38 protein-coding genes and 1 CRISPR repeat array are annotated in these 47,804 nt (G+C 41.3%); of the genes, 25 read left to right on the top strand and 13 right to left on the bottom strand.

The features are described 5' to 3' along the window. Positions 1 to 240 precede the first annotated feature (240 nt). Positions 241 to 1,410, bottom strand: a complete 1,170-nt coding sequence (locus L1267_RS17750) for an FAD-dependent oxidoreductase (protein WP_135924134.1) — start codon at positions 1,408 to 1,410, stop codon at positions 241 to 243. 258 nt (positions 1,411 to 1,668) lie between these two features. On the opposite strand from L1267_RS17750, the gene miaB reads away from it, so the two are divergent. From miaB to lnt, 5 genes are read left to right on the top strand one after another with little or no spacing between them, the layout of a single operon-like run. After that, on the top strand, positions 1,669 to 3,114 hold the full coding sequence (gene miaB, locus L1267_RS17745) for a tRNA (N6-isopentenyl adenosine(37)-C2)-methylthiotransferase MiaB (RefSeq protein WP_135924133.1): 1,446 nt from the start codon (positions 1,669 to 1,671) through the stop codon (positions 3,112 to 3,114). A gap of 48 nt (positions 3,115 to 3,162) precedes the next feature. Next, a complete protein-coding gene (locus L1267_RS17740) occupies positions 3,163 to 4,215 on the top strand; it encodes a PhoH family protein (protein ID WP_235383634.1) in 1,053 nt (350 codons plus the stop codon). Next, a complete protein-coding gene (gene ybeY, locus L1267_RS17735; protein WP_054551659.1) occupies positions 4,212 to 4,667 on the top strand; it encodes an rRNA maturation RNase YbeY in 456 nt (151 codons plus the stop codon). Before L1267_RS17740 ends, ybeY begins: the two co-directional genes overlap by 4 nt. A gap of 22 nt (positions 4,668 to 4,689) precedes the next feature. Beyond that, complete coding sequence (gene corC, locus L1267_RS17730; protein ID WP_135924131.1) at positions 4,690 to 5,574, top strand: CNNM family magnesium/cobalt transport protein CorC; 885 nt, start codon at positions 4,690 to 4,692, stop codon at positions 5,572 to 5,574. Beyond that, on the top strand, positions 5,555 to 7,102 hold the full coding sequence (gene lnt, locus L1267_RS17725) for an apolipoprotein N-acyltransferase (protein ID WP_235383633.1): 1,548 nt from the start codon (positions 5,555 to 5,557) through the stop codon (positions 7,100 to 7,102). Before corC ends, lnt begins: the two co-directional genes overlap by 20 nt. A gap of 38 nt (positions 7,103 to 7,140) precedes the next feature. Here the strand turns inward: lnt and L1267_RS17720 are convergent, their stop codons facing one another. From L1267_RS17720 to L1267_RS17710, 3 genes are all read right to left on the bottom strand, one after another. Further along, positions 7,141 to 7,617: an FKBP-type peptidyl-prolyl cis-trans isomerase gene (locus L1267_RS17720; protein ID WP_235383632.1), complete on the bottom strand. Its 477-nt coding sequence runs from the start codon at positions 7,615 to 7,617 to the stop codon at positions 7,141 to 7,143. Next, the gene (locus tag L1267_RS17715) at positions 7,614 to 10,016 is read right to left on the bottom strand and encodes a Lon protease family protein (protein ID WP_235383631.1); all 2,403 of its coding nucleotides are present in this window, start codon (positions 10,014 to 10,016) and stop codon (positions 7,614 to 7,616) included. The genes L1267_RS17720 and L1267_RS17715 overlap by 4 nt, the downstream gene beginning before the upstream one ends. A gap of 70 nt (positions 10,017 to 10,086) precedes the next feature. Further along, positions 10,087 to 10,545, bottom strand: coding sequence for a zinc ribbon-containing protein (locus L1267_RS17710; RefSeq protein ID WP_135924127.1), 459 nt, complete (start codon positions 10,543 to 10,545; stop codon positions 10,087 to 10,089). Positions 10,546 to 10,731: 186 nt separating this feature from the next. Between L1267_RS17710 and leuS the strand changes: the two genes are divergently transcribed. From leuS to lipA, 13 genes are all read left to right on the top strand, one after another. Then, positions 10,732 to 13,320: a leucine--tRNA ligase gene (gene leuS / locus L1267_RS17705; RefSeq protein ID WP_138558627.1), complete on the top strand. Its 2,589-nt coding sequence runs from the start codon at positions 10,732 to 10,734 to the stop codon at positions 13,318 to 13,320. A 1-nt stretch (position 13,321) separates the two neighbouring features. Next, entirely contained in the window at positions 13,322 to 13,810 is a 489-nt protein-coding gene (locus L1267_RS17700) for an LPS-assembly lipoprotein LptE (RefSeq protein ID WP_235383630.1), read from the top strand. Continuing rightward, positions 13,810 to 14,850 carry a DNA polymerase III subunit delta gene (gene holA / locus L1267_RS17695; RefSeq protein WP_235383629.1) on the top strand — a complete coding sequence of 347 codons (1,041 nt, stop codon included), beginning with the start codon at positions 13,810 to 13,812 and terminating at the stop codon, positions 14,848 to 14,850. The genes L1267_RS17700 and holA overlap by 1 nt, the downstream gene beginning before the upstream one ends. A 9-nt stretch (positions 14,851 to 14,859) precedes the next feature. Then, the gene (nadD, locus tag L1267_RS17690) at positions 14,860 to 15,495 is read left to right on the top strand and encodes a nicotinate-nucleotide adenylyltransferase (RefSeq protein WP_135924123.1); all 636 of its coding nucleotides are present in this window, start codon (positions 14,860 to 14,862) and stop codon (positions 15,493 to 15,495) included. Positions 15,496 to 15,550: 55 nt separating this feature from the next. Next, positions 15,551 to 15,868: a ribosome silencing factor gene (rsfS, locus tag L1267_RS17685; RefSeq protein ID WP_054551669.1), complete on the top strand. Its 318-nt coding sequence runs from the start codon at positions 15,551 to 15,553 to the stop codon at positions 15,866 to 15,868. Between the two features lie 27 nt (positions 15,869 to 15,895). After that, positions 15,896 to 16,366 carry a 23S rRNA (pseudouridine(1915)-N(3))-methyltransferase RlmH gene (gene rlmH, locus L1267_RS17680; protein ID WP_036967350.1) on the top strand — a complete coding sequence of 157 codons (471 nt, stop codon included), beginning with the start codon at positions 15,896 to 15,898 and terminating at the stop codon, positions 16,364 to 16,366. A gap of 7 nt (positions 16,367 to 16,373) precedes the next feature. Continuing rightward, on the top strand, positions 16,374 to 18,254 hold the full coding sequence (gene mrdA / locus L1267_RS17675) for a penicillin-binding protein 2 (RefSeq protein WP_135924122.1): 1,881 nt from the start codon (positions 16,374 to 16,376) through the stop codon (positions 18,252 to 18,254). Continuing rightward, complete coding sequence (gene rodA, locus L1267_RS17670; RefSeq protein ID WP_135924121.1) at positions 18,251 to 19,357, top strand: rod shape-determining protein RodA; 1,107 nt, start codon at positions 18,251 to 18,253, stop codon at positions 19,355 to 19,357. The genes mrdA and rodA overlap by 4 nt, the downstream gene beginning before the upstream one ends. Then, positions 19,357 to 20,121, top strand: coding sequence for a septal ring lytic transglycosylase RlpA family protein (locus L1267_RS17665; protein ID WP_235383628.1), 765 nt, complete (start codon positions 19,357 to 19,359; stop codon positions 20,119 to 20,121). The genes rodA and L1267_RS17665 overlap by 1 nt, the downstream gene beginning before the upstream one ends. Before the next feature lie 54 nt (positions 20,122 to 20,175). Continuing rightward, on the top strand, positions 20,176 to 21,336 hold the full coding sequence (locus L1267_RS17660) for a serine hydrolase (RefSeq protein WP_199527570.1): 1,161 nt from the start codon (positions 20,176 to 20,178) through the stop codon (positions 21,334 to 21,336). Between the two features lie 184 nt (positions 21,337 to 21,520). Beyond that, complete coding sequence (gene ybeD / locus L1267_RS17655; RefSeq protein WP_135924118.1) at positions 21,521 to 21,799, top strand: DUF493 family protein YbeD; 279 nt, start codon at positions 21,521 to 21,523, stop codon at positions 21,797 to 21,799. A 19-nt stretch (positions 21,800 to 21,818) separates the two neighbouring features. Then, on the top strand, positions 21,819 to 22,475 hold the full coding sequence (gene lipB / locus L1267_RS17650; protein ID WP_135924117.1) for a lipoyl(octanoyl) transferase LipB: 657 nt from the start codon (positions 21,819 to 21,821) through the stop codon (positions 22,473 to 22,475). Next, positions 22,468 to 23,433: a lipoyl synthase gene (gene lipA, locus L1267_RS17645; protein WP_130051157.1), complete on the top strand. Its 966-nt coding sequence runs from the start codon at positions 22,468 to 22,470 to the stop codon at positions 23,431 to 23,433. The genes lipB and lipA overlap by 8 nt, the downstream gene beginning before the upstream one ends. 60 nt (positions 23,434 to 23,493) lie before the next feature. Here lipA and L1267_RS17640 read toward each other — a convergent pair whose 3' ends face one another. After that, a complete protein-coding gene (locus L1267_RS17640) occupies positions 23,494 to 24,087 on the bottom strand; it encodes a TetR/AcrR family transcriptional regulator (RefSeq protein ID WP_235383627.1) in 594 nt (197 codons plus the stop codon). A gap of 175 nt (positions 24,088 to 24,262) precedes the next feature. Between L1267_RS17640 and L1267_RS17635 the strand changes: the two genes are divergently transcribed. Together L1267_RS17635 and L1267_RS17630 are read left to right on the top strand one after the other, a co-directional pair. Beyond that, positions 24,263 to 25,282 carry an MBL fold metallo-hydrolase gene (locus L1267_RS17635; RefSeq protein ID WP_235383626.1) on the top strand — a complete coding sequence of 340 codons (1,020 nt, stop codon included), beginning with the start codon at positions 24,263 to 24,265 and terminating at the stop codon, positions 25,280 to 25,282. A 126-nt stretch (positions 25,283 to 25,408) separates the two neighbouring features. Next, entirely contained in the window at positions 25,409 to 27,034 is a 1,626-nt protein-coding gene (locus L1267_RS17630; protein ID WP_235383625.1) for a M28 family metallopeptidase, read from the top strand. Between the two features lie 85 nt (positions 27,035 to 27,119). Here the strand turns inward: L1267_RS17630 and L1267_RS17625 are convergent, their stop codons facing one another. The 5 genes from L1267_RS17625 to fabB form a co-directional block, all read right to left on the bottom strand. After that, positions 27,120 to 27,659 (bottom strand): hypothetical protein, encoded by a 540-nt coding sequence (locus L1267_RS17625; RefSeq protein WP_138558620.1) that lies wholly within the window; start codon positions 27,657 to 27,659, stop codon positions 27,120 to 27,122. Between the two features lie 167 nt (positions 27,660 to 27,826). Further along, the gene (locus L1267_RS17620) at positions 27,827 to 31,987 is read right to left on the bottom strand and encodes a FimV/HubP family polar landmark protein (protein WP_235383624.1); all 4,161 of its coding nucleotides are present in this window, start codon (positions 31,985 to 31,987) and stop codon (positions 27,827 to 27,829) included. Between the two features lie 321 nt (positions 31,988 to 32,308). Then, a complete protein-coding gene (locus L1267_RS17615; protein WP_135924112.1) occupies positions 32,309 to 33,325 on the bottom strand; it encodes an aspartate-semialdehyde dehydrogenase in 1,017 nt (338 codons plus the stop codon). A gap of 32 nt (positions 33,326 to 33,357) precedes the next feature. After that, positions 33,358 to 34,479: a 4-phosphoerythronate dehydrogenase gene (locus L1267_RS17610; protein WP_199525980.1), complete on the bottom strand. Its 1,122-nt coding sequence runs from the start codon at positions 34,477 to 34,479 to the stop codon at positions 33,358 to 33,360. 188 nt (positions 34,480 to 34,667) lie between these two features. Beyond that, the gene (fabB, locus tag L1267_RS17605) at positions 34,668 to 35,882 is read right to left on the bottom strand and encodes a beta-ketoacyl-ACP synthase I (protein WP_135924110.1); all 1,215 of its coding nucleotides are present in this window, start codon (positions 35,880 to 35,882) and stop codon (positions 34,668 to 34,670) included. Between the two features lie 180 nt (positions 35,883 to 36,062). Here fabB and mnmC point away from each other — a divergent pair, with 180 nt between their 5' ends. From mnmC to L1267_RS17585, 4 genes are all read left to right on the top strand, one after another. Beyond that, positions 36,063 to 38,111, top strand: a complete 2,049-nt coding sequence (gene mnmC / locus L1267_RS17600; RefSeq protein ID WP_235383623.1) for a bifunctional tRNA (5-methylaminomethyl-2-thiouridine)(34)-methyltransferase MnmD/FAD-dependent 5-carboxymethylaminomethyl-2-thiouridine(34) oxidoreductase MnmC — start codon at positions 36,063 to 36,065, stop codon at positions 38,109 to 38,111. A gap of 126 nt (positions 38,112 to 38,237) precedes the next feature. Continuing rightward, positions 38,238 to 38,873: an SDR family oxidoreductase gene (locus L1267_RS17595; RefSeq protein WP_135924108.1), complete on the top strand. Its 636-nt coding sequence runs from the start codon at positions 38,238 to 38,240 to the stop codon at positions 38,871 to 38,873. An 83-nt stretch (positions 38,874 to 38,956) separates the two neighbouring features. Next, complete coding sequence (locus tag L1267_RS17590) at positions 38,957 to 39,793, top strand: substrate-binding periplasmic protein (RefSeq protein ID WP_135924107.1); 837 nt, start codon at positions 38,957 to 38,959, stop codon at positions 39,791 to 39,793. 7 nt (positions 39,794 to 39,800) lie between these two features. After that, positions 39,801 to 41,279: a methyl-accepting chemotaxis protein gene (locus L1267_RS17585; RefSeq protein WP_135924106.1), complete on the top strand. Its 1,479-nt coding sequence runs from the start codon at positions 39,801 to 39,803 to the stop codon at positions 41,277 to 41,279. On the opposite strand, the gene L1267_RS17580 is transcribed toward L1267_RS17585, so the two are convergent. Continuing rightward, positions 41,269 to 42,042 carry a sulfite exporter TauE/SafE family protein gene (locus tag L1267_RS17580; protein WP_135924105.1) on the bottom strand — a complete coding sequence of 258 codons (774 nt, stop codon included), beginning with the start codon at positions 42,040 to 42,042 and terminating at the stop codon, positions 41,269 to 41,271. The two genes, L1267_RS17585 and L1267_RS17580, sit on opposite strands and share 11 nt — an antisense overlap. 205 nt (positions 42,043 to 42,247) lie before the next feature. Between L1267_RS17580 and L1267_RS17575 the strand changes: the two genes are divergently transcribed. Further along, a complete protein-coding gene (locus tag L1267_RS17575; RefSeq protein WP_235383622.1) occupies positions 42,248 to 42,964 on the top strand; it encodes an enoyl-CoA hydratase/isomerase family protein in 717 nt (238 codons plus the stop codon). Positions 42,965 to 43,065: 101 nt separating this feature from the next. On the opposite strand, the gene L1267_RS17570 is transcribed toward L1267_RS17575, so the two are convergent. Together L1267_RS17570 and L1267_RS17565 are read right to left on the bottom strand one after the other, a co-directional pair. Next, positions 43,066 to 44,340, bottom strand: a complete 1,275-nt coding sequence (locus tag L1267_RS17570; protein ID WP_235383621.1) for a hypothetical protein — start codon at positions 44,338 to 44,340, stop codon at positions 43,066 to 43,068. A gap of 54 nt (positions 44,341 to 44,394) precedes the next feature. Continuing rightward, positions 44,395 to 45,933, bottom strand: a complete 1,539-nt coding sequence (locus L1267_RS17565; RefSeq protein ID WP_235383620.1) for a DUF2235 domain-containing protein — start codon at positions 45,931 to 45,933, stop codon at positions 44,395 to 44,397. A gap of 544 nt (positions 45,934 to 46,477) precedes the next feature. Continuing rightward, positions 46,478 to 47,765: a CRISPR direct-repeat array (repeat unit 28 nt; unit sequence TTTCTAAGCTGCCTGTGAGGCAGTGAAC). Between the last annotated feature and the right edge of the window lie 39 nt (positions 47,766 to 47,804).

Raw genomic sequence — 47,804 nt, 5'->3', positions numbered from 1 at the left:
TAATTTCTAATTTCTAATTTCTAATTTCTAATTTCTAATTTCTAATTTCTAATTTCTAATTTCTAATTTCTAATTTCTAATTTCTAATTTCTAATTTCTAATTTCTAATTTCTAATTTCTAATTTCTCAAAAATTATATTCGATTGTATTTAGCATAAAAAAACGGGCTAATTTTCATTAACCCGCAATCTATATTTTATACCAATACGCTTACTTATTAGGTATTTTTGCAGACGAGTATTAGCCTAACGTGCCACTAATCGCATATTTCAATACCCAATTTTTTGCAGGGCCTTTATTATTGGCTAATTTCAAGAACTTGCTCCGCGCCCAACTGAGTGGTTTTATTTCATTTGAAAAACCAAAATAGCATGCATCCATCATACTCATCATGAGTAAATTCGCATGACGACGTTTTTTCTCATATTGTTTTAATAATTGATGTTGACCCACGTCTTCTTGATCTTCCAAAATATCCGCCAATGCAACCACATCTTGAAAGCCTAAGTTTACGCCTTGACCTGCAAGAGGATTAATTGTGTGCGCTGAATCACCCACGAGTACTAAACGCCCTTGTGAGTAGTCATTGGCGTGTTGTCTGGCAAGAGGGAAGACAGCATGCTCAAGTAATTCAAAGTCACCCGGTAGTTCAGGGAAATGTGCAATGAGCTTTGCTTTAAGTTCTTCATTAGAAAGTTTTTGCCATTGCTTTAAAACTGCTGCGTCGTGGTAACAAATTAAATTTGCATAAGGTGCTTGCATAGGTAAAAACGCGACAGGTCCGGTTGGAGTAAATTGCTGCCACGTTTTTACTTGTTGAGGAGCATCCAGTTTTATTAATACACCCATACAATGTTGAGCATACTGCCAACCAGTTACACCTAATCCAGCTTTGGTGCGCAATTGTGATTGACCACCATCAGCCGCAATGACTAAATCTGCCGTATAGTGTGTATCACCATAATTCAGAGTGATTGAATCGTCAGTTTGATTTATATCGGTTACAGGAGTCTTTTGCTCGATAACCTCAATATTGTAATCAGCAAATTGTTGCCATAGACTCGCCTGAATTAAGCTATTTTCAATTAAATGGCCTAAATGTGTCTCGCCAATATCTTTACAATCAAATAATAAGCTCTCATCTTGCTGTTGATACGCTTCTAGTTGTTGATAAGGTGCGATTCGGTTTTTACGCAATAATGGCATTGCCCCAAGCTCATCAAGTAGGTGCTCTGAAAAACGATTAATAGCCGAAATACGAATATCCACTTTATCTGAGCTAAGAATACTATCCGCATCAATAAGGTGCTTTTCAATAATCGTGACATCACTCCCCTGCTGCGCCAATTTTATGGCTGTAGCAGAACCTACCATGCCACCTCCAACAACAATTATCTTATTTTTATTCATTTAATATTCGCTCATTTGGCTATTTAAATACCCGGCAAATTGTAACGTAATTCAATAAACAGTGTCAGTGCATTTAATACTTAAGAATTTCAAATCAGGGACTTGTTTGATTTCACACCACAAAGATTAAAACTATACTTGGATCTGTGCGGGTATCCAGCTAAAATACGCGTCCTTTAAGTCGGCATAATTGCCACTTAATCCTGTTTCTAACACATTTTTGTGTCACTACCGAATTGAAAACGAGGCTATATTTCAATGAGTAAAAAGCTGCATATTAAAACCTGGGGTTGTCAGATGAACGAGTACGACTCTCAGAAAATGGCTGATCTACTAGATGCGACAAACGGCTATCAGTTAACTGAAGAAGCTGAAGACGCTGACGTGATCTTACTCAATACCTGTTCAATCCGTGAAAAGGCACAAGAAAAAGTGTTCCATCAGCTTGGCCGTTGGAAGTTATTAAAAGATGACAAGCCAGACTTAATCATTGGTGTTGGTGGTTGTGTTGCATCGCAAGAAGGTGACTCAATTCGCCAACGCGCGCCATTTGTTGATGTGATCTTTGGCCCGCAAACATTACACCGCTTGCCAGAAATGATTAAGCAAGTGCAAAGTGGCGACAGCACATCTGTGGTTGACGTTTCATTCCCTGAAATTGAAAAATTTGACCGCTTACCTGAGCCAAAAGCAGAAGGTCCTACTGCATTTGTATCAATCATGGAAGGTTGCTCTAAGTACTGTACTTTCTGTGTAGTACCTTACACGCGTGGTGAAGAAGTAAGTCGTCCTTTAGATGATGTGCTCCTTGAAGTTGCGCAACTTGCAGAGCAAGGCGTGCGTGAAGTAAACCTTTTAGGTCAAAACGTAAATGCGTATCGCGGTGAAACACACGACGGTGAGATTTGTTACTTCTCTGACCTACTACGTTATGTTGCAGCGATTGACGGCATTGACCGTATTCGTTACACCACCTCGCACCCGGTAGAGTTTACACCAGACATCATCGATGCTTACGCTGATGTGCCAGAGCTTGTTGATCACTTACACTTACCAGTACAAAGTGGCTCTGACCGTATTCTTAACCTGATGAAACGTGGTCATACCGCGCTTGAGTATAAATCGACGATTCGTAAATTACGTAAAATTCGCCCTAACCTAAGCATGTCATCAGACTTCATCATTGGTTTCCCTGGTGAAAGTAAAGCTGATTTTGAAGCAACTATGAACCTTATCAATGATATCGGTTTTGATATGAGCTTTAGCTTCATCTACAGTGCGCGCCCTGGCACACCTGCTGCCGATTTACCAGACGATGTGACTGAGCAAGAGAAAAAAGAGCGTTTATACCTATTACAAAACCGCATCACGCAAATGGCGCAGCAAATTAGCCGCCAAATGTTTGGTACTGAACAACGTATCCTGGTTGAAGGTCCTTCTAAGAAGAACCCGATGGAATTACGTGGCCGTACAGAAAACAATCGTGTAGTGAACTTCGAAGGCCCTCACTCAGTGATCGGTCAATTCGTTGATGTACGTATTACTGAAGCGTTGCCAAACTCTTTACGTGGTGAATTAATTCGTACAGAATCAGAGATGAATTTACGTCGTGATGTGGCGCCATCAGCAATTTTAAATAAAGCTGCCGAAGCTGAAGCCGCAGCTGCCCCTAACGAAATTGGCGTTGCTACTTTCGTACCTTAGGGAGACACTGGTGCTGGCACTGCCAGCACCCATGAATAGGAAGTAATTTTGAGTAATCAATTAAAAACATTAGAGATTTATTTAGAACCTGCCGACAACAAACGACTCTCTTCTTTATGTGGTCCGTTTGACGAAAACATTAAACAAATTGAACGCCGCCTAGGTGTTGAAATTGCCCACCGTGATAATTTTTTCAGAGTCACGGGTAAACTTCATTGCGCCGCAGCCAGCGTTGAAATCTTAAAAAACCTTTACATTGACACTCAACCTATTCGTGGTCAAATAGGCGAAATTGAACCTGATGCAGTGCATTTAGCAATTAGCGAATCGAATGCCCTAGAGCAAGATGAAAACCCGGGCGTGTACGGTAAAGACATGGTGATTAAAACACGCCGTGGCGTTATTAAACCACGCAACGATAACCAAGGCGTGTATGTTGCTAACATCCTGCATCACGATATTACCTTTGGTATCGGTCCCGCTGGTACAGGTAAAACTTATCTAGCCGTTGCAGCTGCTGTTGATGCCCTCGAGCGTCAAGAGATTCGCCGTATTTTATTAACGCGCCCTGCAGTTGAAGCTGGTGAGAAACTAGGCTTTTTACCGGGTGACTTAAGCCAAAAAATCGACCCGTACTTACGCCCACTTTACGATGCTTTATTCGAAATGCTGGGCTTTGAGCGTGTAGAAAAGCTAATTGAGAAAAACATCATTGAAGTGGCCCCACTTGCTTACATGCGTGGTCGTACATTAAATGATGCCTTTATTATTCTTGATGAAAGCCAAAACACCACCGCAGAACAAATGAAAATGTTCTTAACCCGTATTGGTTTTAATTCAAAAGCAGTGATCACAGGTGATATAACACAAGTTGACTTACCACGTGGTGCTCGCTCTGGGCTTCGTCATGCTATTGAGGTATTAAACGGCGTAGATGAAATTAGTTTTAATTTCTTCCAATCACACGATGTCGTGCGCCACCCTGTTGTTGCACGTATCGTAGAAGCCTATGAGCGAAATGATGAAGCTGAGCGTTTAAAGCGCGCAGAAAAGCAACGTGCAAAAGAAGCACAAGCAAACCAACAAGAACCAAACTCGTGACCGAATTAGATTTACAAATAGCCTGTGAGTTTGACGACTTACCTAGCTTTGAACAATTCCAACTATGGGCTGATAAAGCCCTTAGTAACTACCGTGAAGACGCTGAGCTTACTATCGTCATAAGCGACGAAGCACAAAGCCAGCAGCTCAATAATGATTACCGTGGAAAAGATAAACCGACTAATGTCTTATCGTTTCCATTTGAAGCACCACCGGGTATTGAGTTACCTTTAGTGGGTGATTTGATCATTTGTCCGGCCATTGTTTTGGCCGAATCTATTGAGCAAGAAAAGACCTTTCATGACCATTTTGCCCATATGGTGATCCATGGATGCTTGCATTTACTTGGATTTGACCATATAAAGGACGAAGATGCACTCGAAATGGAAAGCATAGAAAAGCAATTACTTGCTGATCTGAACATCGCAGACCCATATCGAGACGATATTTAAATTTACGGAGCAATTAGACGCAATGAGCGACGACAACTCGCAATCTAGCCAGGGTTCTTCTGGCAAAACTTGGTTGGGCAGAATAACCCAAATGTTGCAAGGGGAACCCCAGAATAAAGAAGAGCTGGTTGAAGTAATTGCCGATGCGCAAGAACGCGACCTTATCGACCCTGAAACCAAAGAAATGATCGAAGGAGTACTTGGTGTATCTGAGCTTAAAGTTCGTGACATCATGATCCCTCGCTCGCAAATGGTTACGTTAGAGGTTGATACACCACTTGAAGAGCTGTTACCTATGATGGTTGACTCAACACATTCACGTTTCCCAGTGGTGTGTGAAGATAAAGACCATGTTGAAGGTATTTTATTAGCAAAAGATCTATTACCACTTATCTTAAACAAAGATGAGCAGTTACCTTCTTTGCGTGATTATTTACGCCCAGCAGTAGTCGTACCAGAAAGCAAACGTGTTGACACACTGCTTAACGAATTCCGTCAACAGCGATACCATATGGCAATCGTCATCGATGAATACGGCGGCGTGTCGGGTCTAGTAACCATTGAAGATATTCTTGAAATCATCGTTGGTGAAATCGAAGATGAGCACGACGAAAGCGAAGACCAACAAGATATTCGTCAAGTAGCTAAACACGTTTATGCAGTACAAGCACTGACTGAAGTTGATGACTTTAACGAGTATTTTAAAACCGGTTACAGCACCTCTGATGCTGACACCATAGGTGGTATTGTTTTACACGCATTTGGTCATATGCCAAGTCGCGGTGAAACAATTGATATTGATGGCCTGCAATTTAAAGTCACCAACTCAGATAACCGTCGCATCTTACAATTGCAAGTCACCATTCCTAAGGCTGATGATAACGACAGTGAAGAAACTGCTAACTAAGCTAAGCCTTATTGCAAAAGATAAAAAAGCCTGGCTCGCACTCATTGCGGGCCTCTTTTTAACCTTAAGCTACGCCCCTTATAATCTTTGGTATATTGCCTTTCTCTCTCTTGGCATACTTATCTATTGCATTAATCCGCAGGCAAATGGTAAATCGGCCGCAAAACAAAGTGCTAAGTATGGCTTTATCTTTGGTTTAGGCTGGTTTGGTGCAGGTATTAGTTGGGTGCATGTATCGATAGCCACCTTTGGCGGTATGCCATTAATTGCATCGATTTCATTGATGGTGCTACTTTGCGCTTACTTAGCCTTGTATCCTGCACTAGCAGCTTGGTTGACAACCCGCCTTGCTAAAGGGCCCTATAGCTTTATCTGCTTGTTGCTTGCCAACTTTGCGGTTACAGAGTACTTACGTGGCACTTTGCTAACAGGCTTTCCTTGGTTGAGCTTTGGTTATACACAAACCGACAGCCCACTGAACTTTTTAGCCCCTGTGATTGGCGAGTTTGGTATAACACTTGTTTGCGTGCTCATCGCGTTTTCACTCTTTCGTTTGCTAGGTAAAGACATAAAGCCGTTAATCGGCTCTGTGACCTTGTTGGCAGGCTTATACGTAATTGCGAGTAATAGTGCTTTACAGTATCAAGATAAAACAATTAAAACAGTTTTAGTACAAGGGAACATTAAACAGCATTTACGATTTGAACCGTCAGAGTTTTGGAATACTATGAGTAAATACCAAGACATGACGCGCCTACACTGGAATGCTGATCTCATTGTTTGGCCAGAAGCTGCTGTCCCTGAGCTTGAAGCCCTATCAACACAATACCTAACCGGTCTTGATAGTGCAGCTGCTTTTAACAACACAGCCCTGATCACCGGTATCGTGGATTATCAATACGACACCCGTAATATTTTTAATACCCTCATTGTATTAGGTAAAAAAGAGCAAGATGATAGCGAAGGTCATTATCAGTATTTAGGTAAAAATCGCTATCAAAAGCACCAATTATTGCCTATCGGTGAGTTCGTGCCATTTCAAGAATTACTGCGTCCAATCGCCCCACTGTTTGATTTACCTATGTCGTCATTTACTCGAGGCGATGAAGTTCAAAACAATCTACAGGCGAACGGCTTACATATTTTACCCGCTATTTGTTATGAAATTGCTTTTGCTGATTTAGTGCGTGGTAATTATCGCAGTGATTCAGACATTTTATTCACCGTTAGTAATGATGCATGGTTTGGCGACTCCCATGGCCCGCATCAGCATATGCAAATAGCCCGTATGCGTGCTCTAGAATTACAACGCCCGCTAATTCGCGTAACGAATAATGGTATCAGCGCCGTTTACGACCCTATCACTAAATCACAGTTGAGCATGCCGCAATTTAAAGCTGATGTACTTGAAGCCAATATCACCTTAATCAAAGGCGATAGTCTTTATAGTCAATATGGTAATTGGCCAGTATGGATTGTAGTGATATTACTCAGTGCTGTGGCTGTGTTTATCAGGGTTAAGAAATAACAAATAAAAAAGGCTTCAATATGAAGCCTTTTAAAATTTTAAGATTCTATCTTAATCAACTCTACATCAAATATTAGCAATGAACCTGCTGGAATGCTGCCTACCCGTTTACTGCCGTATGCTAGCTGCGGTGGAATATAAAAGGTAAACTTATCCCCTTCACTCATTAGCTGTAAGCCTTCAGTCCAACCAGCAATGACTTGATTTAAACCAAAGCTGATTGGCGAGTTTCTGACCACTGAACTATCAAATACGCTGCCGCCTAACAGCGTACCATGATAGTGAACCTTGACTTTACTGGTGGCACTTGGTTTTGCCTCATTGTCGCCGCGATGCTCAATTTTGTACTGCAGCCCAGATGCTGTTTCATGAACATCGTCGGCTTTACTATTGTTCGCTAAAAAATCCGCCGCTAGTTTTTCATTTTCAAGGGCTTGTAGCTTCGCCTTTTTACTATTTTTAAAAATTAAAAAGCAAAAAATGCCGATGATCAGTAAAAGTAATAAATTAATCATTCTGCGTCCTTCTCATCATCATTGTCGCCATTTACGATATCAGCAATATTGGCAAGCCTTGTTAAGGCTAGCGCGTTAATAGAGCCATCAGGGTAGCCTTGTGGGGTCATTTCACCTGCGTCTTTATCCATTAATAAGCTCAATGCTTGATCAACCGTTTCAACGGCATAAATGTTAAAGCGGCCTTTTTCAACGGCATCGAGCACTTCATCATCAAGCACCAAGTTCACTTGATTAGATTTAGGAATAATCACCCCTTGCTCACCGGTTAAGCCACGCATTTTACAAAGCTTAAAGAAGCCCTCTATTTTCTCGTTTACACCACCAATTGATTGCACATCACCATGCTGGTTAATTGACCCTGTCAGCGCGATAGATTGGCTAATAGGTAAGTTAGTAATGGCTGATATAAGCGCACACAACTCAGCTAGTGAAGCGCTATCACCATCGATATAGCCATAGCTTTGTTCAATTGCGATATTCGCACTGAGTGTCAGGCTAAATTGCTGAGCGTACTTGTTACCCAAGTAACCGGTTAATAGCATCACCCCTTTTGAGTGAATGGCTTTACCCAGCTCAGCTTCACGTTCAACGTCAATAACGCCATCAGCACCTGCGTACACAGTGGCAGTAATGCGTGCTGGTGTACCAAATGAGGTATCGCCAATGTGCAGCACGGTTAAGCCATTCACCTTACCCACAGCGTGACCTTCAGTAGCAATTAAAATTTGCCCCTCTTTGATATCACTGAGCATGGTTTCAGAGATTTGCCCAGTTCGATACTGCTTACCAACAATGGCCTCGTCTATGTGATGAGCATCAATCACTGTTTGCTCATCTTGTTTAGCATAAAAACTAGCTTCTGCCACTAACTCTAATACATCAGCAAAACGAGCTGAGAGTTTATTATGATGCTCTGCTTGGCGATAACTAAACTTTAATAATCTCGCCATCGCCGCTTCATTCACAGTGCAATTAAGTGTTTGCTGACAATATTCAGTTACCTTGGTAATAAACTGATACTGCAGCTTATCACTACTTGGTAAGTAGTAATCAAAGTCAGCGAGTACACGAAATAACTCAGCAAACTCTTCGTCATATTCACCTATGGTGTAATAAAGCTCTCGCGACCCTAAAAGTACTATTTTTACATCAAGTGGAATAAGCTGCGGGCGTAATGTAAAGCTACTTCCTACTGAGCTGTCTTGGTAGGGTAAGTCGTTTTTGATTTGATGGGTTTTCAAAGACAGTTTTAAGCCATCCCACACTTGCGGGTTAGACATAACTTTCTCTGCATCCATGATCAAATAACCACCATTAGCACGGTGTAATGCACCTGGCTGAATTGAGCGATAGCTGGTGATAAGTGACCCTTGCGACGTTGCATATTCAATCTTGCCAAAGATATTGCCAAAGGTTGGGTTCGGCTCATAGACTACAGGCGCAGCATCGCCTTCTTTGTATTCCACTAAAATATTTGGCGCAAAGAAATCTGTGAGCATACCTTTGCGGTCAAAATCTTCTTTATTTTCGTCGTTGTCATCATCGTCGAGCCACTCTAGTACCGCATCAATGATTTCTTCACGAATATCTTTTAGATAACGAAGAACCCCAATATGTGTTGCATATTTATGCTCAAGCGCTTTAAGAAGTGGTTTAGTAGCAAGCTCTGCTGTTGATTTTTTAAGGTTACGCAGTTTTTCTGATGATTCACGCTTCCAACGTGGTAGCTCAATCAGCGCTTCGATTAACGCATCTTCAAGCTTTTCAATGACTTCATAAAACTCTATACGAAGCGGCTCTTCAAGAGCTGCAAATTCACTATCACTCAGTTGCTTACCGTCAATAAGTGGAGCAAAGCCAACCACACCATTTTCTTCAATGAGAGCCACGCTTTGCTCAAGAGCAGCAATTTCTACTGCAGTTATAGCTGCATCGTAGGTGTCGGTAAACTCGCGATCAATTGATTTTTTCTTACGCTGATACCCAGGGTTATCAAATGCCGCAGGAAAAGTATCAAGCACTTCATCAATAAACGAGTCGATATCATCGGCAAGCTGCTTCGATTGCCCTGCTTGCATAAACAGCGCAATTGGCTCACGGTGATCGTCGTAGTTATTTACATACAACCATTCGTTGGGAGTTGGGCGGCCTTTAGAATGGGCTGTGAGTTTATCTTTCACTAACGTGTAACGACCGTGTGCCGCTTCACCCATCACATATACATTATAACCCGGAAGTTCCATTCCCAGAGAAAAGTCGAGAGCGCTTTGTGCTCGTTGCTGGCCGATAAAAGGGAGTGCTTCTGGATACGGGTTTTGCATGCAAGTGGCAACATGGCTTGCAGAAATCTCTGGCGCTAGCGCAGAAACAGGTAATGGGATTAGTTTTTTTGTCATTCTAACTTCTTATTTCCCAGTCTTTACTGGGCATTATAGGTAACGCCCAGCAAAAGCCTGCGTCACTGATTTAAGGTTGTAATGCCTTACGGCGAAAATAAATACCGCCACATTCAGTACAAGGAGTAATTTGCGTAGCATGGTAAACATCGTAACTATGTTGGCAATTTTTACATACTAATGTGCCCATGGCTATCCATTCTCCTTCTTGATAGACACCATCGTGTTTAAAATCTTGATTAAGGGCATGCCACTCTAACTGGGTTTTATCTTCAATATGCGATAACTCGTACCAAAGCGATTCCTTAAGTTCAAGCCAAGCCAACGAGTCATAATGCTCATCATTTTCTTTGATGTGATCAATATCGCGCTTAAGATACTCTCGATATTGGCTAAGCTTTTCTTGTCCTAAATCTTTAAGTGCTTGCTCTGATTCAACAAATTTATCTATTGCATCCTTTAATTCATTGTCTTTTACATCTTTAATCCATTTAGTTAAATCAGTGAGCCAAGATTTATAGTCTGCCATCGGTTACTCCTTCAAAAATGATGAAAAATCAATCGTTATTCTAGTCGAGTATAGGTTAACCTGCCCTGAAAATATATTTCCAGACAAAATTAATAAAAGCGCCTATTTGCCGCTGTGATTAGCGTGTATTTTGAGTTATCCTTATCGACAATTTTTTATTAATTTGCAAGAAGTCTGGAATCGTAGATGCAAGAGCAATATAACCCGCAAGACATAGAGTCAAAAGTACAAGCCTACTGGGAAGAAAACCAAGTATTTAAAGTCACTGAAGATGAGAGCAAAGAAAAGTATTACTGCCTTTCTATGTTCCCATACCCAAGCGGCCGACTCCACATGGGTCACGTTCGTAACTACACCATTGGTGACGTAGTATCACGCTTCCAACGCTTGCAAGGCAAAAACGTAATGCAACCTATGGGTTGGGATGCGTTTGGTCTACCTGCGGAAAATGCAGCAATCAAAAACAACACTGCACCTGCTAAGTGGACATACGAAAACATCGATTACATGCGCAACCAGTTAAAGCAACTGGGTTTTGGTTACGACTGGGATCGTGAAATTGCGACATGTCATCCAGAATATTACAAATGGGAACAGTGGTTCTTCACTAAGCTTTATGAAAAAGGCTTAGTTTACAAAAAGATGTCAACAGTTAACTGGGATCCAGTTGACCAAACAGTACTTGCCAATGAGCAAGTTATTGATGGTCGTGGTTGGCGTTCAGGTGCCATTGTTGAACAAAAAGAGATTCCACAATGGTTCATCAAAATCACTGATTACGCACAAGAGCTATTAGATGATTTAGATAAACTTGATCACTGGCCTGAGCAAGTTAAAACCATGCAGCGCAACTGGATTGGTCGCTCTGAAGGTTTAGAAATCGAATTTAAGCGTGCTGATAACGACGATACATTCAGTGTTTATACAACGCGCCCAGATACCTTCATGGGTGTGACGTACGTTGCTGTTGCAGCTGGTCACCCAATTGCACAAGAAGCAGCTAAAAACAGCGACGCTGTAGCTATGTTTGTTGATGAGTGTAAAAACACGAAAATCGCTGAAGCAGACATGGCAACCATGGACAAAAAAGGTATTGCCACTGGTTTTTACGCGATTCACCCATTAACAGGTAAACAAGTACCAATTTGGGTCGCTAACTTTGTATTAATGGATTACGGCTCAGGCGCTGTAATGGCAGTACCTGCACACGACCAACGTGACTACGAGTTCGCAACAGCATATGGCCTTGAGATTGCTCAAGTTATTGCACCAGCAGCTGACTCTGAAGAAACTGTTGATTTAGACAACCAAGCTTACACTGAAAAAGGCGTGTTAGTTAACTCAGGTGAGTTCGACGGTCTTGAGTTTGAAGCGGCGTTTAATGCTGTTGCAGATAAACTAGAAGCACTGGGTGTAGGTGAGCGTAAAGTGAACTTCCGTCTACGTGACTGGGGTGTTAGCCGTCAGCGTTACTGGGGCTCTCCAATTCCTATGTTAAGCGACGAGAACGGTAACGAGCTTGCTGCAACTGAAGACATGCTACCTGTTCGCTTACCAGAAGACGTGGTAATGAATGGTGTTACTTCACCAATCAAAGCTGACCCTGAGTGGGCTAAAACAACGGTAAATGGCGCACCTGCATTCCACGAAACAGATACTTTCGATACCTTCATGGAATCATCATGGTACTACGCGCGTTACTGTAGCCCTCGTTTTGACGAAGGCATGATTGAGCCAGGTGCTGCAAATTACTGGTTACCAGTAAACCAATATATCGGTGGTATTGAGCATGCGATCTTGCACTTACTTTACTCGCGTTTCTTCCACAAGTTATTACGTGACTTTGGTTTAGTAACTTCAGATGAGCCATTTGAGCGCTTACTATGTCAAGGCATGGTATTAGCAGATACTTTCTACCGTAAAGATGAGAAAGGCGGTGATATCTGGATTTCGCCAACAGACGTACAAACTGAAACAGACGACAAAGGTCGTGTTGTTAAAGCGTGGCACAAAGAAGATGGCGAGCCGGTATTCTCTGCGGGCATGAGCAAAATGTCGAAATCGAAAAATAACGGTATCGACCCACAACAAGTTATCGCCCAGTACGGTGCAGATACAGTGCGTTTATTCATGATGTTCACGGCGCCACCAGAGCAAACCCTTGAATGGTCTGATTCAGGTGTTGAAGGTGCAATGCGTTTCTTAAAACGTATTTGGAAATACGCTGTTGATGTAGAAACAGTAGGCTATCAAGCGCTTGATAAGTCAGCATTAAATAACGACCAAAAAGTACTTCGTCGTGAACTTCATAAAGCAATTGCAAAAGTGACTGATGACGTAGAACGTCGTCAAACATTCAACACTGCAATCGCTGCAATTATGGAAATCTCGAACAAGTTACTTAAAGCACCGCTTGCCGATAAACAAGATGTGGCAATTGCTAACGAAGCGCTTGAAGCATTACTTATCATGCTTGCGCCTATCACGCCGCATATGTGTCACCAATTATGGCAAGACCTTGGCAAAGAAGGCGACATCTTAGATGCAGCATGGCCAAAAGTTGACGAATCAGCACTTGTTGAAGATGAGAAGCTAATCATCGTACAAGTTAATGGTAAGCTTCGTGCTAAGTTAACAGTGCCAGCTGATGCAACTAAAGAGCAAGTTGAAGCATTAGCATTTGCTGAAGAAAACGTAACTAAGTTCACTGATGGAGCAACCATCCGCAAAGTGATTTACGTACCTGGCAAACTACTTAACGTGGTTGCTAACTAAGATGGCAGCGCTTCAAGCACTGAAAAACGGACTAGCCCTTGCGCTAGTCTGTTTACTGCTAACAAGTTGTGGCTTTCATTTAAAGAAAGCCTCAAACTTGCCTGACGACTTGAAAGTGATCACCCTTATCGGGGATGATGAAAAGTCAGCATTATTCGAGTTAGTCGAAAAAGAGCTTATTGCGAGTAAAGTTGAACTTAGCCAAGGTGGTGAACACCCAGAGTTAACGATCCACAAAGACCGTTTAGAGCGTCAAATCTTATCATTATTTGATAATGGTCAGGTTGCCGAGTATGAACTTGCCTACAGTGTAAGCTATACCCTTAAGCGCCCTAGACAAAAAGCCATTAACCAGCGCTTTGAATTGTATCGTAACTATCAAGACGACCCAGATAATGCCCTTGCAAAAGCAAAAGAGCTTGAGCTGCTATTAAGCGAAATTCGTAAGCAAGCCAGTCGTCGAATTGTTCGTGAGCTATCACAACTGTAATGCGTTGTTATGCAAATCAACTACCTAGCCAATTGAAAAAAGGCCTTGCGCCTTTTTACATGGTGTTTGGTGAAGAGCCCTATCAAATTACACAATGTGTCATGCAAATTCGTCAAGCCGCCAAACAGCAAGGTTTTGACGAAGTAATCAAATTTACCCTAATGCCAGGGTTTGATTGGCAAGAAATTGTAGCTCAATACCAAAGTATGTCACTGTTTAGCGCTCGTACCCTAATTGAATTTGATTTAAACGAGCAAAAACCAGGTACTCAAGGTAGCCAAATATTTAAACAACTTGTTGAACTTACTAATCCAGACACTATTTTGGTATTGAAAGGTGCCAAAGCTGGTCAAGATGTTCAACGCAGTGCTTGGTTTAAAGCTTTAGATAAGCAAGGCTTATTTGTACCTTGTTATCCCTTAACGGGTAACCATTTAAGCCGTTGGCTAGACGAGCAATGTTATCGTTTAAATTTAAACTTGCACAATAATGCAAAACAAAGCCTGATTGATGCCACTGAAGGTAACTTACTTGCATGCCACCAAGAACTTGAAAAATTATCTCTATTATATGGCAGTGAGTTAGTAGACCAGCAGGCCGTAATGCAAGGTCTTCTTAATCAATCAAAATTTGATATCTTCGATTTGAGTGATGCTTTATTAACCGGCAATGCAGGTCAAGCAGTCAAAGTAATGAGTAAACTCGCTACTGATAACACTGAAGCAATGAGTATCTTTTGGGCCATTAATAAAGAAGCCACTAACTTACTTGCAATGCAACACGCTCGCCTAAACGGTGCCAATATGACTGATTTATATCGGCAGTTTAATATTTGGAAAAACCAGCAAGCAACAGTACAGCAGGCATTAAACCGCCTGCAAATTAGTACTCTTGAGCAAATCATCAAACAATTAGCCGAGTTTGATGCTGGCTACAAACAAGGCAACCTTGTTGCGCCTTATCAAGCCTTAACACACCTTTGTTTAGTATTTTGCCAACCACTGGCAATGCCATTACCTTGCCACCCTGTTTTAGATTAGAGTTGTATAATGATTGCTATATTTGGTGGAACATTTGACCCAATTCACTTAGGCCACATCAATATGGCCGAGCAATGCGTTAAACAGTGTCAGCTTGATACGCTGTATTTTATGCCCTGCGCTATTCCTGCACATAAAGCTAAACCGGGGATTAGTGATGAGCACCGTATCAACATGCTCAAACTTGCAATTGAAGACATCCCTTATTTCACGATTGATTACAGAGAACTTAATCGTTCAGGTGCCTCTTATTCATTACTTAGCTTGCAAGAATTAAGAGCTGAGCACCCGACTACGCCCATTATTTTTTTAATCGGTATGGACTCATTCATTAGCCTCGACAAATGGTTTAAATGGCAAGAAATTGTCACACTTTGCCACATAGTCGTGTATCAAAGACCGGGGCAAACCTGTAATGTCGCTGGTGAATTGGCTCATTACAAGGAACAGGCATACACTGATAACCTTGCTGAACTAAAGCAGCAACCTGCAGGTAAGTTATTCTTTTTAAATGGCTTACAAATAGATGCCGCATCAAGAGAAATCAGAAAAAAACTGCATTCAAATAGTGAAATAACGGAACTTTTACCGACTTCGGTCAGTCAATACATCGCACAGCATCATCTTTATCAAACAGATGAATAAATGCTGCCTGCGTGATAAAATAACAATTAAGATTATTTATTTTTGAGAAAACACTTTGGATTCTAAACAACTACTCGCATTTGCCCTTGATAAAGTCGACGACATGAAAGCCCGTGATGTGGTGCAACTTGATGTTCGTGGAAAGTCAGATATTACCGACTATATGTTAGTATGCTCTGGTAACTCTAAACGCCATGTTCAATCGATTGCTGATCACGTTGCAAAAGAAGCACGCCACGCTGGTGAAGAGCCCCTTGGTTACGAAGGTCAAAATGAAGGCGAGTGGGTGCTTGTTGACCTAGGTGATGTAGTAGTACATGTCATGCAAGACCAAACTCGCGACTTCTATGATCTAGAGAAACTTTGGGGTTAACCCTTGCAAGGACATAGGTAAACCATTTTGAAGATACAATTGATTGCCGTTGGTACTAAGATGCCAGCATGGGTTGAAACCGGATTCACAGAATATCAGCGCCGTTTCCCGCGTGATATGCCGCTTGAGCTTATTGAAATTCCTGCCGGTAAACGCGGAAAAAATGCGGATATAAAACGTATTTTGCAACTTGAAGGCGAAAAAACCTTAGCAGCAATACCCAAAGGCAATCGCATTGTTACTTTAGAAGTAACAGGTAAGCCAATGGATACTCATCAACTAGCTAAAAGCATGGAAAAATGGCAGCTTGATGGCCGTGATGTTAGCTTACTCATTGGTGGCCCTGAAGGCCTTGCACCAGAATGCATTGCAGCTTCTGAGCAAAAATGGTCTTTATCAAATCTAACACTACCGCATCCTTTAGTGCGTATTATTGTTGCCGAAAGCCTTTATCGTGGCTGGAGCTTAAATAATAATCACCCATACCACCGCGAGTAGTTAGTCAATGCGAAAACACAGACCCACAATTCGAGACCACTCGGCTGAAGCTAATTTATTTGCTCGCCGCGCGTTTGTGGGCTTTGTGTTTGTTACATTATTAATTGGTGTCTTATTATCAAACTTATATAACATTCAAGTTATCGACCACCAAGACTACCAGACACGCTCTAATGATAATCGGATCAAAGTTATCCCAATTGCCCCGAATCGGGGTTTAATTTATGACAGAAATGGCGTTTTACTTGCTGAAAACAAACCTGTATATAACCTTGAAGTCATTCCAGAAGAAACAGATAACCTAGATCAAGCATTAGAAGATGTTCAACAAATTATCGATATCAGTGAACAACAAAAAGAAGAGTTTTTAGATGATATCAAACATAATCGCCGTTTTAAGAGCCAAGTCCTTAAAGCACGATTAAACGAAACTGAAGTTGCCAAGTTTTCAGTTAATCAGCACAAATTCCCTGGTTTTAGTATTGAAGCACGACTAGCTCGTTACTACCCTTATGGTGATACTTTAACTCACGCATTAGGTTATGTTGCCAAACTCAATAAAAAAGAGCTGGCAAAATTAGAAGCCGATGATCAAGCAACAAATTACCGTGCTACACATGATATAGGTAAGCTAGGTATCGAGAAATACTATGAGCAATTACTTCATGGTGTAGTTGGCTCACAAAGTGTAGAAGTTAACAACAGGGGTCGTATCATTCGCACTTTAAGCATGACCCCACCAGAGCCAGGCCATGACTTGGTACTTACTCTGGATATAGGCTTACAACAAATTGCACAGCATGCTTTAAAAGATATGCGCGGCGCTGTCGTTGTGCTCGACGCAAAAGATGGTGGCGTACTGGCTCTTTACTCTAACCCAAGTTACGACCCAAACTTATTTGTTCATGGCATCAGTAGTAGCGACTACAAAAAGTTATTGAACCCAGATCGCCCTCTAATAAATAGAACCACACAAGGTCGTTACGCACCAGCTTCTACGGTTAAACCACATATGGCCATTTTAGCGCTAGAGGAAGGACTTGTTACCGAGCAAACACAAATGTGGGATCCGGGCTTTTTTCAAATTCCAAACGTTGAACATAAATGGCGTGACTGGAAACGTTGGGGTCATGGCCATGTTGACGTTTATCGTGCTATTGAAGAGTCATGCGATACTTATTTTTATGACGTGGCGTATCGCTTAGGCATTACTAAAATCAGTGATTTTATGTCTCAATTTGGTTTTGGCGAACTTTCAGGTATTGATATTCATGAAGAAACCTCTGCGATTATGCCATCAAAAGAATGGAAAGAAGGCCGCTTTAGAGAATCGTGGTGGCGTGGTGATACAATTTCAGTGGGTATTGGCCAAGGTTATTGGACCGCAACACCGATGCAAATAGCTAATGCGACGAATATTTTAGTTAATCGTGGGATTGATCACCCACCCCACTTAGTGCAAGTGGCTAAAAAAGAAAATGAAGTCACTCAAATAAACAACGATGAAAAGCCACCGGTGGTGCTAAAAAACCCTCACCATTGGCAAATAGCGCTTGATGCAATGCACAACACAGTACACAAAGTCACCGGCACCGCCCATAAAGCATTTAAAGGTGCCAATTATGACCCTGCTGGTAAAACCGGTACCGCGCAAGTAGTTAGTATTGCCCAAGGTGAACGTTATGACGCTAAATCACTTAAAGAGCGTCAACGCGATAACGCAATTTATGTTGGCTTTGCACCTTATAATGACCCACAAATTGTGGTTTCTGTGGTTGTAGAAAATACCGGTGGCGGCAGTACCGTAGGTGCGCCTATTGCTCGTCAATTGATGGATTATTATTTTTCAGCTAACCCTCTGCCTGTTGCACAAAGTGATGCGCCATGATCCCATTAAATAAAAAACGCTCTATCTGGCAACGCCTTCACCTTGATTTACCGCTCCTGATAGCGTTAATGCTCATGATGGTAGGCAGCCTAACCATTGTTTACAGTGCCAGTGGTCAAGACCCAGCGATGATGATCCGCCATGCCACACGGATGTTTGGGGCGATACTAGGCATGTTTATTCTTGCGCAATTTTCGCCAAACACGCTAAAAAGAATGGTTATTCCACTTTATTGCGTGGGCCTATTAATGCTCATCGGGGTACTGCTATTTGGTGTTAGCTCGAAAGGTGCGCAACGTTGGCTAGATCTTGGTATTACTCGATTTCAGCCATCTGAATTAATGAAAATTGCCGTACCTATGATGGTCGCATGGTATATCGGTCGCAACCATTTACCACCCCGCATTATTCATCTAATCATTGGTTTTGCGATTGTGATGGTGCCTACCATCCTAATCAAAGAGCAGCCTGACTTAGGAACATCAATATTGATCGCCAGTTCAGGTATTTTTGTATTGTTTTTGTCAGGTCTAAGTTGGCGATTAATCGGCTTTTTTACCGCTACAGTAGCCATTGCTGCTTGGCCATTTTGGCACTACGTTATGCTCGACTATCAAAAACAACGCGTATTAACATTTTTAGACCCTGAAAGTGATCCTCTTGGCTCTGGTTATCACATTATTCAATCGAAAATTGCAATTGGCTCAGGCGGAATTGAAGGAAAAGGCTGGCTGCAAGGTACGCAATCACAACTTGAATTTTTACCCGAGCGTCATACCGATTTTATCTTCTCTGTTTTAAGCGAAGAGTTTGGCTTATTTGGAGTGTGTTTATTACTGTGCATGTATTTATTCATCATTGGTCGTGGTTTATACATAGCGGTCAATGCCCAAGATGCGTTTGGTAAACTGCTTGCAGGTGCATTAACTTTAACTTTTTTCGTTTATGTATTTGTAAATATTGGCATGGTGTCAGGTTTACTGCCTGTGGTCGGTGTCCCTTTACCCTTGATCAGTTATGGCGGCACCTCTATGGTGACCTTGATGGCAGGATTTGGCATTATTATGTCTATCGCCACAGATAAAAGGATGCTTTTAAAATAATGACACATCGCAATAGTTTTCTATTTGTTGCATTATTTTCTGTAATGCTCACTGCTTGTAGCTCGTCGCAGCAAGGTCGTTATGCTATGGAGCATGATGCAGCCCCGCTTCGAAAGCCTACCGAACTTGAAATGCAAGATGCAGTAGTAACGGCTGTAGTTAAGAGTGCCAGTGCGAGTCGCCCTTATGAAGTTCGTGGAAAACGCTACACTCCCATGTTAGATGAAACAGGCTACTCTGAAGAAGGGATTGCCTCATGGTACGGTAGAAAATTTCATAACTATCATACATCTAATGGTGAAATATATGACATGTTCGCGATGACTGCAGCGCATAAAACCTTGCCATTACCCAGCTTTGCACGAGTCACTAATTTAGATAACGGTAAATCTGTCATTGTTCGCGTTAATGACCGCGGCCCATTCCATGATGACCGTATCATCGATTTATCTTATTCTGCGGCCTATAAACTAGATTATTATCGCCAAGGTACAGCGCGTGTTAAGGTTGAAGCCATTACACTTAGCAATTCTGCCCCTCGTTTAAGTTACATACAGGTTGCAGCGGGAAGTACTCTTGCCAATGTTGAAGCGCTCGCGTTTCAACTTCGTCAGCAATATCATGTGCCAACAAACATTGTTGAAAAAGATGGAATCTATCGATTACGTCTTGGTCCAATAAAAGATGCCGCAGAAGCACAAACTGTTTTAGAAAAGCTAAAACAAAACCAATTTCAGAACGCGTTCTTGCTTTACAGTGAGTAAGACCTTTAGAATAGGTTAACGCGACATGTTTAACTTTAACCATTAATGAGTACGATGAAATCTATAAAATATAAAATCTTAAGTGGCGTTTGTGGCCTTGTTTGCACAGCGAGTGTATTTTCAGCAACAGCCCAAATCATTCCTGCCCCACCACAAGTTAATGCGAAAGGTTATTTCTTGGTTGATTTCACCACAGGTAAGGTCATTGCTGAAGGCGAAGCCGATACTAAGCTGGCACCTGCCAGTCTAACCAAGATGATGACCAGTTACGTCATCGGTACTGAAATTAAAGCCGGCAATATCTCACCAACTGACATGGTCACCGTGAGTGAAAAAGCGTGGGCAAAAAACTTTCCTGAATCATCAAAAATGTTCATCGAAGTGGGTAAGCAAATCAGTGTTGACGACCTTAACCACGGTATCATTATTCAATCAGGCAATGATGCGTGCGTAGCAATGGCTGAACACATTGCTGGTAGCGAAAGTGCATTTGCTGATTTAATGAATGCTCACGCTGAAAAGTTAGGTATGACAAACAGCCATTTCGTAAACAGTCACGGATTAGATACTAACGAGCACTTCACAACGCCACGTGATATGGCCACTCTTGGTGCTGCACTTATTCGCGATGTACCAGATGAATACGAAGTATACGCTAAAAAGTCATTCACTTTTAACGGTATTAAACAATATAACCGCAACTCTCTATTATGGGATGAAAGCATGAACGTAGACGGTATTAAAACCGGTCACACGTCAGAAGCGGGTTATAGTCTAGTGAGCTCAGCAACTAAAGATGATATGCGTTTAATCGCTGTTGTTATGGGTGCCGAAAGCGAGCGTGCTCGTAAAGTTGAAAGTAAAAAATTACTAAACTACGGTTTCCGTTTCTTTGAAACGATTACACCATATCAAGCAGGTGACAGCTTTGCGGAGCAACGCATTTGGATGGGTAACAAAGAAAATGTTTCACTGGGTATTTTAGAAGATACGCCAATCACCATCCCACGTGGTCAGCGTAAAAACTTAAAAGCGAACTTTGAGCTTGATAAAACTCTAGAAGCTCCACTTGCCAAAGGTAGTAAAGTTGGCACCTTATTCTTGCAACTGGATGGTGAAGAAATCGCTCAATATCCGTTAGTTACACTTGAAGAAGTAGAAGAAGGCAGCTTCTTCAGCAAGATCTACGATTACTTACGTTTACAGATCATGTAATCTCAGATAAAAGTTTATAAACGCCTTGCACTGCAAGGCGTTTTTTTTTGTCTGAAAAATGATAGAATGCGCCCCATATCAGTCGCGCTGGGTCGAGTGCGTCGTAATTTAAGTCTGCTTACTGCCAAGAACTGGCCGAGAAAGTCTCGATTAAGCACACTCACTGTTTTGAGGAGTCACCGTCGTGGTTCAACCTGTAAAAGATACTAAGTTTGATGAGTATTTAGATTTCCCTTGCCCATTTACTTTTAAAATCATGGGCTTAGCAAACGTAAATCTAACAGACCAGATCCTAGAAAAGCTGCAACCAATTGCACCAGGCGATTATGCGCCAAAGGTAAAACCAAGCAGCAAAGGTAATTACGAGTCAGTCACGCTTGTGGCAACCGTTACAAGTAAAGAGCACATTGAAGAAATCTATAACGTGATCAGCAACATCGATGACGTACGTCACATGCTATAGGCTGATTACGGAGTAAGTTGTGAGCGAAAGAGAATTAATCGTTCGTCAGTTAGGTCGTCAGCGTTACATGCCAATTTGGCAAAAAATGCAATCTTTTACCGACACCCGTGATGAGCACACAGCCGATGAAATTTGGCTTGTAGAGCACGAGCCTGTATTTACTCAAGGTCAAGCTGGTAAAGCTGAGCACTTATTAAATACCGGTGATATCGAAGTGATCCAAGTAGACCGCGGTGGTCAAGTAACCTACCACGGGCCAGGTCAGCAAATGATGTATGTACTGTTCAACTTACGTCGTTTAAACATTGGTGTAAGAGAGCTGGTAACTTGGCTTGAAGAGTGCATTATCGACACGTTAAAAGACTACGACATTGATGCTTACGCCAAAGCGGATGCACCGGGTGTCTATGTTAACGATAGTAAAGTTGCCTCATTGGGCTTACGAGTTCGTCGCGGCTGCTCATTCCATGGTTTAGCACTGAATGTAAATATGGACTTGAGTCCGTTTTTACGTATCAACCCATGCGGCTATGCAGGCATGAACATGGTGCAAACAACTGACCTTAATGGTCCGCAAAACCTCGAGCAAGCAGGTGCAGGGCTTGTAAAACACATGATTAAAAAGCTTAATGCTACTGTGGTTAAGCACACTGAAGGGTTTGAAACGAATGAATAAACCAGTCAAAATGGAACCAGGCGTAAAACTGCGTGATGCAGAAAAAATGGCACTGATCCCAGTTAAAGTTTTACCGACTGAAAAAAACGAAATGTTGCGTAAGCCAGAGTGGCTAAAAATTCGCTTACCTAAATCAACTGAACGTATTGATGGTATTAAACAAGCGATGCGTAAACATGGTTTGCACTCAGTTTGTGAAGAGGCTTCGTGCCCTAACCTATCTGAATGTTTCAATCACGGTACAGCAACCTTCATGATCTTAGGGGCTATTTGTACTCGTCGTTGTCCGTTCTGTGATGTTGCTCACGGTCGTCCATTAAAACCTGATGCAGCTGAACCTGAAAAGCTAGCGCTTACTATTAAAGACATGAAGCTAAGCTATGTTGTAATCACCTCTGTAGACCGTGATGATTTACGTGATGGTGGTGCACAACACTTTGCTGACTGTATTCGTGAAATTCGTAAGCACAACCCAGAGATCACGATTGAAATTCTAGTACCTGACTTCCGTGGTCGCATGGACAGAGCCCTTGATATCTTAATCGAGACACCACCAGATGTATTTAACCACAACCTAGAAACAGCACCGCGTTTATACAAATTAGCGCGTCCAGGTGCTGACTATAAGTGGTCACTTGAGTTATTACGTCGCTTCAAAGAAGCACATCCGAATGTGAAAACGAAGTCTGGCTTGATGGTAGGTCTAGGTGAAGAAATTAGCGAAATCGAAGAAGTGTTACGTGACTTACGCGAGCATAACGTTGATATGCTAACAGTAGGCCAATACTTACAACCTTCAAAGCACCACTTACCTGTTAAACGCTACGTGCCGCCAGCCGAGTTTGATGCATTAAAAGACTATGCAGACGAAATTGGCTTTACACATGCAGCCTGTGGCCCATTTGTTCGCTCAAGCTACCATGCTGACCAACAAGCTGCTGGTAAAGAAGTAAAATAATAGTTGTAAAACTATTATTTAAAAGCCCGCATTAAGCGGGCTTTTTTATATTCCAAAATATCAGCGCCCATAACGCGCTAAGAACATTTTTACTGTTTCGCTTATTACTTTGTTATCTGAGTCGCCTTCTTGGCGCTCAAAGCCATACAGCAACGGATAAAAGATCAGAGACTTTAACTGATACACAAACTGTTTTGCTGCAAACTCAACATCATCAATCGTTAAAACCTGTGCTTGCACACCTGCTTCTAAAAACGTCACTAGGTCGTGCATACAGCCCATGCTGTTACTCGCTAATGATTTTGCTAAATCGGGCTGCTGTAACATTTGCATAAAGGCGACTTTCGCTACTTTTAAAAACTCTTCAGAGGTCAAAAGTGCCACTTCTTGCTCGGCAATACGTGTTAACTGCTCTGCAATTGGTAAAGAAGCATCAAATACAACCGCTTGCTCTTGGCGAACTTTTTCAAACATAAACACTAGAATGGCTTGAAACAACACATCTTTATTTTCAAAGTGATTGTATACGGTACGCTTTGAGGCACCCGCTAAGCTTGCAACCTGATCCATACTTGTATGCTCAACACCCTGCTGAAAAAACAGTGTTTCAGCTGCATTCAAAATATCTAATCGTTTTCTCTGTGATAATTTCATGGACCCCTCCGATAAGGGCTACTAGTGTAACGCAAAAATAAAAAATGCACTAGATAGTTTACTTTTATAGCAAATCATGAAAAACTACACCGTGTAGTTTACTTATGGTGACGAGATGAAATTTCTAATATGGCTCGCAATCGCCACTCTATGCATCGTGATAGGAGTGTTTGTTATGAATAATCAATTAGCTGCTGAAGGCGTGAGTGATAACAGCCACTCTGCGCAACTGGCTGATGGCAAGTTCCACAATAGTGCTGAAGTAGAAAGACCCAGCTTTAAGAAAACGTTAGCTATCTTCAAACGCTTCATTACTGAAAAGAAAATTGATGCAGAGCCAAAGGGCGAGCTGCCTATGCACTGTGTTTCTCATGCTCAGCTTGAGCGTTTATCAAATGACACAGTGCATTTTGTAAAGCTAGGTCACTCCTCTATTTTAGCGAAAGTGTATGGCGAATACTGGCTATTTGATCCGGTATTTTCAGAGCGCGCTTCGCCTTTTTCATTCATGGGTCCAAAGCGCTTTCAACCAACACCAATTAGTATTGAAGAATTACCAAGCATCGCGAAAGTGTTTATCTCACACAACCATTATGATCACTTAGATAAAGCGGCAATTAAACAGCTTGTTGATAAAACAGCCTCTTTTTATGTGCCATTGGGAGTCGAAAACGACCTTAAAAAATGGGGCGTTGATGAACAAAAAGTCCATAGTTTTGATTGGTGGCAAGAGCAAAATATGGCAAATAGCCAAATTGTATTTACACCAACCCAGCACTTCTCTGGTCGAGGTTTAACAGACGGCAATAAAACCCTTTGGGGTTCATGGGCTATTAAAGTAAATGACAAGCGCTTTTATTTTAGCGGTGACTCGGGATATTTTGCTGGCTTTAAAGAAATTGGTAATCGTTATGGGCCCTTTGATATTACTTTTATAGAAACCGGTGCTTATGACAAAGATTGGGCTGATATTCACATGACACCAGAGCAATCTGTACAAGCTCACCTCGATTTACAAGGTGATATCATGGTGCCAGTGCATAATGGTACTTTAGATTTAGCATTTCATGCTTGGTATGACCCCCTCAAGCGTGTCACCAAAAAAGCACAACAGGAGCACGTATCGCTAAGTACCCCACTTGTTGGTGAAGTATTTAAAATTCAAGATAACGCAGTTGATAAAGCGTGGTGGTAAAATTGACAGGATGAAAGGTGCATTATTATCCTTTCATCCTGAATAATTAGTTACTTATAGACTCTTTCTAGACAGCCCCCTTCTCGTCCCATATAGTGGAACTCTGTGCAATCAACCAGAAAAACTATGACAACTCACTTAAAATACGCAAGTTTAGCGCTTGCCATTGGTTTATTCGGTTGCTCCGAGCAAGCAACATCAAGCGCTGATGAGCCAAGCGAAAAAAACCTTGAAGCCGTTAATATTGAGAATGTACGCTCACATATTAAAACCCTCGCCTCAGATGAATTCTTAGGCCGCGGTCCTTTAACCGAAGGCGAAACACTCACCATTAACTACTTAGCAGATGAATATAAAAAAATCGGATTAACTGGCAGTTTTAATGGCGAATTTTTACAGCCAGTTACCATGGCAAAACTCACTCCAGATCAAAACATGACCCTAAAAGTGGGCGATTTAAGCTTTAACGCTGGCAGTGATTTTACCGCTCGTACTCAACAGATTAACCCTGAGATCAACATTGATGGCTCTGATGTTGTGTTTGTTGGCTATGGCATTAATGCACCTGAATACAACTGGAATGATTTTGCCGATATTGATGTAAAAGACAAAACAATTATCGTGCTTGTTAATGATCCAGGTTTTGCCACCCAAGACGAATCACTTTTCACTGGAAATGCCATGACCTACTATGGTCGTTGGACTTACAAATATGAAGAAGGTGCACGCCAAGGCGCAAAAGCGGTATTTATCGTTCACGAAACAGCCCCTGCTGCTTATCCTTGGAGTGTAGTAGAAAGCTCGAACACGGGTAGTAAATACACTTTAATTGACCAAGATAAAAATGCTTCTGACATCCCTGTAATGGGTTGGATTGATGAGCAAGCTGCAAATGAGATCTTTGCTCAAGCGGGGCTTGATTATCAAACAGAGAAAGCAAATGCATTAAAAGCCGATTTCAAACCTGTCGACTTAAAAGCAAAAGCAGCGCTGACTCTAAAAAGTGATATCTCTCAAGCACAATCACATAACGTTGTGGCAACGCTTAAAGGCAGCGAAACTCCAGATGAGTACATAGTAATTGGTGCGCACTGGGATCACTTTGGTACGAAGCAAACTGATGATGGTGTGAAAATCTACAATGGTGCTGTTGATAATGCTTCTGGTACCGCAGCAACAGTTGAAATAGCCCGTATCCTTACTGAAATGCATAAGAAAAAGCCATTTAAACGCTCTATTATCTTTGCCAACTTTACGGCTGAAGAAACTGGGCTTATTGGTTCTGAGCAATTCGCTACTGGCGAAATTGTACCAACCAAACAAATAGTCGCGTTGCTTAATATTGACGGTATGAACGTGCTAGATGGCGTTGACTACATATTGCAGTACGGCAAAGGCATGTCTGAAATGGAAGACTACCTTGCAGATGCAGCTAAAGCTCAAGGGCGTCATGTAAAAATGGACCCTCGTCCTCAAAATGGATTGTTCTTCCGCTCTGATCACTTCTCACTGGCTAAACAAGGCGTGCCAAGTTTATTATTTATGAGCTTAGGTGATACTGATCCTGATTATATAGCCCATAAATATCACAAAGAAGCTGACGACTATTCACCCCAATGGTCTATGGGTGGTGTTAAGCAAGATATCGAACTGATCGTTGATATTGCAGCCAAACTTGCTAATAACGGTGACTGGCCAAAATGGAAAGCTGAGTCTGATTTCAAAGCGCGTCGTTTGCAAGACAAGCAATAACCTTCGCTTAGATACAAAACCGAGCTTCATTGCTCGGTTTTTTATGTACAATATGCTAACTTGCTAATTGATTAAACCAACTTAATTATTCTAACGTTACCCGCAGCTCTCTTGATTGAGCAACCCCTTCCTGCCGATGCTCAAATCCAGAATAATCCACATTTACACCGCTAAATTCAAATGCATAACCCCCCGTTTTGCCTTCTGAATCGATCATAGCTAATAGGGCGTTATTGTCTTTACCTGCAAAGTTAGTATTCTCGTACTTAACAAGATACTTAGCTTGTGCACCGATATAATATACGCAATACCCTACAAATAATTGATTATTATCATCATCAGTATAAATAACCCAACCAAATGAGCCGTCTGTCCCCATTGAACGCTGAGTCCATGCACGAGCAAAATGTGGCTCAATGCCTCCACTTTGAGGGTATTGCATTGTCCCTTGCATAGTACCACTTGTTTTATAACGCCATGTTTTGTTGGTGTTATTCACAATTTCAGGCACTATCTGCGTTGAGGCATTCCCTTCATTTTTTAGTATTTCAAACGCTGTATCGGCTAATTGAGTAAATACATCGGATACTGGTCTTCCATCGATTGATACATAAAGTGAACTCATTTTCCTTCTCCTAGTAAATTTTTAGCTAAACCCTCATGGTTCAGTTAAATAGTAAGATGGAGAAATTCACTTGTGTATTACAGATTATTACATGGCTTGAGTACAGAATGCTGTGCAGCAGACATAAAAAAACCGAGCTCGTTGGCTCGGTTTATTATTGGATAGTATTACTCTTTAATCTTAGCCTTCAACGAAAGTGCTTCTTCTTGCACTTCTTCTGGGCCATTTTCGATCACATCTTCAATGGCTTGTAATGCAGCATCAAAGTCGTCGATTTCAATATATGCCCTTGCAAGGTCTAGTTTTGCTGAGTATCCGCCACTTTCGGCATCAACATCTGTTGGGTTGTCACCTGCGAGTAATTCATTAAAATCACTAAGCCCTACATCCATATCAACCTCATCGTAAGGTTCATGGTCTAATGCTTCATCGTCGCTTTGCTCAAGTAACGAGTCAATATCAACAAACTCATCGCCTGTAGACTCAGGCTCTTGAGCTGCTGATACATTATCCTCAGGCTCTGGCTGTGCGTCGTTTTCAACCTGCAAGTCTTCATTTAACAGTGCGTTAAAATCAACATCAAACTCACTGGCATCTGCAATGTCGGCTTCATCTGGCTCTGCTAGCTCATTTAGCAGCGCATCAAAGTCTGTTTGAGTTAAATCAGCCATGAAATCATCGTCGATTTCATCATCAGATAGCGTAGTTAAGTCATCACTGCCCACAATTTCTGATTCAATGTCTGCGATGGTGTCAGCTTCGTCTTCATGTTCAAGCTCAATATCGTCAAGGTCTAGCTCAAACTCCGCTTCGCTCTCAAGGTTATCGCTATTATCTGCAGCTGTCGGCAGCTCAGACTCAGCACTTGTACCCACTGCATCATTTGACTCTGTTAAGTCATCTTCAGATTCTAGAGCATCTTGCTCAGTAAACTCATTATCTAGCAACAACTCATCGTCAAAGTCATCCTCTAACTGATTAAGTTCATTACCACCCGCCAGTGAATTTGCAAGATCTTGCTCTGCCTGACTTGGTTGTAAAGATAAATCATCTTGGAACTCATCAATTGAGTCTTCTGACTCAAAACCAGCATCATCTAACTCAAGTTCAGGGTATTCATCAAGTTCTTGACTCGGTGTAACTGTGTCTTGAACGAGAGGCTCATCTTCAACGCCTAGGTCAAATTCATCTGTTAGTTGATCATCGGCAAGAGGATCGTCACCTAAATCTATTTCAACTTCTTCAATATCTTCTTGAGGTTCATCATCAATAGACCAGTCTGGAGCTGCTATATAATCATCTTCGTCTTCACCTATTTCACTTAATAATTCATCAACACTTTTTAGTGATGGATCATCAAATTCATCCAGTGAATCTTCGTCATCTAGTAGATCATCGGTGTCTTCGTTAAACTCGTGATTGAGCGCTTCATCAATATCGACTAAATCAGAAGCCACTGACTCAACATTCAAGTCGTCTATTGCTTGGTCTGCATCAGCTAGATCTTCTAGTGACTCTTGTAAACTCTCATCGTGTTCTTGGCTTTGGGCATCATCAAGACTTAAGTCATCTATCTGAGCTTGTGTATCTTCTTTAAGTTCATTAGCCTCTTGAATTAACTGTTCAAGCTCATCATCTGAAACAGCTTCATCATCATCTTCTTCCAGTAGTGAGTCTAAGTCGCCCATATCTAAAGAGTCAGCTAACTCGTCCTCAGAACTGCTTGGCTGTGCTTGTTCAACTTCATCAAGTAAAGAATCTATATCGTCTTCTTCAAGTGCATCTTCTGAATCACTTTCTTCAAGATCACCTTCGTCGATTAATTCATCAACCTCAGGCTCTTCAGCTACTGCGTCTTGCTCGGCTACATCGTCGATTAAAGAGTCAATGTCATCGGTATCAAGGCTATCTTCATCGTCTTGCTCGTCGACTAGCTCATCAACCGCAGGCTCTTCAGCTACTACATCTTGCTCGGCTACATCGTCAATTAAAGAGTCAATGTCATCGCTATCAAGGCTATCGTCATCATCTTGCTCGTCGACTGGCTCATCAACCGCAGGCTCTTCAGCTGGTGCCTCTTGCTCGGCTACATCGTCGATTAAAGAGTCAATATCATCGCTATCAAGAGTATCTGAATCGTCTTGCTCATCGACTAGCTCATCAACCACAGGCTCATCTGCTGGTGCGTCTTGCTCGGCTACATCGTCGATTAAAGAGTCAATATCATCGAGATCAAACGTATCGTCATCGTCTTGCTCATCGACTAACTCATCAACAACAGGCTCTTCTGCTGGTGCGTCTTGCTCGGCTACATCGTCGATTAATGAGTCAATATCATCGAGATCAAACGTATCGTCACCGTCTTGCTCATCGACTAACTCATCAACCGCAGGCTCTTCAGCTGCTGCATCTTGCTCGGCTACATCATCGATTAAAGAGTCAATGTCATCGATATCAAGAGTATCTGAATCGTCTTGCTCATCGGCTAAATCATCAACCGCAGGCTCTTCTGCTGGTGCCTCTTGCTCGGCTACATCGTCGATTAAAGAATCAATATCATCGAGATCAAACGTATCGTCATCGTCTTGCTCATCGGCTAAATCATCAGCCTCAACTTCCTCTGCGGTATCATCTATTGACGCATCAAGGTCGTCTTCGTCTAACTCATCTTCGTCAATTAAGTCATCAATATCACTTTGCTGTGCAGGCTGTTCGTTTTTAGTTTCTTCTATTAACGAATCAATATCATCAGAGTCGTCTTCTGCTTGTGTATCATCAATTAGACTATCAATATCGAAATCGTCTTCATCAATGAGTTCTGCTTCTACATTGCCTGCTGTTGGTTGCTCATCGGCAGCATCGAGTAAGTCATCAATATCATCTAAATCAACGTCTTGATTATCATCTGCACTCGCATTTTGCTCATCAATTAAACTATCAATATCAAAATCATCTTCAGCAAGCTCTTCACTTAGAGCCGCCATATCTTCATTTGTATCATCAAGTGAATCATCTGCATCATTGTCGAACAAGTCATCAATATCGTCAGCACTTAAAATATCGCCCGATAAGTCAGTATCTGACTGTTCACTATCCAGATCTATTTCATCACCTAAACTATCGTCTGTTTGGTCAAAATCTTGCTGTAAAAATGCATCCAAATCATCGTCGTCAACGCCCGCTGTCGACTCATCAGCAAACTCAATATCATCGCTAAGCAAACCGTTTAGTTCATCTTGATTTAATACGCTATCGTCGTCATCGAAACTATCATCAATACTGTCGTCGAAAATAATATCATCGTCTGGCAGCATATCTTGATCGTCATCTAATCGGACACTTAGTTCGTCATCATCGTCTGAAGGCTCAGGGACAAGTGGATCAGTTTCTACAATTGGATCAAGATCATCATCTGGCGTATGGACAGGGCTTTGCGGTAAAAACTCATCGTCATCAATATCATCAGTTTCGCTGCTATTGCGTTTTTTCAAGAACATCACAACGGCTGCAATTATCAGCAAAGCCGGTAGAAACATTAAAGCACCGAGAACAAATGGGTTACTCAGAATAGACGAAAAATTAAACCCACTGTTCTCTTCAATCTTTTTTGCTCTTTGCTGCTCTATAATTTCGTTTTGCTTGGCTATCAGCTCTTTAAGCTGCTTTTGGATTTCACTGTCTTGACCAAGTTGATCCCGAACAGTCTCAAGCTCCTTAGATATACCCGTTAACTGTTTTTTTAGTTTGTTATTCTCTTCTAAAATTTCTTCTACATTCTCGACCGACGATTTAAATTGCTTTTGCAACTCAACAAGCTGAGTGCCTTGCTCTGCTTTGATCGTATTTATTTCTTGTTTAAGCTCTTGTTTTGCTTCGTCTACATCGACTTTACGAGCCTGCGTTACATTCTTTTGTGATTCATTTATTTCAGCAGTCGTTAACGTGCCGTTTTTCTTTTTTTCCCATAATTCATCATCTTGCTCTGAGCGCGCTTTTGCTAACGTGGGATTGACCGCACGCATCTCTGCAATTGTTGGGATTTTAAGGTATGCGCCATCGCGCATATGATTAAGGTTTTGGTCTAAAAAAGACGACGGATTTTTGTCATACAATGCTTGCATGACTTGATAAATAGAAACTGAGTTATCAGGACGAATTTTTGCGGCAATACGCCATAACGTATCAGTTGGCTTTATTGGGCCAATTGATCGCCCTTGCTCACCATAGTCGACCCCTTTAGGGCCTTTAAGTGTGGAGCCTTCATCAGAGTATGTCGGTGTAACCACCAATGCAGACGCTAATATGAAGAGTGTTGCTAAACCGCGCATGCTGATCCTTTATGTTTTAAATGTTAACGCAGCAACCTTGGTTGCTTAAACATCAAGTAATTCTTGCAGAATTGATTCTTAATTATGCTTTCTTGCAAGCTCTATTCCAGCTGCAGACTATAAACCAGATGCTAGGCAATATCCATCGCAACACTTTGAAAGTAAATAGCTTAAATATCTACGGCTGAGAGTTTTATTTATTGTTATTGTTAAGTTTATACGCTTTTACAGCGTATGCGGCAATAATTTGGCAGTGAATTCACAAAAAAAGCGGCAAATTGCCGCTCTCTTTCACTTATAGCTCAGCCAAAATCATCAGATTTACAAATAATTTGCGATTAGCTCTTCAGCAATCTGCACACTATTTGTTGCCGCACCTTTACGTGTGTTATCACTAACAACCCACATATTTAAACCATGTGGATGCGAAATATCGGCACGTAAACGCCCTACATACACAGTATCGTTGCCGCTAGCGTCAGACACTGCTGTTGGGTAATCCGCTAAGTCTTCAATAAACTCAACACCTGGTGCATCGTTTAATAGCTGCTTCACATGTTCGATATCTACCGGCATACGCGTTTCAATATTAATCGCTTCACTGTGACCAAAGAACACAGGTACACGAACACAGGTAGGGTTAACCACTACGCTGTTATCACCTAGGATTTTTTGTGTTTCGTTCACCATTTTCATTTCTTCGCGTGTATAACCGTTATCTTCAAAGCTGTCGATTTGCGGGATCACGTTAAAAGCGATTTGTTTAGGGAAAACAGCATTATCCATCGGGCGCGCATTCATTAAGTTTGCTGTTTGCTTAGCAAGTTCATCAACCGCTTCTTTGCCTGCACCTGATACTGCTTGATAAGTTGAAACATTAATGCGGTCAATACCATAAGCATCATAAATTGGCTTTAACGCCACCAGCATTTGAATAGTTGAGCAGTTAGGGTTTGCAATAATATTGCGGTTTCTGAAATCAGCTAAACTCGATGCATTCACTTCAGGAATGATTAATGGCACATCGAAGTCATTACGAAAGTGTGAGGTATTATCAATTACCACACAGCCAGCATCTGCCGCAATCGGTGCGTATTTTTCAGAGACACTACCGCCTGCTGAAAATAAACCAATGTGAGCTTGGCTAAAATCAAATTCTTCAACATCGATTACTTCAATGCTTTCACCGCGAAATTGAATTTCTTCACCAGCACTGCGGCTGCTTGCGAGTAAAAATAATTGGTCAACTGGAAACTTACGATCTTCTAGGGTTTCGATAATTTGACGACCCACTAAACCAGTGGCACCTAATACGGCTACATTAAATTTTTGCGACATGTGTTTTCCTCTGTTGAATAAAGCAAATGGCTTTATTCGTTAATTCTAAATCCCAGTGCAGCTAATGCGCCTTCACATGCACTGTTGGCAGCCACCGATAAAGTACTAAACTCTCGTCGTGGCGGGTAATTCTTGCGTAAACTATCAAAGCCTTCGCTTGCTAATTTACTTCGTAAAATGCCATCGTCACGACGCACATCATAAATTAGATGCACTAAGCGACCTATATCGTCTAGGTTAAAGGTTTCACCTAGTGTGACACAGTGGCTGATTGGCTCCGGTAAAAAATCGTCCAGAGACTTAAGCGCTGCGATGCCTTCAAGCTCACACACTTGCTGATACAGCATTTGTGTGCCGCGAGCTTTGCCTTCGAGTGTATGCCCTGCAATATGCACACTGGCATAACGCACATAATCAAGCAAAGGAGTCAGTATATTGGGTTCATTTTCCCAAACATCAAGCACGCAATCTAATTGGGCACCTTGTTCAAACAATGCTAGCAATGCTTGGTTATCAATTACATCACCACGGCTTGCATTGATAATTGTCATTCCAGGCTTAAGTGCCTTTAAGCGTGTTTCATTAAGCATGTGCAAGGTTTTATGCGGCCCCTGCTTAACTAATGGCACGTGAAAAGTCACAATATCAGCTTGAGCTAGTAATGTGTCTAACTCAATGTGTTCTGCAAGTTCACCAGCTTCATGCTTTGGTGGGTCACATAGCAACACATTAATACCAAGCAAGCTTAACTTATCACGTAAGCAGCTTCCTATACTGCCAACACCAACTATCCCTATGGTTTTACCCTGTAATGAGCTGGCATTTTCTTGGCTCAAGGCATATAAGCTACTAATAACATATTCAGCTACCGCCACGGCATTACAACCAGGGGCGCTGCTAAATGCGATATTTCGCTCAGCAAGTAATTCGGTATCAATGTGATCAACACCTATGGTTGCTGTGCCCACAAATTTTAATTTATCTGCTTGAGTTAGTAGGGCTTTATCTACATTGGTCACCGAGCGAGTTAACAAAATGTCGACTCCAACTAGCTGCTCTGGTTGTAGATTACGGCCATCAAATCGCTCAACATCACCAAAATCGGCAAAGTACTGCTCAACCAATGGCATATTTTGATCTGCAAGAATTTTCATTTGTGTGTCCGAGAGGCAGAAAGTGGCGCTATTGTAGCGAATTTATCGGTATTCGGATAGGTAACAACTAAGACGATTTTGGGGTTATTTATACCCAAACCACCTCAAGGTGCGAGTTTCAGTTGGAATTAAAAGCGAGAATGAAAAAGCCGAGCAATTGCTCGGCTTTAAGCAAATACTGGAGAGGTTTAACCTTTATATTTGCTCATTACGAGAGTGGCGTTCGTGCCACCAAAACCAAAGCTGTTAGACATAACTGTATTTAGTTCAACGTCTTTACGCTCAGTTACGATATTTAGACCTTGTGCTTGCTCATCCAGTTCATCTATGTTGATTGATGGAGCAACAAAGTTATGCTCAAGCATTAATAGCGAGAAAATTGCTTCGTGTACGCCTGCTGCACCTAAAGCATGACCTGTCATCGCCTTAGTTGCACTGATCATTGGAGAGTTACCACCAAATACTTCTTGGATAGCGCCAAGCTCTTTAACATCGCCAACTGGTGTTGAAGTACCATGCGTATTTAAGTAATCAATACCACCTTCAAGGCCTTGCATTGCTTGCTTCATACAACGTACAGCGCCCTCACCTGATGGAGCTACCATGTCATAACCATCAGAAGTTGCACCGTAGCCTGTGATTTCTGCATAGATGTGCGCACCACGAGCAAGTGCATGCTCTAATTCTTCAACAACAACGATACCGCCACCGCCAGAGATAACAAAACCGTCACGGTTTGCATCGTATGTACGTGATGCTTTCTCTGGTGTTTCATTGTACTTAGTAGACAATGCACCCATTGCATCGAATTCCATTGCAAGTGTCCAGTGAAGCTCTTCACCACCACCTGCAAAAATAACGTCTTGCTTACCTAGTTGAATTTGCTCAACCGCATGACCAATACAGTGTGCCGATGTCGCACACGCAGAACTGATTGAGTAGTTAACACCTTTAATTTTGAAAGGTGTTGCAAGACATGCAGAAGTCGTGCTCGCCATAGTACGTGGTACCATGTAAGGACCAACACGTTTTACGCCTTTTTCACGTAAAATGTCAGCTGCCTCAACTTGCCACTTAGACGAACCACCACCTGAACCCACTAATAAACCAGTGCGCTCGTTTGAAACTTGCTCTTCACTAAGGCCAGCATCTTCAATTGCTTGTGCCATTGAGATATAAGCGTATGCAGCTGCATCGCCCATAAAACGCATTGCTTTACGATCAACAAACTCTTTAACATCAATATCGATTTTGCCCGAAACGTTACTACGTAGGTTGTAGTCGGCAAATTCCTGGTTGAATGCAATACCACTGCGGCCTTGTTTTAATGATTCTAATACTTCTTCTTTGTTGTTACCGATGCTTGAAACAACACCGATGCCCGTAATAACGGCTCTTCTCATGGGTAATTACCTTAGCTCTATACTAAATTGTGTTCTATTTTACGCTGAAATTACTTTCGAAGTGGTCAGCTTTCTAGCGTACACTTGTACTCTGAATGTCTAGCTTATAAATAACGCCAGACTATTTCAAAGAAAACACGTAAAATAATTAAAAAAAGTTTGTAGTTAATTAGTTAAACCATGATCAAAAACGCACATATTCATTTTAATCACCTTGGTACCCCTGTCGCCGATCAGTTTGACGATGTTTATTTCTCTAACGACGATGGCTTAGCCGAATCACATTATGTTTTTTACCAACAAAACAATATCCCGCAACGATTACAAAATCATGACCGTAACCACTTTGCCATTGCTGAAACAGGCTTTGGTACTGGGCTTAACTTTTTAAATACCTGGCAACATTTTGCTGCTCACCTTGATAGGCAGCATGCAGAGCTAGAAGTTCAAAATCAACACGACCTTAGTGGCAATAAATGCGTAAATAGACTGCACTTTATCTCATTCGAGAAATACCCTATTAAGCGTGATGACCTCACACAAGCACTTAAAGCCTGGCCTAATTTAAGCGATTATAGTGAGCAACTGATTGCTCAATACCCTATTAATTTGGCCGGTTGTCATCGTCTTGAATTTGCTGGCGGCAAGCTAATACTCGACCTTTATTTTGGTGACGTACAAGACAGCATCGATACCATGAGCTACCCAAGTGAAGGAGTTATCGATGCCTGGTATTTAGATGGCTTTGCTCCAAGTAAAAACCCAGATATGTGGCAGCAAAGTTTGTTTAACAAAATGCGAACTATTTCAAGAGCAAATGCCACACTCGCCACTTTCACTGCCGCAGGCTTTGTCAGAAGAGGGCTAATCGAAGCAGGCTTTAAAATGAGTAAAGCTAAAGGCTATGGTAAAAAACGCGAAATGCTGATTGGCGAGCTAACCGAGCCTAATCAGCAACAATCAGGACCAGCGTATTTTGCTCACCAACGAAGTGAACTGAGTAATGTAGCTGTTATCGGCGGCGGTATTGCCAGTAGCTGCGTACTGTATTCACTGGCTAAAAGAGGCCTGAATGCCACACTTTTTTGCCAAGATAAAGCCCTTGCCATGGGCGCTTCACACAATGTACAAGGAGCTGTTTATCCGCATTTACAAGCGAAGAATTCACCGCACAGTGAAATGTTTGCCCATAGTTTTTTATATGCGATGCGTCTTTATCAGCAATTGCTTGATGATGGTTTTGACTACCCTCACCAGTGGTGTGGTGTATTGCAACATGCGGTTAAACAAGGCCTAGCTGATAAACATCAAAACCTTGCCGATAAAGAACTTTGGCCAACTGAATTAATGCGCAATGTAAGTGCCGAAGAAGGTGACAAAATTGCCGGTGTAGAAACGGGCTACTCAGGTGTATTCTTTGCAAAAGGCGGTTGGGTAAATCCACCAGCACTTGTTACAGCATTATTTAAAGCAGCAAACTCCTTAAGTGCGAGTAACAATAGTAAAATAGATAGCCACTTTAATTGCCATATTGAAAAACTCGAAAAAACCGCTGACGGCTGGCTTTTACACAGCAAAGAGCAAACATTTGGGCCTTTTAGCGATGTAATTAACTGTGCAGGTGAACACAGTGACCAGTTTAGCCAAACTCACGCACTGCCTGTTGTTGGTGTGCGCGGCCAAGTCTCGCATGTGCAAGCAAGCGAGCAGTCAAAACGCCTAAAGACAGTGCTTTGCCATAAGGGCTATTTTACTCCTGAATATCATGGCCATCATTGTATGGGCGCAACCTTTGAAAAAAACTCAAAAAGCCGTGAAGTTAAAGAGCAAGACAACCATACCAATCGCGAACAACTATTAAGTTTTTACAAAGACAGCGAGTTTGCAACGACCTTAGGTGAAATAACAGCGGCAAAAGCAGCTGTAAGATGTACCTTCATCGACCATCTACCTATGGCTGGTGAGTGGGCTGAACAAAGTGATTATATAAATGCGTTTGCCAATCTACGCTTGGGTAAGCGTTATCAATACCAAGCTTTAACGAAACCTCAGCAGGGCATGCATGTGCTTACTGGCTTTGGCGCAAGAGGCCTGTGTAGTGCCCCTTTGTGTGCTGAGCATTTAATTGCTTGTTTAAACAATGAACCAAGACCATTTAGTGAACGTGTGAGCCAAGCTATTCACCCCGCCCGCTTTATTGTACGCGATTTAATTCGCAATAAAATTTAGCGGTTGGATGGGGCTTTAATTAGCCCCATTATTGTTCTTGATTACAATTTCGTTTTTAGTTTCCCCTTTAAAAATAATTCCTCACCCCAAGGTCTTTACTTACACAGTAATTAGAAGGAGTTTGATATGAAGACCTTAATCATTGGCGCCACAGGTCAAATAGGTAAAATGACCACCGAAAAAATGCTGGCAAGCGGTCATGACGTAGTGGCTCTGGTTAGAGACAAGAGCAAACTGAGTACGCTTGAAAATAATAATTTAACGATTGTTGAGCAAGACCTCGAAAACGATTTTAGTCGCGCATTCGAGGGCGTTGAACAAGTAATTTTTAGTGCTGGATCTGGTGGTTCAACAGGTGCAGATAAAACCTTATTAATTGATTTATGGGCCGCTGTTAAAGCGATTAATTATGCGGCAGATGCCAAGGTTAAGCACTTTATTATGGTCAGCTCAATTGGTGCTGATGCCCCAGACAACATTGAAAGCAGTATAAAACCGTATTTAGTTGCTAAGCACATGGCTGACCAGCATTTAATCAATAGCAAATTAAATTACAGCATAGTCAGACCTGGCACTCTGTTAAATGATGCAGCAACGGGATTATTAACCACCACACGCCCTGCAACCCGCCAAGATGCGGTGATCAACCGTGAAGATGTGGCCGATACCCTGCTATACCTTGCTGAACATACACCGAAAAAGCCAAGAGTGTTTGAATTGTTTAATGGTGATAAATCAATCGACAGCCTTCTGAGCGATTGAATACGTATGCATAAGAAATAAGATTGAGAAAGCGCGTAAAGCACTTTAGTTTATTGTTTACATAATAATAACAAAGGTGCTTTATGCGTCATTTTGCTTTTCTTTTTTGCTTTGCTTTTACGTCGGCTTGTTTCGCCGCACCGGTAAAAGTACAAAGCTACAGTGGCGATACCTCCCTTCCCCACAAATTATTGATCAGCGCCATTGAACGTGCTGGCTTAGAGTATGTTCATCCTTACGAAACCAATAAAGATATCTCTAATGCACGTATCTTAAACGATGTAAAAAACAACCAGCTGGATGTGATGTGGAGCATGACATCTACTCAGTTAGAGCAAGATTATCAAGCTGTTTATATTCCCTTGTTTCGTGGCTTACTTGGCATGCGAGTCGCGATTGTGAAAGCACAAAATCGCGAGCTGTTTAGCTCGGTAACTAGTTTACAAGATTTAAAACGCTTCACCGCTGGGCAAGGTAAAACTTGGCCAGACACGAAAATATTAAAAGCGAATCAACTGCCCGTTGTTACCACATTAAAATACCCTAACTTGTTTCCAATGCTTGAGGGCGAGCGCTTTGACTACTTCCCACGTGGGGTGAATGAACCTTGGGATGAAATTGCCAATCACTCAGAGCTTAACCTCACTGTTGAGCCATACTTAGTTATTAAGTACACCGCACCACTTTACTTTTTCGTCAACAAAAACAATCACACACTACATAAACAGCTAAATGATGCCCTAAACGAGATGATTGCCGATGGCACATTTAACGCCATGTTTTTGGCAGACAGCCAAGTACAAACGGTTTTATCAAAAGCCAATTTAAGCTCGCGTCGCGTTATTGAGCTAGATAACCCAACGTTATCGTCGAACACACCTAATAAAAATAGCCCTTTGTGGTTTAACCCATTTCAATGAGCGCACAATGAAATCATTAAAATACAAAATGACTTTGGCACTGTCTTTGTGCCTTTTACTAAGCGTGATCTTCGTGATCAGCGCAAACTACCTGCTGGCAAAGTCGAATCAGACACAGCAATGGCAAGATGACATCACTGCCCTTAATGAGCAAATGCAGGTTATTTTAGCTGAACCGGTATTCTCTTATGATGAGCCGTTAATCAATCAGATTATTAAAGCTTTTTCGCAAAACAAACATGTACATAGTATTTCAGTGACAGATCATCGCAATAAGCCACTTGCCGCTATCGCTAAACAAAGCAATAGTGCATCGGTTAGCAAAACTATTGATTTGCACTATTTAGATAATTTAATAGGTCATATAAAAATTGGTTACTCACAACAAGCACTGCATAGCACTATTGCTGAATCAACACGAACCATGTTTATTACCTTGCTAGTCTCTTTTATCGCCTTGGGTGTGGTGATTATTTATATCGTGCGACTGTTAGTGATAAAACCAATCGATAGCGTAAATAGCCTTGTTGATGAAATTGTCAAAGGTGAAGGCGACCTAACAAAACGCATTAGCTACCAATCGAATGATGAAATTGGCTATTTAGTTGATGGTTTCAATCGCTTTATAGCGCAAGTACAAGAAATAATTACAGAGCTAGGCAGCACAGCCAGTGAGCTTGAAATGATTGCCAGCACAGTAAACGAAGCATCTGTGCGCTCTAAAAACGAAGCCGAGCTTGAATATAACCGCACAGATTCTGCAACCAATGCGCTTAGTCAGTTAAGTGAAGCAACCAAAGAGATTGCCCAAGGAGCTAATCAAACCGCGCAGCAAACCACCGACGTTCATCGCTTATGCCAACAAGGCGAACAAAATATGAATGCCAATGGCAACATGGTTGACGAATTAGCTGCACAACTTGACCATACATCAAACGTAGTTAAACAACTAAACGCCAGTAGTAATGAAATTAGCCAAGTGCTCGATGTTATAAAAAGTATTGCCGAGCAAACCAATTTACTGGCTTTAAATGCTGCTATTGAAGCAGCTCGTGCAGGTGAATCTGGTCGTGGCTTTGCTGTGGTAGCCGATGAAGTAAGAGCGCTTGCTAGTAAAACCTATGATTCAACGTCTGAGATTGAGTCGATTATTGTATCGCTACACAATAATACCTCTGATTGCGTAACCGCTACGGAGCAAAGCAAGTCACTGAGCGATAAAGTGAGCCAAGCAAATCAAAAAAGCCAAGCAGTGTTTAAAGATATTGCTAAACAAATCAATACCATTAATCAAATGAACGAGAGCGTTGCAGCAAGTTCTGAAGAGCAAACCAGTGTGACCGCTGATATATTAAATACCATGCAACTCATTAACCAAGGCGCTAAGAGCCTATCGCAAGAAGCTCAACACCTTGATAACACCATAGGCCAGCTTAACGAATTAGAGCGCGGCATCGTTGCTAAACTGGGTTTATTTAAATATTAAAAGCCATGATCCCCTGCCACGCAAGTTGCAGGGAAAGCACCGTTAACACTAAACGAAAAATCTTTTTAAATTTATCTGACGAAATGCGGTGCAATAACTTAAGGCCAAACCAAGTACCTAAAGCGCCGCTAACTATCATGAGCATAACCAGCGGCAACCACTGCCAAAATGCAAACCCGACAGCCCCATATAAAATCGCTTTTAAGGTATGTTGCACTGTCATGCAGCTTGAGAATGTGGAGGTAAATTTAAGCTTATTATAATTATTTACATATAAGCAGCTGCCAACCAAAGGCCCACTTGCCCCTACAAACATCGAGATAAACGTGGTCCAAAGCCCAGCGAGAACACGCCATAACTTTGAGGTTTCTCTAAGCTTCGGCGTAACTCCCCACAGTAAATAAAGCACAAAGGCGGCAACGACTATTTTCATTAATTCAAGCGGAATTGATGTGACAATCGTTGAAGCAACCAGCGCACCTATGACTCCCCCTAAAGAGAAGTACACAAACATAGCACCATCAATATGTTTAAACGTGAACAAAAAGCGGTTTGCATTAGAGCCTAACTGCACTAAGCCATGAACAGGAATAACCACACTCATAGGAAGCATAGTTGCCATGATCACCAGCAACATTAAACCGCCACCCGCACCAAAAGCTGCTGAAATCATTGAAGTAAAGCCGGCAACCACAATGAGCATTATTGTGCTGATCGGACTTAATAAATCTCCACCCAAAAACTGCCAACTGATCAAATCCATTGTTATGCTTTAAATAGTGTGTTTGATCTAACGCTACCATGACTCACCACTATTAGCGACAAATTGGAAAATCGTTTCGACTAAAAGACCATATCAACCAAAAGAGAAGTGCCCCTAAATTCACAACTGGTCAGACTTGTGGTTTATTTTGTTAAACCGATGGTATATAACTATGCCCACAACACAATAAAATTAAAGGCACAGCATGACACTGATGAATGTAAGTACACAAGGATCTGTTGCTATATTAACTATGACAACAGCTGAAAATCGCCACAATCCTGCTTTTGCAGAGGCCTTTTTAACTTGCCTTGACGAAATCGAAAGTAACCCTGAACACAAAGCACTGGTGATCACTTCAAGCAGCGAAAAATCATGGAGTTTAGGCATAGACACCGATTGGCTTATGCCCGCATTAAAAACACAAAAATTTGCAGAAGTAAGTGGCTTTATGCACTCAATGGACGCGGTATTCAAACGCCTATTACTGTTCCCAATGCCAGTAATCGCAGCGATAAACGGCCATGCATTTGGTAATGGCGCAATTTTATCGTGCGCCTGTGATTTTAGGTTTATGCAAAGCGACCGTGGTTTCTTCTGCTTCCCCGAAGTGGACTTATCAATTCCGTTTTTACCGGGCATGCTCGCCTTCATTAAAAAAGCCATTCCAGACTATCGTTTTAACGAGATGATGCTAACGGGCCGCCGTGTTACTGCAGACGAACTTGCCGCTGATCATGTTATCGAACAAGCCTGCCCAGACAACGAAACCTTGTTAAATACCGCCCTCGAATTTGCCAGCCAATTCGATAAAAAACGCGCTATTTTCGCCGAGCACAAAAAGCGACTACACAAACACATCATCGACACCATAGATATAGAAAACAAACCGATTATTGATACCGTTCAGTTGATTGTTTAGAATTTTCTAAAATTGAATTCAAGGCTGATGAGCCAAAGATTGCCACAATTCACATAGAGGGATAGAGAGTTAATTTCTATTCCTATTTAATTTCAACGATACTACTTTCCTTTCGTAATATCAGTTAACGCAAACTTGGTGAGCAACATTAAATCCTTAGAAAACGAAGCTGGCAGCAAAGATAGTACAAACTTAATCAGCGTAGACTTACATTGCCTTAATCCAAATTTATCACTTAAATTCCAAATTGGGTTACTCGGATCTGCATACTCCGCATATTGAAATAGCTTTTCAAAAAATGCCTCTATAGAATTAAAAGCTTTTATTTCAATTAGTTCTGACAAGTGACAAACTATTGCTTGTGAGTAATCTACAAATACTTTATCTGCACTTGTTCCTCTTTTTACACTAACTAAAATAAGATCTATCTCTCCGCTAAACTTCCAGCTAGTTTCAGACTCAAGTAAACGTCTATCTTCATCAAATCTAGTGTCAGAATAAGTCCAATATTTTTCTCCTACTAAAACTCCATCATTGTTTACTTCATCACTTTCTTTGAAACCTGCGCAATAGATATCTATATAGTTATTTGACCGCTTATCAAAATAGTCAAGATTATTAGAAATTAAAGTTTTATTTTTATCAATAGTATTTCTTGAGAATAGAAATGCTATCAACTTCACATTATTTTCATTGAATCGTAAAAAAATATCTTCCTCTTTTCTTTTTGAAGATGAAGCATGCAGCATGTAATTAACAGGAGTAAAATCACTAACTAATTTATCTATAAATAATTTATCACTAACTAATTTATCTATATCTATATAATCATTCTGGTTACTTAATTTGATGATATCTTCCAAGATTGAATTTGACTTTTTCTCTTGAAAGGTATTTTTTTTCAATACACTCAGCATTTCTTTACTTCGATCAATTTGTAATTTAATCATATATTCTTGGGCTTCAATATGCCCTTTTTTAGAGGCGAGCTGTATGAACTCTTCTGACTGTTTTTTATCTATTTTTAGATCCGTTGTGAGAAACCTCTTTCCTTTTAGTAACAATAGGCCAAATTCAAATAATGCTTGAGGATCTCCATTGTTACTATCTCTCTTTAGCTTTAGGAAATCATTTTCTTCTTGAACTAGCTTTTTGTAGCTTTTCGAATATTTTTTCTCTAAAATTTCTATAGCTTTTTTACATCCTAACTTCGCAGCATTTGATAATAACTCTTTAGATTTTATTGCATCCTTTTTGTAATGGCCTATGTTTTTAAAATGCTTCCCTACCCGGTAGACTTCAGATAAACGGAATAACGCCTCAGGATCATTTTTTTGGGCTAATTTTTCTAATTTAACTATGTCAATATCATCCATTATGACCCCCGATATAACATTTACAGAAATATATTTTGCAATAGAATCTTTCAATTAAGATATTCTTGTTACTTTAAGTTGAATACTTCCTTGGTTATTACGGTACAGGGACCAAACATCATTTGGAAAAGCATAAAAATACCCTGAAGATTCAACTTTTAAAGCGTTAGGTTTATTTTGATGCCTAGGAAGCGCAACATACTGATGCGGATGAGGACTGCCATCATTTGGTACTGCTTTTTCTTGGTTTGAATCATTAGCAATACAGCCCACAGCTATAAACCAAGGCATATGCTCTATTCGCTTGGTTCCCCAAAAATCTGTAGATCTATTTTCTGTTGCTTGCTTAAATTTGCGCTCTGTCATCCCCCAAATAGACGATGCAAATCTAATAATATCGCCAGCTGTTAACTTGCCATCTTCTGTCCCTAACCAGTCGCACACATCTTTGCTATCTTGCCAACATCCTTCAGATTCAAAAATATATCGCTGCCCTTTTTCCATATAAATATAGGTAGGAGTCCAATGCTGCTTTGCAAAGATATTTACTTGTGAAGATTCATTTTTTGCTAATTTTATTGTTGGCCAATATTCAGGATGCTCTATAGGCGAGACTGCTTGTCGTTGAAACACACTTTCATGGAAGTGCGCTTGGTTTTCAGCAACAACACAGTCGATATTTCGAGGTCGTGATCTAAACTTAGCAAAAATGCCTTTATAAGAGTTGTGTAACACACCTGCGGGATTTGGCTTCAATTGCTCAAATATTCCGTCTCTAAAAACTAATCCAGCTTCGGCTGCTTCTTTTAACATCCATTCAAGTGTTATATCTGATAAGTCAGTATTGCTGTATCCACCGCCCACATCAGAGTGCACGCCCGGAAACCATTTTTCTTTAACGTCACGATCACTTGCATACTCAGTCCAGCGAGTAACACAAAAGCTACTCCTTTTTTCATCCATAGCCATTGCATGCCTAGCAATATTTATATGTTTGCCAAGCGTGGTATCGTGGAAACGCCATGAGGCAGGATTATCTAATAAGTTAAAAAGCTCCATATCATTAGGAATACCTAGCGCCCCTACGGTATCCCATACACCAATAAAATGAATCGGTAGAGCAGCTTTGTGATTTAAAAACTGGCTGGGTTCAATAGTTTTAACACCTGATTTATAGTTATCAAAATGCTTATGAACATGCTCCCATTGTTCCTCACTTTTATCTATTTTGCTAAAATCAAGCAAGCCTAGATTAAGTAGCCCGCCTAAACTTCTTGCTGTAAAGGCGCCGCGACTAAAACCAAATATATAGACTTTATCACCATCGCAATAGTTATTTGCCAACCAGTAATAGGCACTACAAATATGGCGCTTAATGCTTTTTCCTAAAGCTCCATCAACAATCGAATCTTTTAAACCTGTTTCTTCACCACCAAGCCCTGGGTGGTAATATGCTTTTTGTAACTCCCCCATACCATCTTTTTTTGCTAGAGCATGGTAAAGCTTTACAACATTTGTGGGTGCGGGTATGCCGTTATCTTCTTGACTTGGGTTATTCCAGGTTCCGTCACAACAAATAATTAAATTAGCCATAAGTACATCCTTGTATGTTCATTTGTCTAACTTATCTAGGCAACGGCCTCTATAAAGTCAAAATTTAACCACTTCAATAATGTAATTTAGGAATTTTCTGAGAAGGTACTTTTAAGAGGAAACAGTTTCACATTCTTAGTTCAACTGTTGTAACCGATTGGTTTTTGAAATAAAAAAGGCTGCTCTGAGAGCAGCCTTTTTCATATTTGGTGGAGCTGGGGGAGTCTGAATTAACAACACAAACCATTGATTAAAATAAAATAATAAAATAAAAACCACTTTAAAGGCACCAACAATAGTACTAAAAGTAAAAATCACTTAGAATTTTATACTTGAATGGTTTAATAGCAGCACTATGACCCCTTATTTATATACTTCGTTCAGGGACTTTCAGCATCTAAATTTAAGTTCATATAAATTCTTTCTGCTTCGATTTTCTAGATTAAGAAGTTATAGTAGTAATTAATAATCTAAGCACAGCTTACCCAATACTTAACAACTAATACAGCGGTGAGAGGATTGATATTATGAAACTGGCAATTTATTTCTAATCTGCCTGTGCGGCAGTAAAGAAATCACCGGCTTTTATGTTCTCGATACTTTCTTTCTAAGCTGCCTGTGAGGCAGTGAACCTTGATTGCTAATTGGTCGCCCATTTTAATGATTTCTAAGCTGCCTGTGAGGCAGTGAACGAATTGTGCAGGCTGGGGGTACAACTTTAACATTTCTAAGCTGCCTGTGAGGCAGTGAACCTTTTGATGAGAAGTGGTTTAACGATTTTGAATTTCTAAGCTGCCTGTGAGGCAGTGAACTTGCTGGTAAAAAAACCTTCACATCAGAGATTTTTCTAAGCTGCCTGTGAGGCAGTGAACATATTCAGGCTCGAATACTCAACCTAGTCCAATTTCTAAGCTGCCTGTAAGGCAGTGAACTCGGACTTGGACTTTATACAGCAACGTTTCATTTTCTAAGCTGCCTGTGAGGCAGTGAACCAAGATCGGCCTCTACATAGTCTGGTTCGGAATTTCTAAGCTGCCTGTGAGGCAGTGAACTATCTTCTCGTTATTCACCATCGAAGCATATTTTTCTAAGCTGCCTGTGAGGCAGTGAACGATGCCAGCTTGTAGATGCTGTTTTAGGCTACTTTCTAAGCTGCCTGTGAGGCAGTGAACGTATTCACTATTAAGTTGAATTACACCATTGTTTTCTAAGCTGCCTGTGAGGCAGTGAACTTCACTATCACCGTGTTTATATAGCGCATAAGTTTCTAAGCTGCCTGTGAGGCAGTGAACTTAATTACGTAGCTACCTGATATACTCTTATATTTCTAAGCTGCCTGTGAGGCAGTGAACGCATTGATAGAGCTTGTATTGCCGTTTGTATCTTTCTAAGCTGCCTGTGAGGCAGTGAACAGGTAAGTATGGAAACTGGCTTAAGTCATTATTTTCTAAGCTGCCTGTGAGGCAGTGAACATACATTGAGTTGCGCTGCATTTACAGTGAAATTTCTAAGCTGCCTGTGAGGCAGTGAACTTTCATACGTTTTGTGTCCGTCTTGGCGTGTCTTTCTAAGCTGCCTGTGAGGCAGTGAACAAAGAGCAACCGGCAAGATGACTTCCTTAATATTTCTAAGCTGCCTGTGAGGCAGTGAACCTTTGGCTAAGTGATGGGCGACTACCTTTGTCTTTCTAAGCTGCCTGTGAGGCAGTGAACAAGTATGTTTGTCATATTAAACCCATCCTAATTTTCTAAGCTGCCTGTGAGGCAGTGAACCTTTGGCTAAGTGATGGGCGACTACCTTTGTCTTTCTAAGCTGCCTGTGAGGCAGTGAACAAGTATGTTTGTCATATTAAACCCATCCTAATTTTCTAA

It is taken from the genome of Pseudoalteromonas sp. OFAV1 (genome assembly GCF_021532595.1).
Lineage (GTDB): Bacteria > Pseudomonadota > Gammaproteobacteria > Enterobacterales > Alteromonadaceae > Pseudoalteromonas > Pseudoalteromonas lipolytica_C.
This window is presented reverse-complemented; position numbering and strand designations above follow the sequence as displayed.

Excerpts from the sequence above, each read along its gene's own strand:
- L1267_RS17750 (WP_135924134.1), bottom strand. The coding sequence starts at position 1,410 with ATGAATAAAAATAAGATAATTGTTGTTGGAGGTGGCATGGTAGGTTCT.
- miaB (WP_135924133.1), top strand. The coding sequence starts at position 1,669 with ATGAGTAAAAAGCTGCATATTAAAACCTGGGGTTGTCAGATGAACGAG.
- corC (WP_135924131.1), top strand. The coding sequence starts at position 4,690 with ATGAGCGACGACAACTCGCAATCTAGCCAGGGTTCTTCTGGCAAAACT.
- L1267_RS17720 (WP_235383632.1), bottom strand. The coding sequence starts at position 7,617 with ATGATTAATTTATTACTTTTACTGATCATCGGCATTTTTTGCTTTTTA.
- L1267_RS17715 (WP_235383631.1), bottom strand. The coding sequence starts at position 10,016 with ATGACAAAAAAACTAATCCCATTACCTGTTTCTGCGCTAGCGCCAGAG.
- L1267_RS17710 (WP_135924127.1), bottom strand. The coding sequence starts at position 10,545 with ATGGCAGACTATAAATCTTGGCTCACTGATTTAACTAAATGGATTAAA.
- leuS (WP_138558627.1), top strand. The coding sequence starts at position 10,732 with ATGCAAGAGCAATATAACCCGCAAGACATAGAGTCAAAAGTACAAGCC.
- L1267_RS17700 (WP_235383630.1), top strand. The coding sequence starts at position 13,322 with ATGGCAGCGCTTCAAGCACTGAAAAACGGACTAGCCCTTGCGCTAGTC.
- holA (WP_235383629.1), top strand. The coding sequence starts at position 13,810 with ATGCGTTGTTATGCAAATCAACTACCTAGCCAATTGAAAAAAGGCCTT.
- nadD (WP_135924123.1), top strand. The coding sequence starts at position 14,860 with ATGATTGCTATATTTGGTGGAACATTTGACCCAATTCACTTAGGCCAC.
- mrdA (WP_135924122.1), top strand. The coding sequence starts at position 16,374 with ATGCGAAAACACAGACCCACAATTCGAGACCACTCGGCTGAAGCTAAT.
- rodA (WP_135924121.1), top strand. The coding sequence starts at position 18,251 with ATGATCCCATTAAATAAAAAACGCTCTATCTGGCAACGCCTTCACCTT.
- L1267_RS17665 (WP_235383628.1), top strand. The coding sequence starts at position 19,357 with ATGACACATCGCAATAGTTTTCTATTTGTTGCATTATTTTCTGTAATG.
- L1267_RS17660 (WP_199527570.1), top strand. The coding sequence starts at position 20,176 with ATGAAATCTATAAAATATAAAATCTTAAGTGGCGTTTGTGGCCTTGTT.
- lipA (WP_130051157.1), top strand. The coding sequence starts at position 22,468 with ATGAATAAACCAGTCAAAATGGAACCAGGCGTAAAACTGCGTGATGCA.
- L1267_RS17640 (WP_235383627.1), bottom strand. The coding sequence starts at position 24,087 with ATGAAATTATCACAGAGAAAACGATTAGATATTTTGAATGCAGCTGAA.
- L1267_RS17635 (WP_235383626.1), top strand. The coding sequence starts at position 24,263 with ATGAATAATCAATTAGCTGCTGAAGGCGTGAGTGATAACAGCCACTCT.
- L1267_RS17630 (WP_235383625.1), top strand. The coding sequence starts at position 25,409 with ATGACAACTCACTTAAAATACGCAAGTTTAGCGCTTGCCATTGGTTTA.
- L1267_RS17625 (WP_138558620.1), bottom strand. The coding sequence starts at position 27,659 with ATGAGTTCACTTTATGTATCAATCGATGGAAGACCAGTATCCGATGTA.
- L1267_RS17620 (WP_235383624.1), bottom strand. The coding sequence starts at position 31,987 with ATGCGCGGTTTAGCAACACTCTTCATATTAGCGTCTGCATTGGTGGTT.
- L1267_RS17615 (WP_135924112.1), bottom strand. The coding sequence starts at position 33,325 with ATGTCGCAAAAATTTAATGTAGCCGTATTAGGTGCCACTGGTTTAGTG.
- L1267_RS17610 (WP_199525980.1), bottom strand. The coding sequence starts at position 34,479 with ATGAAAATTCTTGCAGATCAAAATATGCCATTGGTTGAGCAGTACTTT.
- fabB (WP_135924110.1), bottom strand. The coding sequence starts at position 35,882 with ATGAGAAGAGCCGTTATTACGGGCATCGGTGTTGTTTCAAGCATCGGT.
- mnmC (WP_235383623.1), top strand. The coding sequence starts at position 36,063 with ATGATCAAAAACGCACATATTCATTTTAATCACCTTGGTACCCCTGTC.
- L1267_RS17595 (WP_135924108.1), top strand. The coding sequence starts at position 38,238 with ATGAAGACCTTAATCATTGGCGCCACAGGTCAAATAGGTAAAATGACC.
- L1267_RS17590 (WP_135924107.1), top strand. The coding sequence starts at position 38,957 with ATGCGTCATTTTGCTTTTCTTTTTTGCTTTGCTTTTACGTCGGCTTGT.
- L1267_RS17585 (WP_135924106.1), top strand. The coding sequence starts at position 39,801 with ATGAAATCATTAAAATACAAAATGACTTTGGCACTGTCTTTGTGCCTT.
- L1267_RS17580 (WP_135924105.1), bottom strand. The coding sequence starts at position 42,042 with ATGGATTTGATCAGTTGGCAGTTTTTGGGTGGAGATTTATTAAGTCCG.
- L1267_RS17575 (WP_235383622.1), top strand. The coding sequence starts at position 42,248 with ATGACACTGATGAATGTAAGTACACAAGGATCTGTTGCTATATTAACT.
- L1267_RS17570 (WP_235383621.1), bottom strand. The coding sequence starts at position 44,340 with ATGGATGATATTGACATAGTTAAATTAGAAAAATTAGCCCAAAAAAAT.
- L1267_RS17565 (WP_235383620.1), bottom strand. The coding sequence starts at position 45,933 with ATGGCTAATTTAATTATTTGTTGTGACGGAACCTGGAATAACCCAAGT.